This is a genomic window from Psychromonas sp. MB-3u-54 (assembly GCF_002836415.1).
GTDB lineage: Bacteria > Pseudomonadota > Gammaproteobacteria > Enterobacterales > Psychromonadaceae > Psychromonas.
On the sequence record NZ_PJBP01000130.1, the window covers coordinates 1 to 41,370 of the forward strand.

At 40.0% G+C, this 41,370-nt stretch carries 28 protein-coding genes; 9 read left to right on the top strand and 19 right to left on the bottom strand.

Going from position 1 to position 41,370, the window contains the following annotated elements:
• Positions 1 to 344 precede the first annotated feature (344 nt).
• Both CXF72_RS09860 and CXF72_RS09865 read left to right on the top strand, forming a co-directional pair.
• On the top strand, positions 345 to 2,210 hold the full coding sequence (locus tag CXF72_RS09860) for a DUF294 nucleotidyltransferase-like domain-containing protein (RefSeq protein WP_101038793.1): 1,866 nt from the start codon (positions 345 to 347) through the stop codon (positions 2,208 to 2,210).
• A 10-nt stretch (positions 2,211 to 2,220) separates the two neighbouring features.
• The gene (locus tag CXF72_RS09865) at positions 2,221 to 2,937 is read left to right on the top strand and encodes a 3'-5' exonuclease (RefSeq protein ID WP_101038794.1); all 717 of its coding nucleotides are present in this window, start codon (positions 2,221 to 2,223) and stop codon (positions 2,935 to 2,937) included.
• Between the two features lie 573 nt (positions 2,938 to 3,510).
• On the opposite strand, the gene CXF72_RS09875 is transcribed toward CXF72_RS09865, so the two are convergent.
• The 4 genes from CXF72_RS09875 to CXF72_RS09890 form a co-directional block, all read right to left on the bottom strand.
• Positions 3,511 to 5,088: a BCCT family transporter gene (locus CXF72_RS09875; RefSeq protein ID WP_101038795.1), complete on the bottom strand. Its 1,578-nt coding sequence runs from the start codon at positions 5,086 to 5,088 to the stop codon at positions 3,511 to 3,513.
• A gap of 266 nt (positions 5,089 to 5,354) precedes the next feature.
• Positions 5,355 to 6,014, bottom strand: coding sequence for a DUF4328 domain-containing protein (locus CXF72_RS09880; RefSeq protein ID WP_101038796.1), 660 nt, complete (start codon positions 6,012 to 6,014; stop codon positions 5,355 to 5,357).
• A 257-nt stretch (positions 6,015 to 6,271) separates the two neighbouring features.
• Positions 6,272 to 7,198 (bottom strand): aminoimidazole riboside kinase, encoded by a 927-nt coding sequence (locus CXF72_RS09885; RefSeq protein ID WP_101038797.1) that lies wholly within the window; start codon positions 7,196 to 7,198, stop codon positions 6,272 to 6,274.
• Positions 7,199 to 7,274: 76 nt separating this feature from the next.
• The gene (locus tag CXF72_RS09890) at positions 7,275 to 8,732 is read right to left on the bottom strand and encodes a sucrose-specific PTS transporter subunit IIBC (RefSeq protein WP_101038798.1); all 1,458 of its coding nucleotides are present in this window, start codon (positions 8,730 to 8,732) and stop codon (positions 7,275 to 7,277) included.
• A gap of 251 nt (positions 8,733 to 8,983) precedes the next feature.
• On the opposite strand from CXF72_RS09890, the gene CXF72_RS09895 reads away from it, so the two are divergent.
• Together CXF72_RS09895 and CXF72_RS09900 are read left to right on the top strand one after the other, a co-directional pair.
• Positions 8,984 to 9,973 (top strand): LacI family DNA-binding transcriptional regulator, encoded by a 990-nt coding sequence (locus tag CXF72_RS09895; RefSeq protein ID WP_101038799.1) that lies wholly within the window; start codon positions 8,984 to 8,986, stop codon positions 9,971 to 9,973.
• A gap of 171 nt (positions 9,974 to 10,144) precedes the next feature.
• Positions 10,145 to 11,782 carry a glycoside hydrolase family 32 protein gene (locus CXF72_RS09900; protein ID WP_101038800.1) on the top strand — a complete coding sequence of 546 codons (1,638 nt, stop codon included), beginning with the start codon at positions 10,145 to 10,147 and terminating at the stop codon, positions 11,780 to 11,782.
• 207 nt (positions 11,783 to 11,989) lie between these two features.
• On the opposite strand, the gene CXF72_RS09905 is transcribed toward CXF72_RS09900, so the two are convergent.
• On the bottom strand, positions 11,990 to 12,316 hold the full coding sequence (locus CXF72_RS09905; RefSeq protein ID WP_101038801.1) for an Imm51 family immunity protein: 327 nt from the start codon (positions 12,314 to 12,316) through the stop codon (positions 11,990 to 11,992).
• Positions 12,317 to 12,754: 438 nt separating this feature from the next.
• Here CXF72_RS09905 and CXF72_RS09910 point away from each other — a divergent pair, with 438 nt between their 5' ends.
• On the top strand, positions 12,755 to 14,134 hold the full coding sequence (locus CXF72_RS09910) for an ATP-binding cassette domain-containing protein (RefSeq protein ID WP_101038802.1): 1,380 nt from the start codon (positions 12,755 to 12,757) through the stop codon (positions 14,132 to 14,134).
• Between the two features lie 128 nt (positions 14,135 to 14,262).
• Here CXF72_RS09910 and CXF72_RS09915 read toward each other — a convergent pair whose 3' ends face one another.
• The 9 genes from CXF72_RS09915 to CXF72_RS09955 all read right to left on the bottom strand — a co-directional run bounded on the left by CXF72_RS09915 (position 14,263) and on the right by CXF72_RS09955 (position 30,494).
• On the bottom strand, positions 14,263 to 15,120 hold the full coding sequence (locus CXF72_RS09915; RefSeq protein WP_101038803.1) for a sensor domain-containing diguanylate cyclase: 858 nt from the start codon (positions 15,118 to 15,120) through the stop codon (positions 14,263 to 14,265).
• 775 nt (positions 15,121 to 15,895) lie between these two features.
• The gene (locus tag CXF72_RS09920; RefSeq protein ID WP_101038804.1) at positions 15,896 to 16,774 is read right to left on the bottom strand and encodes a sensor domain-containing diguanylate cyclase; all 879 of its coding nucleotides are present in this window, start codon (positions 16,772 to 16,774) and stop codon (positions 15,896 to 15,898) included.
• A gap of 529 nt (positions 16,775 to 17,303) precedes the next feature.
• The gene (locus tag CXF72_RS09925) at positions 17,304 to 18,278 is read right to left on the bottom strand and encodes a response regulator (protein WP_101038805.1); all 975 of its coding nucleotides are present in this window, start codon (positions 18,276 to 18,278) and stop codon (positions 17,304 to 17,306) included.
• 9 nt (positions 18,279 to 18,287) lie between these two features.
• Entirely contained in the window at positions 18,288 to 23,012 is a 4,725-nt protein-coding gene (locus CXF72_RS09930) for a transporter substrate-binding domain-containing protein (RefSeq protein ID WP_101038806.1), read from the bottom strand.
• A 2,062-nt stretch (positions 23,013 to 25,074) separates the two neighbouring features.
• A complete protein-coding gene (locus tag CXF72_RS09935; RefSeq protein WP_101038807.1) occupies positions 25,075 to 25,842 on the bottom strand; it encodes a hypothetical protein in 768 nt (255 codons plus the stop codon).
• Positions 25,843 to 25,949: 107 nt separating this feature from the next.
• Positions 25,950 to 26,483, bottom strand: coding sequence for a hypothetical protein (locus CXF72_RS09940; protein WP_232784939.1), 534 nt, complete (start codon positions 26,481 to 26,483; stop codon positions 25,950 to 25,952).
• A gap of 515 nt (positions 26,484 to 26,998) precedes the next feature.
• The gene (locus CXF72_RS09945) at positions 26,999 to 27,652 is read right to left on the bottom strand and encodes an MAE_28990/MAE_18760 family HEPN-like nuclease (protein WP_101038808.1); all 654 of its coding nucleotides are present in this window, start codon (positions 27,650 to 27,652) and stop codon (positions 26,999 to 27,001) included.
• Positions 27,652 to 28,737: a DUF262 domain-containing protein gene (locus CXF72_RS09950; RefSeq protein WP_101038809.1), complete on the bottom strand. Its 1,086-nt coding sequence runs from the start codon at positions 28,735 to 28,737 to the stop codon at positions 27,652 to 27,654. Before CXF72_RS09950 ends, CXF72_RS09945 begins: the two co-directional genes overlap by 1 nt.
• Before the next feature lie 1,094 nt (positions 28,738 to 29,831).
• Positions 29,832 to 30,494 (bottom strand): pseudouridine synthase, encoded by a 663-nt coding sequence (locus tag CXF72_RS09955; RefSeq protein ID WP_232784940.1) that lies wholly within the window; start codon positions 30,492 to 30,494, stop codon positions 29,832 to 29,834.
• A gap of 296 nt (positions 30,495 to 30,790) precedes the next feature.
• Between CXF72_RS09955 and CXF72_RS09960 the strand changes: the two genes are divergently transcribed.
• Positions 30,791 to 33,019, top strand: coding sequence for an NADP-dependent isocitrate dehydrogenase (locus CXF72_RS09960; RefSeq protein WP_101038810.1), 2,229 nt, complete (start codon positions 30,791 to 30,793; stop codon positions 33,017 to 33,019).
• Positions 33,020 to 33,529: 510 nt separating this feature from the next.
• On the opposite strand, the gene CXF72_RS09965 is transcribed toward CXF72_RS09960, so the two are convergent.
• From CXF72_RS09965 to CXF72_RS09975, 4 genes are all read right to left on the bottom strand, one after another.
• Complete coding sequence (locus CXF72_RS09965; RefSeq protein WP_101038811.1) at positions 33,530 to 34,069, bottom strand: MltR family transcriptional regulator; 540 nt, start codon at positions 34,067 to 34,069, stop codon at positions 33,530 to 33,532.
• 312 nt (positions 34,070 to 34,381) lie between these two features.
• A complete protein-coding gene (locus CXF72_RS09970; RefSeq protein WP_101038812.1) occupies positions 34,382 to 35,791 on the bottom strand; it encodes a PTS mannitol transporter subunit IICBA in 1,410 nt (469 codons plus the stop codon).
• Between the two features lie 712 nt (positions 35,792 to 36,503).
• Complete coding sequence (locus CXF72_RS20040; RefSeq protein WP_269801174.1) at positions 36,504 to 36,629, bottom strand: hypothetical protein; 126 nt, start codon at positions 36,627 to 36,629, stop codon at positions 36,504 to 36,506.
• 311 nt (positions 36,630 to 36,940) lie between these two features.
• Positions 36,941 to 37,420: an aminoacyl-tRNA deacylase gene (locus CXF72_RS09975; protein ID WP_101038813.1), complete on the bottom strand. Its 480-nt coding sequence runs from the start codon at positions 37,418 to 37,420 to the stop codon at positions 36,941 to 36,943.
• 200 nt (positions 37,421 to 37,620) lie between these two features.
• On the opposite strand from CXF72_RS09975, the gene CXF72_RS09980 reads away from it, so the two are divergent.
• The 3 genes from CXF72_RS09980 (at position 37,621) to CXF72_RS09990 (ending at position 41,045) form a co-directional block, all read left to right on the top strand.
• Positions 37,621 to 39,036 (top strand): ATP-binding protein, encoded by a 1,416-nt coding sequence (locus CXF72_RS09980; protein WP_101038814.1) that lies wholly within the window; start codon positions 37,621 to 37,623, stop codon positions 39,034 to 39,036.
• 3 nt (positions 39,037 to 39,039) lie between these two features.
• Positions 39,040 to 39,723, top strand: coding sequence for a response regulator (locus CXF72_RS09985; RefSeq protein ID WP_101038815.1), 684 nt, complete (start codon positions 39,040 to 39,042; stop codon positions 39,721 to 39,723).
• A gap of 641 nt (positions 39,724 to 40,364) precedes the next feature.
• Positions 40,365 to 41,045: an SDR family oxidoreductase gene (locus CXF72_RS09990; protein WP_101038816.1), complete on the top strand. Its 681-nt coding sequence runs from the start codon at positions 40,365 to 40,367 to the stop codon at positions 41,043 to 41,045.
• A gap of 55 nt (positions 41,046 to 41,100) precedes the next feature.
• On the opposite strand, the gene CXF72_RS19325 is transcribed toward CXF72_RS09990, so the two are convergent.
• Positions 41,101 to 41,358, bottom strand: coding sequence for a hypothetical protein (locus CXF72_RS19325; RefSeq protein WP_157823230.1), 258 nt, complete (start codon positions 41,356 to 41,358; stop codon positions 41,101 to 41,103).
• Between the last annotated feature and the right edge of the window lie 12 nt (positions 41,359 to 41,370).

Consider the following 41,370-nt stretch of genomic DNA (forward strand, 5'->3'; position numbering starts at 1 on the left):
GATGATCTATTTAGGCGCCGGAAAAACGCATGAAAGCAAGGCATTGATTGCAGTAACTAGTTATTCTAATTATCAAATCAATAACAAAGACTAAAACGTAGTTTTATGTCTAGCTAGCATGTGTTTTAACCAGCATAAATGGGCATAAATTTAATGGATTTGGTATAATATACAGATTCAGATCATCTCTTTTAGCGGCGCTATTCGACTTTGTTATTTAACTTAGATAGTCTCACTATTATTACCTGATCAGAGACCTATCAATTACGGGTATCCATTACGCCTATAATATCTATAGGGAGATCAACACAAGATCCCGTCATCACCAACTAGCAGGCCAATTAATGACAGCCGAACTACTCGAAATTCAAAGTTTTATTGCTCAGTACGCCCCCTTTGATCAGCTTCCTGAACAAGTAATAGTTGAAGTTGCGCAAAGTGTTGAAATCTCTTATTACCGTGCAGATACCATGATTATTGACTTTAATGACAAGATTAATGAACTGTACATACTCCGTAGCGGGGTGGTCGAGTTATATCGCCGTAAAGGTGAACTTTATAATCGTCTTGACCAAGGTCAGTTATTTGGACAAATGGGATTGCTTACCAATAATAAAGTACGTTTTCCTGCCAAAGCGGTCAAAGATACACTTTTATACTCTATTCCTGAGTCTGTCTTCAATGAGTTGTGTGAGTCTTATGACGATTTCGCTGACTTTGTTGAGGTAGAGGACAGCATGCGTTTAAAACATGCGGTAAAAAGTAAAACGGATGTCACCATTTCCAGAGTAAAAACATTGCTGACCAGAGCGCCACTGGTGCTTCCTAGTAGCAGCACTATTCAAGCGGTTGCCAAGATAATGGCCGGCGAAAATATTTCTGCCGCATTAATAAATGATCCTGATATAGAAGATGAGCTGGGTAGCAGTTTCGTGGGCATTATTACGGAACATGATCTCTGCGCTAACGTTATTGCATCCGGGTTAAGTGTTGATAATCCCATTTCACAAGTGATGTCGACGGATTTAATTTCACTGGATCATAACGCCTATATTTTTGAGGCGATGCTGCTTATGCTGCGTTATAATATTCATCACCTGCCTATTCTAAAAAACAAAAAACCCATTGGTCTGATTGAAGTGGCGGATATTATCCGTTACGAATCGCAAAATAGTTTGTTATTTGTCAGCAGTATCTTCCAACAAAAAAGTAGCGAAGATTTAGCACATCTTTCTACGCAGTTAAAAAACTGTTTTGTGCGCATGGTTAATGAGGACGCTAATTCTCATATGGTTGGACGGGCAATGTCTGAAATTGGGCGCAGCTTTAAGCAGCGTTTATTGACACTCGCAGAAGAGAAGTTCGGCCCGCCCCCTATACCTTACTGTTTTTTAGCCCTTGGTTCGATGGCCCGCAATGAACAGCTGATGGTTACCGATCAGGATAATGCCCTTATTCTTGATAATAGTTATCAGGTGGAGTTACATGGTGCATATTTCGAGCAGTTAGCCGAGTTTGTTTGTGATGGACTGGCCGCCTGCGGTTACACTTACTGCACGGGTTATATTATGGCGACCAATCCTGAGTACCGTAAAACCCGATCCCAGTGGGAAGATTGTTTCGCTGACTGGATAGATAATCCCAACCCGCAATCCTTATTAAACTGCTCTATTTTCTTTGATTTGACCGGTGTTTATGGCAGGTTAAAATGGGCCGAGCAGTTAAATGCGTTTATTCTGCGCAGAGCCAAGAAAAATAACCGTTTCCTCGCCTGTTTGGCGCAAAATGCGCGTAATCGCACCCCGCCATTGGGCTTCTTTAAAGATTTTGTGATGGAAAAAGATGGCCGCCATAATAATTCAATTAATTTAAAACGTCGGGGCACGGCTCCGCTTGCGGATCTTGTGCGCGTGCATGCACTGGCGATTGGCTCGCCATCACAAAACTCCTTTGAACGCTTAGACGATATTATCGAAGCCGGTATTCTGCCCAAATCAAAGGGTGAAGATCTAAAGCATGCGATGGAGCTTATCTCTCTGGTACGTTTGCGTCATCAGGCATTAGATATAAAGTCCGGAATTGAGCCGGATAATAATATTGAACCGGAAAATATGTCTGATTTTGAAAGGCGCAATCTTAAAGATGCCTTTCTCGTTTTAAGCAATGCGCAAAACTTTTTAAAATACCGTTATAGTGGCAATAAATTTTGAAGGTTAACTAATGGAAAATTTCAAAAACCAGGAGATTTTAAACTGGGCAGCCTTTCTGCAGTTAAAAGAGCAGAACAGTAAAGATTCACGTTTGCGTGATTTTTATCATGCGGGGACCTATCACAATGAAACACCATTAAGTGAGATTGATTTTGTTGCACTGGATTTTGAAACGACAGGCTTAGACTCACAGCAAAACGGCATAATTAGCATTGGTCTGGTGCCCTTTAATTTACAGCGTATTTTTTGTCGTAAAGCAAAAAAATGGTATATCACTCCGCAGGATAATTTACAGGAAAACTCGATTATTATTCATGGTATCACCCACTCGGATTTACAAGATGCACCTGATTTGTTGCGCATTTTGGAGCAGCTTTTAGATGAATTGGCAGGAAAAGTGGTAGTAGTGCATTATCGTCATATTGAGCGTGATTTTCTTGATCACACTTTACGCATTTTGATCAATGAAGGTATTATGTTTCCGGTTATCGATACCATGCAGATTGAAGCCGATTTGCACAGGAAGAGATCAAAGGGGTGGCTTAACTTCTTTAGCAAAAAGCGACCGGAGTCAATTCGTCTGGCCAATAGCCGTACTCGTTACAACTTACCCGTTTATCCGCCTCATGATGCCTTAACCGATGCCATTGCTACCGCGGAACTACTGCAGGCTCAAATCATATATCATTTTAGTCCGGACACTGCGATTAAAAATTTATGGTTATAGTACCAAAAGAACTAAAAAGGTGATCATCCTTGCTGGTTAAAATCATCCCTAACTGTGTTGTGAGTTTTATTCAGAACATCCTGTTCTTCACCACTTTGTGGTCAGCTAAAGCTGTTCAAAATCGTTCCAGACGATTTTGTGAAGGAGAACAACGATCGAATGCAACTCTCGCCTTGTTAGTGCTAATTTTTCCTTCGCAATCATTGATCACTTCATTAATTCTTTTGGTATAACTAGGGTCTGTTGACCTTTCGTGTGCATTTTTGCAGCAATTTGTGAGTGCTTTATACAAGGCAGAGCCTGCGCCGTGTCGTTATTCTACATAAGTAGGCGATAACGTAGTCGATCGTATCCACAAATGCTGCCCTTCGGGTTCATCTAAAAGCGTCCTGCGCTGCGTTATGCGTCGTTTACATAGAATAACTATGTGAACGAGGCATGCCTTGCTCAGAACACTTTTAAATTGAACAAAATTTGTACTCCAAAGGTCAACAGACCCTAGGAGATAATATTTATTATGCGCAAAAAAAAGCCGATGAATAATTCATCGGCTTTTTTTATAGCGAGTAAAAACTAGCTTTTATGCTTTTCGGTGCGCATACCCATCAACAAACTGACACACATTACTAATAAAATAATGGTAAAGGGTAGGCCGGTCGAAATAGCACCCGCTTGTAGTGCCTGAATTGCTTCCGTGCCACCAACCCAGAGTAAAACAGCCGCAACTGCACCCTCGATTGTTGCCCAAAAAATACGTTGTGGAATCGGTGCATCGATTTTACCACCGGCAGTAATACTGTCTATTACCAGCGATCCTGAATCGGAAGAGGTAATAAAGAAAACCATTACCAGCAGCACAGCTATCATTGATAAGACGCTACCTAATGGCAGAGCATCAAACATCTGGAACATCGCAAGCGGAACTTCCGTTAAACCTTCACTGCCCAATATGCCGACATTATTGATAATTTGGTCAATAGCGACACCACCAAAGACAGACATCCATAGAATAGTGACTGCTGTTGGTATAATCATTACAGCGGTAAGAAATTCACGTACCGTACGACCGCGTGAGATACGAGCAATAAACATACCCACAAAAGGAGACCATGAAATCCACCATGCCCAATAAAATACAGTCCAGCCTTGCATCCAGGCTTCGTCATCACGACCCATTGGATTACTTAAGGGGATAATATTCTTAACATAACCCATTATGGTTGTGGGAATAGTGCCGAGCGAAACAGCAAGCGTCACAAGTGCAACAAAAATGACTAAAACCACTGCAATTAACATATTGATATTACTGATTAATTTAACACCACCTTCAAGACCACGTACCACCGAGACAATCGCCAGTATAGTCACCACCACAATAATAGTGATTTGCAGGGTGAGGTCGGCTTCAATGCCAAACACATGCTGTATTCCGCCAGCAGCTTGTTGCGCGCCTAAACCTAAGGATGTTGCGAGACCAAATAATGTGGCTAATACGGCTAACACATCAATGACATGCCCCGGCCAGCCCCAAGTGCGATCTCCCAATATAGGATAAAAAGCAGATCGTATGGAAAGCGGTAAGCCTTTATTGTAAGCAAAGAATGATAACGATAAGGCCACTACGCCATAAATCGCCCAGGGATGTAATCCCCAGTGGTACATCGTCGCACCCAGTGCAAGCTCTGCGGCCGCCGGTGTATTAGCGACTACATTTAGTGGGGTTTCATACCAGCCTGTGTAATAGGCTGCAGGCTCTGCAACACCCCAAAACATCAAACCAATGCCCATTCCGGCAGCAAAAAGCATCGCTACCCAGGAAAGTCTTGAATGATCCGCTTTTGCATCGTCGCCACCTAGGCGAATTTTACCAAAAGGAGAGACAATTAATGCCAAACAGAAGATCACAAAAAAATTGGCAGACCACATAAAGAAGCTGTCAAATGTCCCTATAATATCCCATTTTAAACCGTCTAAAAAAGCTTTTGATATTGCCGGGTCGATAACTAAAATGGTAATCAAAAAAATAGAAATTAAACCTGCGCTAGTGCCAAATACAGGGTTATGTATATCAAAACCCCATTTTTGAACGTTATCCTGTCCGACAGTATAATCGGTATTATCTATACTGTATTTATCCTTATTTACCTTCATACATCCTCGCTTAGAGCGACCTGGCTCTGTTAATGTAACAGTCGATTGAATTTTCCAAAAATATTTTAACAAAATCAGGTGGTAATATCAGGCTTATTTCAAAATAAAAAAACAAAAGGCATTTTTATATCATTTTATTCTAAGTTAATGATCAAGTTAGATTAAGGCCTCGGCAGATGTCTATCCTGTGCTGGTGGATATTCCGGGGGAGTGAATAGATTTTATTTGAGAAAAGTCTGTGTTTTATAGCTCAGCCACTTATCAGTTTATTCTTTATGGCTGGTTTGCATTCGATAAATAACCTTTATCATAGTATAAGTCACTATTGCGAGCAGGATATCTAATAAATTAGAAGCTTGTGAGATCAAATTGAAATTTATTAATTCAGGCAACTTTTCTGCACTGGCCGATAACCGGAAAATAGATTGACCTAAGAGATTAGAGGCGAGCCACAGCGTCCACCAGAGCGGCAGAATTGAACGACTCTTTGACAAATCCCCAGCAACGGCATTTTTACTGGCCAGCCAGATTTCTTTCATTGCCTGATAGGGTTTCCATAGATTAAACACCGGAATAAAGTAATAAGCGATAGACCAAGCCGGTGTAAAGTTCATCTTCTGCGCGCCAAGTTGGCGCACATTATTATTGGCCCGATAAATCCACTGCAGGATTAACACTGCCGAAGCAATAAAGGCAAGCAAGGACGCCATGCCTATGATTTGCAGTATCTCAATAGCCAGCTCACCATCGTCATAAGCATTCGCCAGCGAGGCATAAATCCCCTGCTGGAAAGCGGATAATAATTGATACTCTATAAACTGAAATATAATCGCTAAAACAGCGAGCAAAATCTGTGCATAAAGCACGTATCCAATCCACTTGGTGAGGTTGTCTAAACGTTTAAATCCGGCTTTGATCGATGACAATTTATCTTCTCCTTGTTAGGGGCCTTTAATACCAAATCCATTAAATCATGCCCATTTATGCTTGTTAAAACACATGCTAGCTTCGTGATTGATTTTATAATTAGAACAACTAGTTACTGCAATCAATGCCTTGCTTTCATGCGTTTTTTCGGCGCCTAAATAGATCATCTAATTAGTGGAATTGGTATAAGCCGTGCTCATTGCGCTTATTCACTGGCTTAAACCGCTTAGGTAAAGTAACGCTGCTTAAAAACCGATTACAAATTGGCCAGGTACTGTGTAAGTTGATCTTTTAAAGGCAGGGCGGTCATGGCGCCTTTTTGGGTCGTGGCTAAAGCACCACAGCCATTTGCCCATTGCACGGCATGGCGAATGTGCTCAATATCACGCCAGTTGCTGTTTTGCGCAAGATAAGTGATTAATCCCCCCACAAAGGCATCTCCAGCACCGGTCGTATCGATTGGTTTTAGCGCTTTACCTGCAATAAGCTCTTGTTTATCCCGAGTGACAACTAATGCGCCTTTTGCGCCTTGGGTAATAAGCACCAGGGGATTTTTAAATTTTTTGATCGCCTTCAAGCCTGCTTCGATTGACTTTGTGGCGGTTAAAAAAAGCAGTTCATCATCTGAGAATTTAACCACATCGGCCATGGCAACTGCATCTAATACCACTGATTTTATTTCGCTTGGATCAGCCCATACCTCATCACGCAGGTTGGGATCAAAACTGATAAACCCGCCTGCAGATTTCATTTTCTGGGCAGCTAAAAAAGTGCTGCTGCGGCTAGGTTCGTTAGCCAGTGCAATGGAGCAAAAATGTAACCACTGATATTCTGAAAAATCCGGAAGATCAGTTGGCAGCAAAAATTGATCTGCACTTGGTTTGACCATAAAAGTGAAACTGCGCTCACCCGATTGATCTAGGCCAACCACCACAGTAGAGGTGCGTTGTGCTTGGTCAAGAACCATGAAATCTGTATTGACACCCTCGTTATTGAGCGTTTCTTTCATAAATTGACCGAATGGATCTTGGCCGGCACGGCCAAAAAAGGCGCTATCACCCCCTAATCGTGATACGGCAACAGCTACGTTAGCCGGCGCACCACCGGGGCATTTTAGATAGCTTTTTTCACTTTCTGGAATCAAATCTACAACGGCATCGCCGCTAACCCAAATTCTGTTCATAACAACTCCTTTATACAGAAAAACCAGTACCCGATAAACGGTACTGGTTTTTTAAATGATGTCTAACTAATGACGCTTATGCCGTTGCTTGCTGCATTACTTTAGCTTGTTTTTTATTTTTCGCGTCAGCACGTTTACCCAATATTATGGTGAGCACAAATGCGCTTGCAAATGAAATAGCCATGCCTATTACATAAGGTGTCACATCGCCTTGACGAATAGAGATAATGCCTGGCAGACCAGCGGCGCCTAGCGCACTGGCTTTCACATTAAAGAGTGTGATAAATGCACTTGCAGCAGCGGCTGCACAAATTGCCGCGATAAACGGATAGCGAAGTTTCAAGTTAACACCAAACAGAGCCGGCTCAGTGATACCCAGCAGCGCCGTCACACCCGATGGCATTGCAATACCTTTCATTTTGATATCTTTGGTTGTAAATCCGACGGCTAATGCTGCACCGCCCTGGGCGATATTTGACATTGCTGCAATAGGGAAGATAAAGGTACCGCCAGTCACTGCAATATCAGCAAGCAGTTGAATTTCAATCGCGATAAAGCTGTGATGCATACCCGTTATTACAAAGGGAGCGTAGATGAAACCAAACACTGCACCACCGATGAAACCTGCAGAATCGTACAACCAGCTTAGACCGTCACCCAGCAGGAAGCCGAGATCACGGGTGAACGGACCAACAATGGTAAAGGTAAGCACACCGGTAATAAAGAGAGCAAGCAGGGGAGTTAAGAGGTTATCTAACACCGAAGGAATAAATTTACGCAGACCGTTTTCAACTTTGGCGAGAATAAAGGCCGCGACTAATACCGGTAATACTGACCCCTGATAACCCACTTTTTGGATTTCAAAACCCAGGATATTCCAAACCGGAATATCACCGGCAACGGCTGCACCACCAAATCCCCAACCGTTAAGCAAGTCCGGGTGAACCATCAACATACCCAGCGCAGCGCCTAAATAGGGGTTACCACCAAACTTTTTACTGGCAGAAAATGCGATAAGAATAGGAAGGTATACAAAAGGCGCATTAGCAAAGGTATTAATCATTGCAGCAAGATCGGCTAGGCCCGGGTTAGCTTCAACCAGTGACTGCCCGTCAATAAATAATCCCGGTGCGACTAACAGGTTAAAGATACCCATTAACAGACCGCCGGCAACGATTGCCGGAATAATAGGGACAAAGATATCTGACAAGCCTTTTACCGCTTGCTGAATAATGTTTTGTTTCTCGGCACCGGCCGAGGCAACCTCCTTAGTGCTCATCTCATCGATACCGGTCAGTTTTGTCATCTGCGTATAAACCTGATTAACGATGCCGGAGCCAAAAATGATTTGGTATTGACCTGCGACCTTAAACTGGCCCTTAACACCTTCAAGGTCATCAATGCCTTTTTCATTAATCAGCGATTCGTCATTAATGGCAAGACGTAAGCGCGTAGCACAATGCGCCAGTGCTTTAATGTTATCTTTACCGCCAAGCATTTTTATTAGCTGGCTTGCAACTTTAGGGTAATTCATCTTTATACTCCGTATGATCATTTTTGTAATAGTCAGGCTATTTACAAAAGGTTATTAATTTGGTTTTTTGGGAACGTTTGCAAAGCGTATGTTCAGGCAGCCAGGCTATTTTTTCAAGTTCCACAGCTTTTAAATGTGACCAATATCATTATTTTTGCTTAAAAAGCAACCTAAAATGCCATTTTCAACGCTTAACCTCTCCTTTTTTGTTAACATATCTGCAAACGATCCCAAACTATAGGAAATAATCCATGGCAGGCCTGCATGACGTAGCCAAATTATCCGGTGTATCAAAATCGACCGTCTCTCGTGTGATTAATAATGAGTCCGGTGTGAAAGCGAGTACCAAAGAAAAGGTTCAGAAAGCGATTGATGTCTGCGGTTATGTCGCCAATCAAGTTGCCAGAGATCTGCAATCTCAGAAAACCAATCTTATCGGCGTGATAGTCCCGCGTATGTATTCAAATGCCACTGCGAAAGGCCTCGATGGTTTAAGTTCGATCATTGATCAAGCGGGTAAGTATGTTTTATTGGCAAACAGCCAGCAAAATCACGCACAAGAGATTGAATATATAAAACGTTTTAATCAAAAACGTGTTGAAGGAATATTACTCTATGCAACGCATTTAGATTCGGCATTGGTTGACGCCATTAAACAATCTACAGCCCCGGTGGTATTAATTGGGCAGGACGGGTCTCTGTTTAATATTCCCAGTGTCATTTATGATGATCTGAGTGTTGGTTTCAGCGCAGGGCAGAGATTGCTTGCCGCGGGCGCAGCAAACATTGTTTTTATTGGGGTCAACAGCCAGGATATTGCGGTTGACCAATGTCGTTTTGAAGGCTTGAGGCAAGCATTGCAACATACAAAGCAGCTCTCGCCACTTTTTCACAGCCGCGGGGAATTTTCAATTGAATCTGGTTACCAGCAGGCTAAACAGCTATTAATTGACTGGCCGCAATTAGACGGTTTGTTTTGTGCGACGGATAGAATCGCAATAGGTGCAATGAAGGCTATCTCTGAATCGGATAAAGTGCCGGGGAAAGATATTAAAGTACTGGGGGTGGGTAATGACGAGTTAAGTCAAGTATCCACGCCAAGCTTATCAACGTTTTCTTATGCATTTGATTTAACAGGAGAAAAGTCAGCCAATATGTTGTTGGATTTAATTGAAAATAAACAGTCAAGTGTCAGTAAACTGGTCATGAGCTTTGAAATTATCGATCGGGAAAGTTGTTGATTTTCAGAAAATAAAACCTCTTATCTCGTTTATTGCAAGTTTTTGTAAGCTGCAGTCAAGGATCTTTGTGTTTAAATAAAAATCATATTATTGCAAATATACCTTTATTTTTATATTCTGCAAACGTTCCCATTTTTATTTGTACTTTTTATTAATTATTACAGGTGTCGAATGTCGTTATTATCAATTATTAAAGACTGTGGTGGTATCCATAATGTCCTGCGTGTTCTGATCCCCGATTCGCGTATTATTATTGAGATTCATGAGTTTGAATTGTTATCTGCCGAAGCAAAAAAACAAGCTTACAATTTAACCCTAAAGCAGGTGACTTATCAGCAAACTGTCATTGAAAATATGAATGAGTTTGCAGCGCAATTATTACAAGTCGGGCAGCTAATCAGTGATCAACAGCGGCAGGATATCTCGGCTTATACCGCGCCGGTTGAATGTGAATTTCGCCCCGACTGGCATATCTCGCCCCCACAGGGTTTGTTAAACGATCCCAATGGTTTTATTTATCATCAAGGACAATATCACCTTTTTTATCAGTGGTACCCCTATGCCTGCGTGCATAAAGACAAGTATTGGGCGCACTTAACCAGCAAAGATTTAGTGAACTGGCAGTGGCAACCCGTCGCATTAACCCCTTCGGATTGGTTTGATAGCCACGGTGTTTTTTCAGGCCATGCGCTCAGTCAGGATGATCTGTTAATGTTGTTCTATACCGGTAATACACGTATTGGTGAGCAGCGAGACAGACATACCACGCAATGCTTGGCCACTTCAACGGATGGACTTCACTTTACTAAACAGGGCCCCGTTGTGCCTGAATTGCCACCGGGAGTTACCCCGCATTGCCGCGATCCTAAAGTTATCCGTCACAATGACCGTTGGTTAATGTTGCTGGGTGTGCAGCGTGAAGATGAAATTGGCCGTTTAGCGATTTACCACTCGAAGGATCTCAAAACATGGACATTTATGGCACTGTGCGGTGACGAGTTAGGTGATTTTGGTTATATGTGGGAATGCCCTGATTTTTTCACTCTAAACAAGCAAGACTTTATTGTGATTGGTCCGCAGGGAATTAACTCGCCTGATAAGAGTCATACCATTGCCCATCACAACGGTATTGTTAAAGCGAAGCTGGAGACAAGCGGCAAAGCCCTGTTATCTGATTTTCAACATTTAGATCATGGTTTTGACTTTTATGCCCCGCAATCATTACAGACCCCCGACGGGCGCAGAATTATGAGTGCCTGGATGGGATTGCCCGATGAAATCGATCATCCAAGCGCGGACAATGGTTGGGTGCATCAATTAACCACAATGCGGGAATTATCCTATGAGAATGGTGCGTTAATCCAAAAACCCATTAAAGAGTTGCAAACGCTTCGTCATACGCCGATTGTCCTATCAGAAGATGAAACTTGTTTTGATCTGCACAGTAAAGCATTCGAACTGCAAGTTTCAATGCAGTGGGGCAGTGTCTTACGTTTACACCAGTCCGAGTCCGGTTATTGTGAAATTCGTCTGGATTCAGCTGCGCGTCGATTATATTTTGATCGCAGCAATACCCTGATCCGTGAAGGTGATAGCGTGCGTGAGTTAGCCCTGCCAGATTCAGCCTCGGTTCAATTACAGATTTTATCAGATAGTTCTTCCCTCGAAGTTTTCATTAATGAGGGTGAGGCGGTAATGTCAGCGCGTGTGTTTAGCGATAAGAATGCCACACAGTTGAGCTTCGATGGAAATGTAAAGATACAGGCAGGCTGGTTATTAAATAAAGCGACCGCTCCCTTCGTATCTTAAAACACTTAATTTAAATGAGAATTAAAACGAGGATTTAATCATTTATTAAAAGGATTAAATTCTCGTTAAAACACACCTGAAATGGTTATTTTTAATTTTTTTGCGCGACTGATGACAATTATATGCTAATGCGGCCGGCCCTTTACTCAGTATTTTTTTAAAAATATGGGTTTTCTAAGTAAGTCCTAAAACTTTACCGGATTCAAATTAGTACTTGGCATATTTTTCAATTTGTTCCTCTAATAGGGTGCGATCTTCATAAAATTCAGCAACCATTTCGGCAATTTCATGCAGCGCATCTTTATCTTCACTGCTAATACAAAACATATCCCTCTGTTCGCCAAATTTTATTTTTGTTAATAATTCCGGATTTTTTTCTAACAGCATATTTTCTATCACTAATGCCCAATCTTCTCCATCACCTAAAAAATCATGAGCTTCAAATGCGGTCCATTTCAGATCATTTAAAGTAAGGGTATGGACTCTTTGAAGACTGGACAGAAAAAAAGGTTGGTAAGCGTTTGCGTGTTTCATAATATCTCTCTTAAATAACAAAAAACTAGAAAACAGTAAAAACCCCTTTTATTTAAGGAATTTGGTCATTGGCTATCCTACATACTAGCTGATCTTTTTAATGATGCTTACATCAAAATTTTGAATTTAAAAAGTAAGGGAAACCCGATTAAGTGAGTGTTTGTGTTCTTTTTGTGAGGAGAAAAAAAACAGATATTTGAAAAGGATAAAACATCGCGATCTCAGCGGGTTAATTTTTTATTTTCAAGCGCTGGTGGAGTGATTTTCTTTGGGGTTTGTGCCTGAGTGTGCTGTATTTATTGGCAAGCTTAGGGCATTTAGCCGAATTGTTTGTATGCAGAATTTCGCGCTCAATTTAAAATGGTTTGGCTGTCCAGTCTTTCGTCATATAAGATAGCAACGAAAACAAATAACCCTTTAAAAGAAACTGAATACACTATGATAAATATTTTAAATTTTGAACATGACAAGTTAACCATCAAAAATTGGCAACTACGTGAAAATGAAAATTGGTGTGTGTTAGGCCGTAATGGCTCTGGAAAGCAGTATCTAAATCAGCTTTTAAGCGGCGCTTTAGAGCCAACGAGTTTTGAACAACTACAATCACCTGATAAAGATAAAGTAGGGATCATTTCATTTGAAATGCAGCAGAATACCTATGAGCAGACGCTTAAACTAGAAGCACCAGATGATATCGATGCTGACGATGTAGGCACTAAAGCAAAAGATTTTCTCCCAAAAGACAGATTGAATGATCCGCTCATTAATGAATTTGGTTTAAGCCACCGACTTGAAACGAGGTATATTCAACTAAGTACAGGTGAAAGTAGAAAGCTTTTAATTCTACAAGCCATCTTTAGCGGCATTGAACTTTTAGTCTGCGATAATCCTTTTGACAGCTTAGACTGCGAATCATGCGAAGCATTATCCATCGCCTTAGAGCGCTTATCTAAGACAGGTGTTACTGTATTGCTGATGTTAAGTAACCGACAGGACATTCCTGTTTGGTGTCATAATATTGCCTTTATTGAACGAGGCCTATTTGATGTGATTGGTAAATTGGATAATATTGACACTAAAAATCAATTGGATGCTTTATTAAGTCCTGCGCCTGATAAAACCAGTTGGCCGGAAAACAGGCAAGAATTATCAGATTATAAGCATCCTTATTTAGTTAAGCTTTCTAAAGGCCTTGTTCATTATAATGGTGTCAATGTTTTTGAGAACTTGAATGTTGAAATAAAACCTCTGCAGCATACTTTGATCACTGGCGCTAATGGCAGTGGGAAATCAACCTTAATGCAGTTAATTACAGGGGATTGCCCGCAATGTTACAGCAACGATATTCATGTCCTTGGATATAAACGCGGTTCCGGTGAGGCTATTTGGGAAATTAAAAAACAGATGGGTATTGTTAGCTCAGAACTCCATCGACAATACAGAGTAAATGGTGACCTGTTAACGGTTGTTCTTTCAGGGTTTTATGACTCGATTGGCGTGTACCAACAACCCAGCCCATACCAAGTAAATATTGCTCGCCAGTGGTTGAATAAAATAGGTTTATTAGCACAGCAAAATAGTTTGTTTCAAAGCTTAAGTTATGGTGAACAACGGCTGGCATTAATTGCTCGAGCGTTAGTTAAATCGCCTTATTTATTAATTTTAGATGAGCCAACCCAAGGTTTAGATGAACTCAACAGGCACAGAGTACTTAATTTTTTAGAGCATTTGGCAACACAAGAACACAGTACAATGTTATTAGTAAGCCATCGTAAGGATGAGTTTTTATCCATATTCAAGCAGCATATTAAACTTTAAGCGAGCATCACTATCGGACATACTGAAAAGGTATAGGCTTTGGCTCTCAATTGAAAAAGGTTTGGCTGTCCTATTTTTTTTTCTGTCTTTTTTTTCCCTGTGTGACTAACGCTGCTGCAGAAGCGTAGTCAGCTTGAGTTTGAAATATGCACTTGGTTTCGACCATTTTTTTTACTCGCATAAAGCGCAATATCTGCCTTCTTAAGTATGAGGGAACGATCATCTCCCGCTTTAAATAAGATAGCACCAATACTTACTGTAATATCCTTCTCTTCAATAATGACTGAAGAGGCTACTTTCTCACAGATATATTCAGATCGTCTTCTAAGTTCATCTTCTCCTTTGATATCATAAAGGATAATCGCAAACTCTTCTCCGCCGATCCGAAAAACTTTACTAGGAAATTCAATCATATTTTCTAGTAATTTACTCAGCTTTATTAATGCGTTATCGCCCATATCATGGCCTAGTTGATCGTTAATTTTTTTGAATAAATCAATGTCTAAAATAAGCATCCCATGGTTAAATGTTACATCGCCCTTTAATATGTTAGCCATATCATATTCGTATTCCCTGCGATTACTTAATTGTGTTAATAGATCAGTTTTAGATAATCGATCTAGCTCATGTTCAGCAGTCGTGTCTATAACCACTCCGGTGAAACCTACAACCTCTCCCTTCTCTATTAAAGGTTCGTAAATTGCGTAGTAATCGTACAGATTACCATCAAGTTTAACGAAGGAGGTATTAAATTTAACCGTTTCGCCAGTCAATACTTTGTTGTAATGCTTCAAATTTCCATTAAAACCTTCTGGTCCAATAACTTCTGATATGTGCAATTCAATGGCTTCTTGTTGAGATATATTATTCACTTTTGAAAAGAATGGATTGATATAGGTGAACTTTAAATTTCTATCTGCAATGTAAAATAGAATAGGGGCTGACTCTACTAACTGCTTAAAAGCTGTGACTCCATTTTTATTCATACATAATTCTCCTTTCTAGAAAAAGCGAACATCTTATTTATGATGAAAATAAAATCTATATTTTTTGATGATATTTATCAAACGGTTATATTTTTTAATAGGATCTATCTATTGTTGATAGGGCCATACTTACGGTGTAAACACGGAATACAACGAGAACTGAAAAAATCTGAATCTACACTTTTATGTAAAACTCTCTTCACCTTATTGCTCTTGCTGTTGAGGAATATTGAATCTACACTTTTATGCAAAATTTTCTTTACCTTATTGCTCTTGCTGTTGAGAGAGTCATGCTTTTTCAACAGTAAAAGAAAACAGGACACGTGAAGCTTAGACCGCTCATGGCACTATCAGCCGCTGGCGAGTAACTGGCGAATTGGTGTAAAACCAATAAGCGCACACCAAAATAACAATAATTAACAACAATTAACAATAATAAACGATAATAAACGATAAGTGTAACAGTAAGTGAATAACAAGTGAACAATAAGTGAGTAAACAGTAAACAGTAAACAGTAAACAGTAAACAGAGCAATAAGATGCAACAATAAGTGGACATATATGGACGCTCCACATCTGTCAAATAATTGAATTAAATAAAACAAGGACGGGATACCCATAAACTTTGCAGAAATTACTTAGCTGTTACGGTCGGATTTATATGCTTGAATAAGTGCGGGCGCCCAATTAAAAAAGGTTTGGGTGTCCCATCTTGTTCCCAACGCCATCTTTTTTATTTATCCCATGTGTCCCTAACGCCCAACTCTGCAGAAGCTCAGTCAGCAGAGTTGGTCGTTAAGCGTGAGTTTGAAATATATACTTGGTTTCTACCATTTTTTTTACTCGTATAAAGCGCAACATCTGCCTTCTTAAGTATGAGGGAACGATCATCTCCTGCTTTAAATAAAATACCACCAATGCTTACTGTAATATTTTTTCCTTCGATAATGATGGAAGAGGCGACTTTCCTACGGATATAATCAGCTCGTCTTCTAAGTTCATCTTCTCCTTTGAGATCATAAAGGATAATCGCAAACTCTTCGCCGCCGATCCGAAAAACTTTACTAGGAAATTCAATAATACTTTCTAGTAATTTACTCAGCTTTATTAATGCGTTATCGCCCATATCATGGCCTAGTTGGTCGTTTATTTTTTTGAAAAAATCAACGTCCAAAATAAGCATTCCATAGTTCAACGTTATATCCCCCTCTAATATGTTAACCATGTCATATTCGAATTCCCTACGATTACTTAATTGTGTTAATAAATCAGTTTTAGATAATTGATCTAGTTCATGTTCAGCAGTCGTGTCTATAACCACTCCGGTGAAACCTACAATCTCCCCCTTCTCGATCAAAGGTTCGTAAATTGCGTAGCAATAGTGCGGATTACCATCAAGTTTAACGAAGGCGGTATTGAATTTAACTATTTCGCCAGTCAAAACTTTGTTGTAATTCTTCAAATTTCCATTAAAACCATCTATTCCAATAACTTCTGATATGTGTAATCCAACGGCTTGTTGCTTAGAGATATGATGAATTTCTGAAAAAAATGGATTGATATAGGTGAACTTTAAATTTTTATCTGCAACGTAAAATAGAATCGGGGCTGACTCTACTAACTGCTTAAAAGCTGCGGTTCCATTTTTATCCATACGTAATCCTCGTTGATAGAAAAAGCTAACATCTTTGTTTATGATGAAAATGAAAGTTACATGTTTTAATGTTATTTATCAAATGTTTATGTTTTTTAATGGGATCTATCTATTGTTGATAGGGGGAAAAATAGGGGAAAAATACGGAACGTAAGAAGAACGGGAAAAGATTAAAGAACAAATTTTAAATCTACACTTTTATGCAAAACTCAGGCTCTGCGGTGCAGTTTTTTCAATTTTATCATTTTTCCACTTGCTAAAGGAATTGATTGATCAAGAAAAACGGTCGGAAATTGCCTAGCCGCTACAGTTAGGTTTATATGCTTGAAGAGGTGTAGGATTTTGCTGTTGACGCTGGTCGGTAGGCTTTAGCTTGTTAGCTGATAGTTTTTATTCGTCAAGGGGAATACCAACGATAAAGGCGACAACAAATGCATAAAGCGCAAGCCTACCAATCAATCAAATCAGCTACAGAAAAAGATTGGCCTTTTGCCTTCCAGCCTTCCAGCCTTTCAGCCTTCCAATCTTTTTATTCCGTTGCATCTCGTCTGTTTAAAAAAAAGCTACTTCCTGGCATAGATTTCGCTATTTTTTTGGTGGTCGCACAGACATCATTCACTTCCATGTACTCCTTGTAGACACCCTGTGCCAAATCAACACCTGCCAAACTGATTGACATTAATGGGAAGGTCTCGCTTTCACCTTGGCGGTTAACAGATTGAATACACTTGGTTTCTGCATCTTCGCTGGAATAAAACTTAATAACGCCTTGATCGAACCGGTGAATGATTTTTTCAGCGACGGTTTGAGTCAGATCAGATGGCACAATCAGAACAAAGTCGTCCCCGCCGATATGACCGATAAATGCATCCTTGATATTTAGTTCAGCGACAACATTTTGAAAAACCTGGCAGGTAAACTTGATGACTTGATCCCCCAAAGCAAAGCCGTATTTATCATTGTATGCTTTAAAATTGTCCAAATCAGAATAAATCACGGACAAATTTTCTCGAGTATCCAGTGCACTTTTAATCTGTTTTGCAACACTGTTATTACCAGGAAGACCCGTCATGGGATTGGAATCAAGTGCCGTGTTGTATAGTCGTTTCAGTTCCTGCATGGCTTCTTGAAGTTTTAAATGATTTTTCACCCTGGCTTTAACGATCGCCGGACTAATCGGCTTGGTAATGTAATCCACCGCACCGACTTCTAAGCCTTTTTTTTCATCCCCAATATTGCTCTTTGCGGATATGAAGATAACAGGAATATCGCAGGTGATGGGGTTAGATTTCAATTTCTGGCATACTTCAAAGCCATCCATTTCCGGCATTACAATATCCAGTAAGATAATATCAGGGATCATATTTTTAGCTAATTCAAGGGCTTTTTCACCATTAGTCGCGAAAAATGTTTTATATTCCGGCTTCAGCAGATCGATTAATACCTTAATGTTATCTTTGATATCATCGACAATTAATACTTTTTGTTTTATTTTATCAGGCATAATTGTCCCTTAACTTGAAAGATCAAGTTTACGGCACAGCTCTTTCAATTTTAGGGCTGCTTCTTCAAATTGTAAATCATTTACCAAATCCTCAATTTCCTCCAAGGCCTGTTGATGGTCAGCACCTATTATAGGCGCTAATTTTTTAACATGGTCGATAGCATCAAGATCATTGTCCCGCAGGCAGGATGCCAATGAATCCAGGCCAACTGTCAGAACAGAAATATCAACAGGCCCTGACGCCACGTTATCGTCCGACTCTTTATTTCCAACGGTTTTCTCGCGCCCAAGCAAAAGGGCAATGGAATGGGTCATGATGTTAGTTTCTTCCTCAAGCTGGTCCAGCAATCCATTGATTTCAGATTGTCTGTCCTGCTTAATGACTTGTTCCAATTCGCTTGTTAATGAAAATAAAGCTGTCGCCCCAATATTGCCACTGACCCCTTTATATGCATGGGCAAGATCTGCTGCTTTTTTGATCTCATTGCCCCCTAAGGCACTTCTTATCTGCTCAACAGTTTGAGAATGCTTTCCAACAAAAGTCAGCAGTAATGATTTGTAAAGCTTTTTGTTTCCCCCTACTCGTTGAAGTCCTGTCACAATATCTATTCCACTGATCTCTGCCGGGATGTGAGTATCATCTTTTTCAGGGGCAGCTGTGATTTTTTCTTTTTTCCTATCTCCGGGTTTAATCCACCTGCTAAGAACTTTAAACAATTTTTTTGTATCAATGGGTTTGGTGACATAATCATCCATTCCTGCTGCAAGACACCTTTCTTTATCGCCTTCCATAGCATGGGCGGTCATTGCGATGATAGGTATAACGGAAGAGGTGTTGGCAGGCTCAACATCATTCAGCGCATTTTCCCATTCTCGAATTTTTTGAGTGGCCTCATAGCCATCCATTTCAGGCATTTGAACATCCATAAGCACTGCGTCGAATGCGTTGCTTTTCACAGAGTTCACCGCTTGTTTCCCATTGGCTGCTTCTATGACGAGCAATCCCGCATTTTCCAGAAATTCTCTGGCCACCTGCCGGTTAATTTCATTGTCGTCAACAAGCAATATTGTTGCCCCCCCGATTGCATCCAACCTTGCAGAGTCCACATCAATTTTTCTCTTCAGGTTTTCTTTGATCTCATCCCTGTAACCAAATACAGCCAGTATAGTATCAACCAAAATTGAGCGGTTAAGCGGTTTTAACACAAAAGAATCAAAGCCAACCTTCTTCGACTTTTGGCCGAGCAAACCATCCCTATCAGAGGCAGACATTAAAACCATAGGCATTTGGGGAATAGCCGGATTTTCTTTTATCTTTTTAGCTGTTTCAATGCCATCCATTCCACCCATCTGCCAGTCAATAATAGCCAGGTCAATCGCATTATTTCCAGAAGCATTTTCCAGTACCGATAGCGCCTTTTCTCCAGACTCTGTCGTCGTAACATTGAACTTTAGATGAATCAGCATCTTTTCTATTACTTTTAGAGTAACCGGATTATCGTCAACCACTAGGGCATGCAGGCCTGTCAGCGCTGGAGGTAGCAGTCGTCTGTTATCTTCAGCACCTTGACTGAGGCCAAACTCAACTTCAAAAGAAAAAACACTTCCTTTTCCCTGTTCACTTTCAAGCCAGATCCTGCCATTCATTTTCTCAATCAATTGTTTGCAAATTGAGAGACCTAAACCTGTGCCGCCGTGTTTTCTTGATGTCGAGCCATCCGCCTGAGCAAAGGGTTCAAACAGGCCGGCAATCCTGTCTTTTGGAATCCCGATACCTGTATCAGCGATTGAAAAAAGCAATCTCACCTGTTTGTTATCCTTTTCCAGGCAAGAAGCACAAATCGTAATCTCACCCTTGTCGGTAAATTTGATGGCATTGTTAATTAAATTGGTGAATATCTGACCTGTTCGTAGAGGATCACCGATAAGATGCCAGGGCACATCAGGATCAATGGAGGTAATCAACTCAATCCTTTTTTTGGCCAGAATGAAATAAAAGGTATTGGAGATATTATTCAGAACATCAAGCAAAGAAAAGTCAATATTTTCCAGGTCGAGTTGCCCTGCCTCGATTTTTGAAAAGTCGAGAATGCCGTTAATTATACCCAATAAAGAATTTCCAGAAGAATGTATTTTTGAAAGATAATCCCTCAATCGGGGACTCATATCCTGATTAAGGGAGAGCTCGGATAAGCCGATAATGGCATTCATGGGTGTTCGAATCTCATGACTCATATTGGCCAGAAACTCACTTTTGGCCATATTGGCTTTCTGGATGGCCCTATTCATACTTGTCAATCTGCGATTCCAATAGAAAATACCCAGCAGAACCACAAGAAAGATCGCCAGTATTTTCCAAAGCAGGGAGTAATCGAAGGTTTTTTCAAAGACGATGGAAACCCACTTATTATAGATATTTTGTTTTTCTGCGTCTGTTAAAGACCCAACCGCTTTCTGCAGAATAGAAAATAATAGCGGGTCATCATTGCGCACCGCGACAGACAGATCATTGTTCACATCAAATTTTCCTGCGATCTTAATGTCAGTTATTCTTGATTGTTGAATTTTATAGCGCATGGCTGCCAGAGAAAAGATAAAACCATAGGCCTCGCCCGAACGAATTTTTTCAAACCCCTCTTTGACAGAGGAAACTTCATCAATAATGATATCAGGATACTTGTTCTTCAGTTTGTTTATATAGGCAAAGTCTTTAATACCCGTAAATTTTCTATTTAAAATTTTATTTATATCATCGATGAATAGCTCGTCGGATCGAGTGGCAATTACAATGGGAGTCTGGAGGTAGGGCTCCGTAAAGTTAAGATATTCTTTTCTCTCTGTTGTTTCCTGCAGCAGAGATAGAATGTCACACTGACGCTGTTTCGACATACTCAAGGTCTCGCTGAAATTTTTGGTTGGCACCAACTTGATACTTTTACCTATCCTCTGACTGATGATATTCATAAATTCAGCCGCCATTCCCTCGTGCATACCAGCCTTGCTGATTGACTCAAATGGCATCCAGTTTGGATTTGCACAGATCAGAATCTCATTTCGATTTTCGAGATATTGCTGTTCAGCTGAGGAGAGCAAAAGTTTAGTTTCTTTCGAATCGATTACCTTCAAGTCCGTACTAAGCCAGCGATTTGTTATTATAGCCAACTGCTCCTCACTGATGCTATTCAGCCCTTTTTGCATGATATTGTATAATATTTTGTTGTCTGTCCTGACACCGAAACGCAAATCTTCTTTTCCCATGCCTGCCAGCTCAAACTCTCCAGCAACCCGGATATTGCTGAGACCATATTTGCGAACTTGATAATTAATGACCGACAGACTTTGAATTAATGCGTCAATTTTTCCATAGGCCAAGGCCTTAGATTGATCTTCATAATTATCAAAGCTGATAAGTTCCATTCCCCCAATTTCGCGAAGTTCTTTTTCATAAAAGATAGCCTCCTGAATGCCCACCTTTTTCCCTTGGAGACTTTTCAAGCCTTGAAAATTTTTAAAGTCCTCTCTGGTAAAGATAACCACGGGGATCTCATAGTAAGGTGTGGTAAAAAGGGTAAATGCTTCCCGTTCCTTTTTATAAGAAATGTCCGCGATGATATCGACCTCTTTTTTCTTGAATTTATTAAGGTTATTGCCCCAATGATCTACTTTTTGGACAAATTCAAGGCCGGTTTTTTTAGAAATGAGCAGTAGCAGATCTTTGACAAAACCCTTTAACTCACCGTTCTCCACATATGTGAATGGGGCATAATCACTTATCAGGGCGATTGATGCTGTCGGATGGATTTTAAGATAGCCCTGTTCCTGTTCGGTTAATGTTATACGCGTACTTTCCGTGGTTGATTGCATAGAAAGCCATTTCTTTTTCAGCTGATACTCTTCTTGAAATGTCAGCGACTTCAAAGCTTTATCCAAGGAGCTCGCCAGAAGTGTCCAATCTTTTCGAACGCCGATACGATTATAAAAGTTTTCTCCCCCTGGAATCTTAGTTTCTCCGGAAATAGTGAGGTTGGGGAGGTTGTACTCAAGAATAAGATGCTGCATCACGATCCCAATACCGATGGTGGCGTCCGCAGTCCCAAAAGCGACATCTTTTAGCGCGTCAACACTGGAATCTACCAGATGAAGCTTTATCGCCGGGAAATTTTTTTCTAAGAAATCTTGATACCAAAAACCTTTTACAATAGATACCGTGTGACCTTCCAGTTCTTTGAGATTTCTAAATGGCGTATTGGTTTTGCTGATAATATTACGGGGATTTTTAATGGTAGGCTGGGTAAAAACCGCAAATTCTTCTCGATCCTTGGTTTCTACTATATTGCCTATAATATCTATATCTTTATTCTTCAACATTCCCATAAACTCATTCCAGGTGGGGCCGCTGATATATTCTATTTTGATGCCAAGCTTTTTGGCCAGAATATTCATTAAATCTATGGTGAATCCCAGGGGTTTCCCATCACGATAGAAATTAAACGGAATCCAGTTCTGTTCATTGTGGGCACGGATAATAGGATGAACAGCAAGGAAGGCACGTTCTTCGACCGTCAATGATAAATTACCTCCGTCAGCTTCGGGTACTACTCGACTGGCTGTCAGCGGCGATTGTATTTTGCCTGCCTCGGGAAAAGTTTGCACTGCCTGCGACATTGATGGGTAAAAACAAATGCTAACGAGCAGGAACAAAAATACCAGCAACCGATTTACTTTTTCTTTCATTTTTGTCCCTTCTAATTTTTTCAATGATTCCAAGGCATAGATCAGTCGATGCTGTTTTTGCTGCCTTTTCTTTTAGCAAAAACCGCGACAAATGTATCGAGTCCAAGTGCAGCTATTTGTTGAACGAAGTCGTTCTGTGGCAGAACAAACAACCCAGCTTTTAAACTAATCTCTACGTATGCTCAATAATAAGTCATTTAACTTGGAGTCTACTATGAAAGCAAGCGAACAAAGTTATTTTAATACACTCTGTGCGCGTTACCTCAATCTATTGAAATCCCGAGGATCAAGTGACAGTGTTCTGGCCGGTTATTCGCGGCCAATACGCCGAATTTCAACGCACCGGCTTGGGCTTTTGCAGCTAACGCTTAAATCCGATATAGATAGCTGCATCGGTTCTTCGTAAGCCTTCGCTTGTGAGCACTTGTTGTAACTTTCATTGTTGGAAAAGGTTTGGCTGTTTAGCCTTTTCAACGGACTATGGCAGCTCACGCTTAAATCCGATATAGATCGCTGCATCGGTTCTTCGTAAGCCTTCGCTTGTGAGCACTTGTTGTAACTTTCATTGTTGGAGTTCCGCCCTTGACGGCGTGTTACTTTTCTCTCAACAGCAAGAGAAAAGTAACCAAAAGAGTGCCGTTCCGAGACGTTTTTTATTCTTGTCCGCTCAATAACTTCTTAACGCACCGGCTCGGACAGCACATCCATGTGCAGAGCCGAGCCTAATGAAATCTTCCCTGATTTCCTTTGCTAAAGTGATTTCTCAAACAAGAAAAACGTACGGAAATTGCCTAGCCGCTTCGGTCGGATTTATGCGCTTGAAGAGGTGTGGGATTTTGCGCTCAATTAAAAAAGGCTTGGCTGTCCAGCCTTTTGCTGCTCACTGCATATAATGTAGATAGCCGCATCGGTTATTCGTAAGCCTTCGCTTGTAAGCTGATGGTTTTTATTCTGAGAGGGAGTTATGCTCTTTCAACAGCAAAAGAAAACAGGGCACGCAGAGCTTAGCCCGCTCGTGACAATATGCTGCCGCATAACTCGCCCAAAAGAATGCCGTATACAGGGACGGCAGAGCCTGTCCCGCTCATAAGCCTGAGCTGCCGCTCAATTCGCCTAGACGTTTTTATCTTGCTAAATAAATCTCTTTATTCTTTTTTAACAAAGAGAGCACCGGCTTGGACAGCACATCCATGTGCAGAGCCGGACTTAGAGGAAAACAAAGGGCACGCAGAGCTTAGCCCGCTCATAACCCTGAACTGGCGTTCAATTCGCTCCATTTTCCACTTGCTAAAGAGATTGATTGAGCAAGAAAAACGTACGGAAATTTTCGTAGCCGCACTGGTTTGGAATTCTAATATATTGAATTAATAATGAAATATAAGTGGATGTCCAACCTTTTCTTTACGCGTCACCTCAAACTATTGATATTACGAGGATTAAGTAACAGTGCGATGGCCAGTTATTCGCGGGCAATACGCCGAATTTCAACGCACCGGCTTGGGGTTTTGCGGCTAATGCTGGTGGGTTGGCCTTCGCTTACTAGCTGATGGTTTTTATTCGTCGAGGGAGTTTCGCCCTTGATGGCGTGTTACTTTCGCTCGTTCCCATGCTCTGCGAATATACCTAGACGATTTGGTGTGATTGTAGGCTTTCGCTTGCGGGCTGATATCTTATCTTTCGTCGTTGGTCTTCCGCCCTGACGGCGTGTTACTTTTCTTTCAACAGCAAAAGAAAAGTAACCAAAAGAATGCCGTTCCGAGACGTTTTTTTATCTTGATAAATAAATCCCTTTTTAACGCACCGGCTTGGACAGCACATCCATGTGCAGAGCCAAGCCTAGTGGAAACTTCCTGTTTCCACTTGCTAAAGGAATTGATTTATCAAGAAAAACGTACGGAAATTGCCTAGCCGCTACGGTCGGATTTATATGTTTGAAGAGACATGGGCTTTGGCTCTCCCATCTTTTTTGTGACAAGGGAAGATGAACCGACCTGTGTGGAGCCACATGTAGTGTGGTGTGGGGCGGGAGGTTAGATAACCCGGCTACCCAATTAAGTTTCGATTACACCGATATATCAGCGTTAATTAGATCAATATTCGTTCCATAAATACGACTTATTTCACCACATACCCATAAAGGATGGTTTTCGTTCAGCACTTTCAATTTTGATACATCTTTTGAAAAATCGATATTTAGATATGCTGTGTGTAAGGGCATTTCTAGAAACACATGAACTCTATAGCAGTCATTATTTTCAGTTAAACCTGAAAATGCACACTTCCATTGCACTTTTAAACCAATATAGCTTTGGGTTCTATGTTCTTTATCAAATGGTTTTACTTGTTTTATATCAGATTCAATATCAGTGTACAGAGGCTCTAAATTATAAGTTTTTTCATTAAATGCAGGGGGGACTTTAAACTCCTCGATTTCAACAAGGAAAGGAAACATTTCATGGAACAAACTTGATTTTAACAATGGTTCTCTTGATTGCTCTATATCTGATGGCAGGAGCGCAGAGCGATCAATTTCTTTTGTTGCCATAAGAATTCTAGTTTCAAGTTCTTCTAGCCTTGTTTCAATATCTGCTAAGGATTTTTCATCAGTAGAATTGTTTGATTTTTTGAGTCCAAAGATCGAATAAAACAATGCAACAACACATGATGCTACTTCCAAAAGCAATCCTTTTACCAACCATTCACGTTCGGCTTCCGTTGGAGTTCCAAAGCCTAAAAAAACTACGCTTAACGTACCAAGTACAGCCAGGGTAAAAAGGGTTATGAATACCGAAAATAATATCCATTTCATTTTTTCGTTAGATGAGTCCACTTTGTTCCTTAAGAAAATTAACACCGCGTTAAGCGGACTAAAATGTGTAGCGAAGCGAAACTGAGCCAACTGTTTTAGTTCCGTTTAAACGCCTTGTATGTTGTATTTTATAGAAAATGTAAGATTAACCGTCCAATTGAGTTTACTAGATCTCGGCTGTAACTTGCTAACCACTTATTTGAATCATTATCAAAATGTGAATCACTAAAGCCATTTCTTGAATTTCCGATGGCACTTGTAAGCGTTGATATACTAGTAACCATATTCTGAGGAAATGGCCCAATGGCATTCAACTTTGCAGTAATGTCATCTCGCACAGCTTTTGATAATGGGATCAATTCACTTAGCTGAGAACTTTTCGGTAAATGCTTATGTACATAAGCTTTATATAAGCCCTCTAGACATGTGTAGGATAGTGTCATCGAATAATTATAATTATGCTGATCAATTGCATTATCAATTTTTCTTATTAGTGTATTTAGCTTTTCTGAATTCCAGTTATCTTGAGGTATTACAGCTTGTGGAACCGGGTTACCAGAACCAAATAAATATGATTTAAGCTCATCAGTTTCAGTAGGAAAATGAGGGGCAATTATATCTATAAAGGTTCTAAAAACTTCTAATCGAATAGAGTCATCCAAACCTTTTAAAATATCCCAATAAAAGTCTTTTCTGGAGGTACTGAGACCTCTATTATTTCTTTCCTTGATATAAAGAGAATAACCTGGCTGACCTTGATCATAGTGGTGGTGACTTTAATAAAGTCACCACCACTATGATATGCGGGTGTACCTCTTTTATCTAAAAGTAAAAAAAGCCGACTAAATGCGGCGAGCCAATTCACGGTGATATATCCTTAATACAACTAGCAGCTTATAGGCATCACTAAGCACGAAAATCCGCGATGCCTATCTCATGTTAAATAATCATAACAATATCTATTTAATCTCACAAAATCAAAGTTTTAAATGATGGTTTAGTAACACGCTGTCAAGGGCGGAAGAGTAAGGATGAAAGCTACAACAATGCATCAAGCGAAAGCTTATAATTAAACTAATCAGTTATAGAAAAGATTGGCTGTCCAGCTTTTTATCTCCTTGGCGTTCAATTAAAAAAGGTTTGCCCCGTCTTTTTCTGTTCAAATTCAGACTTATTATTAACTTTTCGAAGGCGGATTTTTTAAGAATTCCTTGTTTACCGCACTATTTTCGATAATAGTCTTAATTCTTTCTAGTAAGCTAAGAACTTCATCGTTAAAAGAGCTATAAGTCTCATAAGATATATATTTATACTCGCCATGTGCTATATGGTTTCTGGTGTCAACTAGGCTATTTATTACTTCACTTTTTGTTTTTAAGCCATGACTTTCCAAATTAACATTGAAAAGAATTTCTTCTAACACTTCATATCTCAAATTCGATTTTGTATTAATGATGTTTTTCTTGGGGATATTAGAACGAGATTCTAGCTTTTCAAACATCAAATCCACCAATTCAACTTTCTTAAATATTGAATTACTATCAAAAGATGAAATCTTATTTGAGAAAGAAAGCGCTACAAATGGGGTTTTCAATTCACTATGTTTAAGTTGTAATTCTGAAACATATCTCAAATATAGTGACATGCATACTTTTACAAACCCTTCCCAGTGACCATAAATAAAAGGAATTGCTGCGCGTAAAAAGACCGTTTGTATGGGGTTAATATCAGTTGGTACTTTAGTCTTATATAATATTAATTCTCTACGTCGCCAACTATATTCTTCAGAAATTTTTTGAAGAAAAGTACTTTCACTAAATCGAGTAGCCACTAGTCCACCTTGAAATGAGTAGGAGCATTAATTAAAAACTTAGGTACTCTCGTTCTGATATTTGAACCTGACCCTGTATACTTGCTAAATGTTTCATTGATAAATACGGATTGTATTTTTTCCAAAAGATTTAATTCAGATAACTCATCTATATTTTCAAATACCCCTATCGTAATAAATTCAAATGTTGATTCTTGGAAACCTCCAACATATTTATCTTCTTTAAATCTTCTAAATGTATTTTCACCCGATACTTTATTAAGTAAAGCAAATAGTTTGGTAAATTTTTCTTCTATATTGGAAAAATCATCTTCTTCATAGCCACATAATTTTTTTGAAATTTGGTCTAAATAATCTGAAACATGAACTTTTGAATCAAAATCAAAATGAGTTATACCAATAAACCTAAGGGCCAATTCCATATTATATTTTTCATTGATTAGCCTTTCATTAATGTTCAAGCATTCTAAGAAATCTTCATTATTAGACAAGGTCGAAAATCGTTCGAATATTGATTTATTCATCATGACCATTACTGAGTTCCTCACTTCTTGAGGGTTAGCGAAAGAACCACCAGTATTTAGCCTTTCAAAAATGTCGAACTTTGCATCTTTATCTGAGTCATTTAGGATTATCGACAAGTTTATCTTTGAACGCTTAAAATCTAATTTTTGCTTATTAGTGAATACGAAAATATCATCTTCATCTGTATTTATCCCCCACTTTATTCCCTTTAAGTTAGGTAGGTAATCAGTTCCTACCAGCTCCAAATTTGGCTCTGATTTATGTACTTCCATAAACTGAAGAATCGTACTTAACCGCTGAAGACCATCAACAACTTCCCAAATGCCATTGTCATTCTGGTATACAAAGATAGGGGGAATTGGAATGCCTAATAATATAGATTCGATAAGTTTTGATTTTTGTAATTCAGTCCATCTGAAGTTTCTCTGAAAATCGGGGTTAATCTTGACTTCATCATTTATATACATGTTTGCAAATTCACCAATCGACATTGGGTATGAGTCAGTTTTAAATACTTTCCTCTTTTGAAAAATTTCTTCTTCCAGTCGAATGTTACTCATAATATTAAACCTTCTATTTAATTTATATCAATTAGTTAATTGACAATTATCACTGTGCAATTTATTTTCTACCATAACTTTTGAGCTAAGAAAAAGAAAGAGAAAATCTTTGGAGCATTCGGTAGATTGAACAATAATAAGCTCAACATGACAACTTGAGTCAAGTTGGAAATGTGAAAATTTCACTTGACATCTAAATTATAAAAGTTTTACTTTAAAGTTATTTACCTAGTAAGAAACGCTGCACGTTAACATCTTATTCGGCAGACTAATTGAGGACAGCCAAACCTTTTCGTTTCTAAAGTGCGGAACCAATGTGGCTACGGAAAGTGAGTTATGCGACAGCATATTGTCACGAGCGGGCTAAGCTCTGGGCGACCTGTTTTCTTTTGCTTTTGAAAAAGCATGACTCCCTCGAACAGCGTTTCGGTTTCTTATCATCTACATGCCGTCAAGGGCGGAAGACCAACAAATAAAGTTAAACTAAACGCTTACAAGCGAAAGCCTACAAACCAATCAAATCGGCTCGGTTACAAACTCATTGGGATTCTCGACTAAAGATCTCGAGAATGACGATCAGTAGTCGTTTATTTATCGATCAAAACAACAAGTGAAAGCTACAAAAAGCGTAATGGGGTCAAAAGGCGAGGTTCACCAAACTAGTGCGGCTAGGGAAATTTCCGTACGTTTTTCTTGGTTGGGAAATGACTTTAGCAAAGGAAATCAAGGAGCGAATTAAACGCTAGTTTAGGCTTATGAGCGGGCTAAGCTCTGCGTGCCCTTTGATTTCTCTAACCTCAGCCAGTACAGGGATGTAATGTATGAGGTGGTGCGTTAAAAAGAGATTTATTTAGTAAGATAAAAAACGTCTAGGCGAATTGAGCGGGAGCTCAGTCTTATGAGCGGGACAGGCTCTGCCGTCCCTGTATACGGCACTCTTTTGGTTACTTTTCTCTTGCTGTTGAGAGAAAAGTAACACGCCGTCAAGGGCGGAATACCAACGACGAAAGATAAGATATCAGCCCGCAAGCGAAAGCCTATAATCACACCAAATCGTCTAGGTATATTCGCAGAGCATGGAAAAAAGGGAAAACCTACAGCAATTTATATTGCCCATTATCAATATCATCAATGGTCCAATCGCCAATTCGATAACGAATCAAGCGCAAGGTTGGAAAACCAATATGGGCCGTCATACGCCGAACCTGACGATTACGGCCTTCACTAATGGTAATACTTAACCAGGTAGTCGGAATGTTAGCTCGTTCGCGAATAGGGGGCACACGTGCCCAAATATTAGGCTGCTCCATAATAAAAATATCAGCCGGCTGAGTTAAACCATCTTTAAGATTAACACCATCACGTAATTTTTGCAGATCCGCTTCAGTCGGTCTGCCCTCAACTTGTACCCAATAAGTTTTACTGGTTTTAGCCTTAGGTTCGGCAATCTTCGCTTGTAACTTACCATCATTGGTTAATAACAATAATCCCTCACTATCACGATCTAATCGACCTGCAGCATAGACTTCAGGGATATCAATATAGTCCTTTAATGTTTGACGATTGTCCTGATCGGTAAACTGACTTAATACATTAAAGGGTTTATTAAATAAAAGTATTTTGCGGGTTGCATCGCTTACGGTTGGCAGCGGTTCTTTATTTCTTTTGTGCTTGCCCGCAGAGTGCATTTGGGTGTTACTTATCTTAGTTTTTGAAAACCAGATTGATTTTTTATTGGAATTTTTAGTTTTAATCACGAAAACACCTTAAAAATAAATAAAAATGCATTGTAACAGAAGAGGGGATTAATGGACAAAACAAGCGCAGCCGTATTGCTCTGTATAATATATAAGAGGGTCAATAAAGTTAAAATAGCGAGGAGGTTGTTGGACTATTTAACAATTTTCGTTATTATGATGCACGAAAATATCACAAAGTAACAAATCCACAACATTGTCACCCATGCGTTATAACTAATAAATCTGCTCTACGGTCCATTGTTTTAGTAGATCACTAGCCAATAAACATTTTAAAACTTGTTAAAGGAATAAATATGACAGATAAATCTGCAAAGATCATCTACACACAAACAGATGAAGCACCCGCACTTGCAACCTATTCTCTACTTCCCATTGTTAGTGCCTTTACACAGGCCGCAGATATAACAGTTGAAACGCGCGATATCTCTTTAGCTGCCCGCATTCTGGCTAATTTTCCTGATAATTTAAATGCCGAACAAAAACAGGCCGATGCATTAACCGAATTGGGTGAGCTTGCTCAAACAGCGCAGGCCAATATCATTAAATTACCCAATGTGAGCGCTTCAGTTCCCCAGCTTCATGCCGCAATTAAAGAATTACAATCTCACGGTTTTGATATCCCCGATTACCCTGAAGACCCAAAAACCGAAGCAGAAAAAGAAGCAAAAGCGCGTTACGCAAAAGTATTAGGCAGTGCTGTAAATCCCGTTTTACGTGAAGGTAACTCAGACCGTCGTGTAGCTGATGCGGTTAAACAGTATGCACAGGATCACCCTCACCGTATGGGAGCTTGGTCTAAAGATTCAAAATCACATGTTGCAGATATGTCCGAAGGTGATTTTTATGGCAGCGAACAGTCGGTTGTATTAAAGCAAGCTGATGATGTCAAAATTGAATTTACGTCGAATTCCGGTGCAGTCTCAGTATTAAAAGCATCAACACCCGTATTAAAAGATGAGATAATTGATTCATCGGTAATGAGTTGTGCTGCACTACGTGATTTTTTTGAAGCACAAATGAAGGATGCTAAAGAGAATAACATTATGCTCTCGTTGCATCTTAAAGCGACCATGATGAAAGTATCCGATCCGGTTATGTTTGGTCATGCGGTGACGGTTTTCTTTAAAGACGTGTTTGCTAAATACAAGACCCTATTTGCCGAGTTGGGTGTCGATCCCCGTAACGGTCTGGGTGATGTTTATGCTAAAATAGCAAATTTACCTGCAGAACAAAAAGAACAGATAGAAGCTGATATTCAAGAAGCTTATGCAACGGGTCCTGCTCTTGCAATGGTTGATTCAGACAAAGGGATCAGTAATTTACATGTACCAAGTGATGTCATTATTGATGCCTCTATGCCGGCTGCTATCCGTACTTCAGGGTGCATGTGGGGCTTAGACGGAAAACTTCATGATACTAAAGCGATGATTCCAGATCGTTGTTACTCAGGCATTTATCAGGAGACTATCTCTTTCTGTCGTGAAAATGGTGCATTTGATCCTGCGACTATGGGTAATGTATCAAACGTGGGCTTAATGGCTCAAAAAGCGGAAGAGTACGGCTCGCACGATAAAACGTTTATTATCAAAGAAGCCGGTAGCGTTAAAGTGATTGATCAAGCTGGCAATACGTTAATGGAACATAGCGTTGAAGAAGGTGATATATGGCGCATGTGTCAGGCTAAAGATATTCCAATTCAAGATTGGGTACGTCTTGCGGTCAGTCGTGCCAGAGCAACCGGACAACCCGCTATTTTCTGGTTAGATGAAAAACGAGCTCACGATGCGAACCTTATCAGTAAAGTGAATGCTTACTTAAAAGATCACGATACGAATGGTTTGGATATTTCTATTTTATCGCCTATTGAAGCGATTAAAATTACCCTGCAGCGTGTTTCAGAAGGTAAAAATACTATTTCTGTTACAGGTAATGTATTACGTGATTACCTAACCGATTTATTCCCAATCCTAGAGCTTGGCACAAGTGCGAAAATGCTTTCAATTGTTCCTCTTCTTGCTGGTGGTGGTTTATTTGAAACGGGTGCCGGAGGCAGTGCGCCTAAACACGTTCAGCAGTTTATTGAAGAAGGGCATTTACGTTGGGATTCGATCGGTGAATTCTTAGCGATTGCTGTGTCCATTGAAGATATGGCAGAAAAAACAGACAATAAGAAAGCGCTCATTCTTGCTGAAACATTGCATGCTGCGAATGGGAAATTCTTGAAAAAAGATAGATCCCCATCACGTAAAGTTAAAGAAATTGATAACCGTGGCAGCCATTTCTACCTTGCGATGTATTGGGCTGAGGCGCTTGCCGCACAATCTAAAGATACTGAACTGCAGGCGAAATTTGCCCCCCTTGCTAAAGCACTTACTGACAACGAAGAACAGATTCTGGCTGAGTTAAATGCAGCGCAGGGCGCTCCGGTTGATTTAGGCGGTTACTTCCACACAGATCCTGTAAAAATGGCAGCAGCAATGCGTCCAAGCAAAATATTAAATGCTGCACTGGCAACGCTTTAATTTTAGCATTAGGCTCTGCGAGGGGCCTGCTTTAATTAAATGATCAGGGGAACCTGGTTTTGACCTAAGTTGACATTCTTGTCCTTCTAAAACGCCCGATGCACTGCATCGGGCGTTTTTTTTATGGTCGATAAGGGTATTCAGAATTATATACCCATGATACTTCAAGATGCAAAGTCAGCAAGAAAAATTGTGCTGAGATGCTAGGCATAAAATTGAAGGTTAGTTATTCTACATAGAGATTTTATAACAACGCAGATTGGCACAATTTTCCTTGCCCTACGGGGCGCAAGCTCGAAAACCAGCGCTGCGTTGCACCCATCGAAAAGGGGGATAACCATTACCTCATGTTGCGTCTTGCTCTAGTCTCCGATTTTGCGCCTGACAAAGCATTTTGAAGTAACATGGGTATAAGTTTGGGTATGTTATTTTACAGGGTATTTTATCCACGCAGGAGCATGCTCTCTTGCTCGATGACAGCGGAATATTCTTGCTACCTTGGCATCGTTTTTAGCTTAATGAAGTATCTTTATGCAGTTCTTTTATGATTTCAGTGATTGCCAGAATCAATGACGACTTAATGACCTGTCTATTATGATCCAGTTTCATCTGTACTACAAAATTCGAACTTTCTTCTGCTTGATTATCATCTACATAGAGAGGAATCATTTCAGCCATTGCACTAATCGCATTGATGCGTACAAGGAGCGAAGCTGAAAGAAAAGCTATTGATTCACCTTCTGACTGAACAAACTCTTTTAAGGCAATAAACTTCTCAATATCTTGATAGGCGTCCTGAGATAACAGCCCCAACCCGTATAACAGTTTGAGACGAATAGCTAAATGTGCCAATGGACCATCATTGCTTAATAAGGGATCCACAGCATACTTCACCGCATAATCATCTTTTTTAAAAACATTTTGAATTAATATATCAATGGCATCTTCAAACAGATCAAAACTGGCGGTAAAAAAAACATAAGCCGTTTCTGCCTCAGAAAGCGTTTCAACAATATCAATATCAAATTTTAGACGGGAAAATTTTGGCATGATTTTTCTATCTTATGGTTAAATCTAAGAGTTAAATAAGTGTCCTAAAGCAGGACTTAATTGCGTGATTATTTAAGCTTTGCCAAGCCTGCTCGGCTTGTTTAAAGGTTTAACAGTCAGCAGTCGGCCGCAAGGTTACTGCAATACCCGCATTCGATAAAAGCTTGCCAATAAAAAAACGCTCAATATTGTGTGGGTAAAAATGTATTTTTTTTATCATAAATATTTCCCTAAATGTAAAAAAGGCTAGAAAATCTAGCCTTTAATATTTAGGTCCCTGAAAGATAGGACCTTCAGGCTTTTTTACTCAACCTATTTTTTAGCAGATTTAAGATCATTCACCAAACCATCGTACATGGCATTATCTAAGAAGTTAGTTAATGAAATATGCTGTGCATTTGGCGCATGCTTACGTGCTCTGTCGGTTAAGTCTTTATGCGTAACAACAATATCAACATCACCGGGCAAATCATTGATCGCAGTATTAATCACTTCGATATTTAAATTTGCAGCCTGCACTTTTTTGCGTAATAGACTTGCGCCCATTGCACTTGAACCCATACCCGCATCACAAGCAACAATGATTTTTTTAACGGCAGACATATCAAGGCTAGCATTTGCTGTTGTTTGACTTTTAGATCCCTGCTTCATGTCGCGCATTTGGTTTGCAGCTTCTTTCAGTGCAACTTCATCACCGGCAACACTTTTTTGTGTTTTCATCAGAATAGAAGCCACGATGAAAGAAACAGCGGCAGCAGCAGCAACGGATAGAAGAATACCAATGTATGCGCCTTTAGGCGTCATCGCTAAAACGGCAAAGATAGAGCCAGGAGATGCAGGAGAGATAAGACCGGCATCAAACATAGTAAGAGTAAATACGCCCGTCATACCACCTGCAATAACAGCCAGGATAAGACGCGGATTCATCAATACATAAGGGAAGTAAATCTCATGGATACCACCGAAGAAGTGGATAATTACGGCGCCAGGAGCCGTTTCTTTTGCAGAGCCTTTACCGAATACCATGTAGGCTAACAGAAGACCTAGACCTGGACCCGGGTTTGCTTCAATTAAGAAGAAAACAGATTGTCCAAGAGACTCTGACTGAGCAATACCCAGCGGCGTGAAAATACCATGGTTAATCGCATTATTTAAAAATAAAATCTTTGCCGGTTCAACAAAGATAGAAGTCAACGGAAGCAAGTTATTTGTTACTAAAACGTCAACTCCCGCTGCAAGCGCGGTAGATAACATTTTAACAGCAGGACCAATAACAAGGTATGCAAGAATCGCCAGTAGCATACCAATAATACCGGATGAAAAGTTGTTAACCAACATTTCAAAACCGCTTTTTACTTTACCGTGAATGGCAGCATCAAATTTCTTAATTGCCAGACCACCTAATGGACCGACAATCATCGCGCCCATAAACATTGGAATATCTGTACCAACGATGACACCCATTGTCGCTATTGCACCAACAACAGCGCCACGCTCTCCGGCTATAATTTTACCACCTGTATAACCAATCAAGAGCGGCAGCATATATTTAATCATTGGTCCAACCATGGTGGACAATGTTTCGTTAGGTATCCAGCCCGTTGGAATGAATAATGCGGTAATTAAACCCCATGCGATAAAGGCGCCAATATTTGGCATAACCATATTTGACAATAAGCGACCAAAGTTTTGTACTTTAATCTTGGATTGTGATGACAGCATAATTTGCTCCGAGTGTGTGTATTCACCTAAAATGGGTGAAATAATTAATGGGGTTGAAATTTCACGAGCAAAACTACCACATTATTTTAAAAGCGAACGTCACAAATAGCAGTATGTGATATTGCTTACAAAAACACCTCAAAAAACAACATCGGCAGAGACGAAGATCGCAAATAACACAGTAATATTAGGACAAAAAACAGAGAGATGGCTAGTGCAAGTGCTCTTTTGTGATATTAGTCACGATAAAGTAAGATTGCGGGGCTGGTATTAGTGGGATGTATATCACGAAAATAAAGCAATGCCTTGTGATTACAAGTTTCCTGCACCGGAAAATGCAATAAAACGGTTTTAAAATAGTCAGCTCACCCCCTCTCTTTAAAAAGATGTAATTTTATTACGCAATTAAGACGTCGAATGATTGCTTGATGATTTTGCGGAGGGGTGATTGATAATCAGTTATTACCTATTATCTGATAGAGAAGCTGCTATTTTGATGCATGAAGGTTTAGTGGGGATTAATTAGGTGGATTGACGGCTAGTATTTGCAGAAAATTATCCTCATAAAATGCTTGATTGATACATAGCCTAATGTCTGTTTTACAGAGTGGTGAAAAACTATTTTCACCACTTGTTTTTTAAGCAAAGAATGCTTTTTTATTTTGATCTTTATCTTTATCTTTATCTTTATCTTTTTTGGTTTTTATTCCTTTTATTTTTCGCCACTGTTTTTTATGAAATGGTACTTCATATAACCGGCAAAAACAGCGTTTAGCACTATCATCATCGTAAAAGTGACAACGACTGAGTTATCCATTAACACAGAAAAATAATTCATTTTAACCTCCTGCTTTGTACATATAAAATAGATGACGGTAGTCACCCGATTAAGTCCTTGTTGTATCAACCTAAGTCCTTATGCGCTTAAAGTAATTGAAAAAAAAATTAAGAATTTGATCTGGCACAAAGTTGCTTTAGAAAGGAAAAAATCTTCCTGCTAAGGAGGGCTGGATCACTATTAATAAAGACAGGGAATCTGCAAAATTCGGAACAAAGGCTAGTGGACAATAAAAAGGAATAAATTTGGCCCGATCGAAGCAATTAAAGGACCCCTTTTTTACCATCTCGTCGGGGGCCAATCAGTAAAACTTAATGAAATAATCGGTAACTAAACTTCAGAGGGACAGAATACTGCATCAGCTTCTTAAACTCTTCCTGGGAAAGTTGTATTAAAGAAATATGATCACCCGCTTCCAAATATAAATTATCCTGACGTATTAAAAACTCATCATAAACTCTGTCGATTTCATAAGCCTGTGCGAGAGGCGGGACAGCTCCATGTTTACAATCTTCAAAAATTTCGTAAATGTGCGATTCTTTCATTAAGCGGAACTGGCGATTAAAATGTGTATTTAATGCATTTAAACTGATTTTGTGACTTGCTGGTAAAATGGCCATCAATTTACCGCCTTGAAGATCTTCAAGCATGATGGCTTTGACAAGTTGTGATGTTTTAATATGGGCTTGAATGGCAGAACTAAGGGAATTCTTGCTTGGTTTGTGCTGCAATAGCTGATACTTGATATGATTTTGATCCAGGTATTCTCTCACTTTGTTTGCAATACTCATATGACAATCCCATCAATGAAAATGATATTAAAAGTATAGCTCAATGCAGACTAGCGGCGTAAGTTAGCTTTTCAATATGATCTATTAACCAACCCAGTAGCTAATAATAAAGAATTTGCTTACCATAGGTTAAATCTTTTCAATGCCGGTTATCAATATATAACTCGAAGACTATCAATTAATTACTCAGGATAACCTCAATGCGTTTAACCCTTTTCCGTAAGTTATTTATCTCGTTGTTGCTGATTAGCTCTATTATGATGGTCGGTATGGCGCTGCTGATTAACAATAGTTTTCAAACTGGATTACAGGACTACCTTAACCACCGAGAAACAGAAGAAATGCAGGTTATTGCTGAACAAGTCAGCCAATATTACTCGCCCGAAAATGGTTGGCGAATGATTAAAGAACAGCCCGATTTATGGACCAATCTTTTAAGAAAAGTCGGAGAACACCCCGGCAGAGAAAGGGCTAACGCGCATAGAAGTCGTCCCCCCCAAGAAAGATTTTTAATAAACCCCCGCGTTTTTCTGTTAAATATGCAGGGAGAAGCGGTGCTGGATCGCGCCAGAAAAATGCAAGAGCGTAATGAAAGAGAGCAGTTTATTAAAGTGCCCATTATCTTAGATAAGCAAAATATTGGCTGGATTGCGATTATACAAAAAGAGATGATCACCGGAAAATTAACCAAAAGTTTTTTTAAACAGCAATTAAATAATTTTTACTGGATTGCCGCTTGGGCAGCGCTGTTTTCTTTTGTGGTTGCCGCTTTACTGGTACGACATTTTCTTCACCCTTTAAAAAACCTCGGTCTTAGCGTACAGGCATTACAAAGAGGGGATTTTAACTATCAAATCCCGGTGAAGGGGCAGGATGAATTAGCTGAATTATCAAAAACTTTCAATAAGTTAACCAATACGCTTAAGCTGCAAAAAATATCAAGAGAGCAATGGATTGCGGATATCTCTCATGAATTACGCACACCCATTGCCGTTTTAGTCAGTGAGATAGAGGCCATCGAGGATGGTATTCGCAAACCTGAGCCTAAATACATTAAATCATTACATGAGCAGGTAATGAATCTCAGTCGCCTTGTTGATGATCTTTATCAATTATCACTTTCTGATGCGGGTGTGCTGACTAAAAATGCAGAGCAGGTAAATTTAACCCTGTTGGTAGATAATATTGCGAATCAGAATGAATTACGATTAGCTGAAAAGAATATTCACCTGCAGCGTTGTTATGATTCGAGCAAAGCCACTCTGTTGCAGGCTGATCCTAACGCATTATCGCAGCTCATTTTAAATCTTTTTGAAAATTGTTATCGTTATACCGACCCCGATGGGAAGCTTAAACTCACTTTGTCGCAGAGTCTAAATAGGGTTGAATTGATTATCGAAGACAGTGCGCCAGGCGTGCCCGATGATGCTCTGCCGAAACTCTTCGAGCGTTTATTTCGTGTTGATAAATCGCGCAGCAGAGCCAATGGCGGTTCGGGTTTAGGTTTGTCTATTTGCCAAAATATTGTTAAAGCACAGGGGGGAGAGATTTATGCTGATCACTCACCCTTGGGCGGCCTTAAAATCAAAATAACATTCCCTGCCAAGGATATTTGAAAGATGAATTATCAAGATAAAACCATTCTGATTATTGAAGATGAACCGGCGCTCGCCAGCGTATTATGTGAGTACCTTATACAATCTGGATTTCAAACGCATATTATTGATAACGGACGGGAAGTTATCGACTGGGTTAAAAACCATCAGCCCGATTTGCTGATTCTGGATTTAATGCTGCCCGGGCGTAACGGCCTTGATATCTATCGGGACTTGCGCACTTTCAGTCAGGTACCCGTAGTGATGGCCACCGCAAGGGTTGACGAAATCGATCGTCTTTTAGGATTGGAATTGGGGGCAGGCGATTACATCTGTAAACCCTACAGTCCAAGAGAAGTGGTGATCAGAGTTAAAAATATTTTACGTCGTTCCAAGGAAGGAAACAGCACACTGCAGGGATATGCCGGATTGCAGATTGATGAACAAAAAATGATGGCTTCCCTTAATCAGCAGGCGATTATTTTGACCCCCGCAGAGTTTCGCTTATTGTCAGTTTTTAATAAACACCCGGAACAGGTTTTTAGTCGCGAGCAATTAATGACTCAAATATACTCCGATGGCCGAATTGTTACTGACCGGACGATTGACAGTCATATCAAAAATTTACGTAAAAAAATGCAGGATGTTGCTCCGGAAAGTGAATGCATTAAATCCATCTACGGTATTGGTTATAAATTAACGCTATAAAAAACGGGGAGTTTATTATAGCAATCCGCATAAGTAAATGGTCTAAAATTGCGCAGGAAAAAGTAATGATAGCAAGACGTTTGATTGAGCAATAGCTGGCTATTGAGATTGAAAACAACGAAGTTAGCGTTAATTTTAACAAGTAAGATAGGTCAGATATTTATGCGGATTGGTATTACACATCCTATGAGTAAAATACTGGCTGGATTGCGATGATATAAAAAGAGATGATCACGATAAAATTAAAGAAAGTTTTCTTTAAACCCTAATTAAATGATTTTTACTGGGTTATACCATAAGAAATTAAATTGTGATCTGAAGTTAATTAATGGAATGGGTAGAGTGCATTCTATGCTCCGCAGGCAGTGGCAATCGGTGCGCACCCTACGGGCTGGTCTTTCTCTGTGTCGCGCGCAGCGCCTCGGTGTTCTCTGTGGTAGTCCCTTTAAAGTGCTGTTCAGGCTTAAAAGCAACAGGCCGAGCCTAAAGGCCCGGTTCCGAGAGCTGCTGCACACTTTATCCTTTGAAGGCATCGATCATAAATTTAATACGTTTGCTATTATAGCGCCCAGCGGTTTGTATTAAGGAACAAAATTAATATACTAAGCGTATTAATTTTTTTGCAGCCAAAGGAGAGTCATATGACAAAACAGAAAATAGTGTTAATCACAGGTGCATCCAGTGGTATCGGTAAAGCCACAGCCAAAACGTTAGTCAAAAACGGGCATAAGGTGATACTGACGGCCCGCAGACAAGAAAAATTGGATAACCTAGTGGCAATGCTAGGGGAAGATAACGCTCTGGCTGTTGCCGCCGATGCTACCCAATTTGATGCATTAGAAAAGGTAGTGAAAGCGGGTATCAACAAGTTTGGCAGACTGGATGTGGCTTTCGCTAATGCGGGCACTGGGATATCTATTTCAGGTACAGAACAAGGTGATCCAGATGAGTGGTCAAAACTGATTGATATCAACATCAAAGCCTTGTTATGGACGGCTAAGTTAACTCTGCCCAACTTACGTGAAACCAAGGGGCATTTTATTTTAACTAGCTCAGTGGCAGGGCGTACGGCAAATAAAGGTTCCATTTACGGTGCCAGTAAATGGTTTGCTTACGGCTTTGGTCAGAACTTAGCCGAAGAAATGGCCCAATGGGGCGGACGCTGCACCACCATTGCCCCGGGCATGGTCAACACCGCGTTTTTTGATGAGCCTAAACCCGATAAATTAGACCCGGTTGATGTAGCCGAAGCGGTACTATTTGCTATTGAAGCTGAGCAGCGCTGCAATGTGCGTGAAATTTTTCTGATGCCAAGCAATTAATAAACGGGCCACGTCCATATATCTGTTACCACAGCCCGATTTACTGATTCTTGATTTAATGTTGCCCCGGCGTAACAGCCTCGATATCTATCGGCAGTTGCGCACTTTCAGTCAGGTACCTGTGGTGATAGCCACTGCAAGGGTTGATGCGCCTTTTAGGTTTTAAATTGGGGCAGACGATGACATCTGTCAACCCTACCGCCCCAAAGGTCGTGATTAGCGTTAAAAATATTTTACGTCGTTTTAGGAAGGCTGCAGGGATAGGCTGAATAAAAGATTGATGATCAAAAAATGCCGGATCTTGCTTCGGCAAGTGAATGCATTA

What these genes read in the sequence shown, in the direction of transcription:
- CXF72_RS09980 (WP_101038814.1), top strand. Translation starts at nt 37,621, where the DNA reads ATGCGTTTAACCCTTTTCCGTAAGTTATTTATCTCGTTGTTGCTGATT.
- CXF72_RS09895 (WP_101038799.1), top strand. Translation starts at nt 8,984, where the DNA reads ATGGCAGGCCTGCATGACGTAGCCAAATTATCCGGTGTATCAAAATCG.
- CXF72_RS09890 (WP_101038798.1), bottom strand. Translation starts at nt 8,732, where the DNA reads ATGAATTACCCTAAAGTTGCAAGCCAGCTAATAAAAATGCTTGGCGGT.
- CXF72_RS09970 (WP_101038812.1), bottom strand. Translation starts at nt 35,791, where the DNA reads ATGCTGTCATCACAATCCAAGATTAAAGTACAAAACTTTGGTCGCTTA.
- CXF72_RS09925 (WP_101038805.1), bottom strand. Translation starts at nt 18,278, where the DNA reads ATGCCTGATAAAATAAAACAAAAAGTATTAATTGTCGATGATATCAAA.
- CXF72_RS09990 (WP_101038816.1), top strand. Translation starts at nt 40,365, where the DNA reads ATGACAAAACAGAAAATAGTGTTAATCACAGGTGCATCCAGTGGTATC.
- CXF72_RS09950 (WP_101038809.1), bottom strand. Translation starts at nt 28,737, where the DNA reads ATGAGTAACATTCGACTGGAAGAAGAAATTTTTCAAAAGAGGAAAGTA.
- CXF72_RS09960 (WP_101038810.1), top strand. Translation starts at nt 30,791, where the DNA reads ATGACAGATAAATCTGCAAAGATCATCTACACACAAACAGATGAAGCA.
- CXF72_RS09885 (WP_101038797.1), bottom strand. Translation starts at nt 7,198, where the DNA reads ATGAACAGAATTTGGGTTAGCGGCGATGCCGTTGTAGATTTGATTCCA.
- CXF72_RS09910 (WP_101038802.1), top strand. Translation starts at nt 12,755, where the DNA reads ATGATAAATATTTTAAATTTTGAACATGACAAGTTAACCATCAAAAAT.
- CXF72_RS09915 (WP_101038803.1), bottom strand. Translation starts at nt 15,120, where the DNA reads ATGAATAAAAATGGAGTCACAGCTTTTAAGCAGTTAGTAGAGTCAGCC.
- CXF72_RS09860 (WP_101038793.1), top strand. Translation starts at nt 345, where the DNA reads ATGACAGCCGAACTACTCGAAATTCAAAGTTTTATTGCTCAGTACGCC.
- CXF72_RS09965 (WP_101038811.1), bottom strand. Translation starts at nt 34,069, where the DNA reads ATGCCAAAATTTTCCCGTCTAAAATTTGATATTGATATTGTTGAAACG.
- CXF72_RS09975 (WP_101038813.1), bottom strand. Translation starts at nt 37,420, where the DNA reads ATGAGTATTGCAAACAAAGTGAGAGAATACCTGGATCAAAATCATATC.
- CXF72_RS09920 (WP_101038804.1), bottom strand. Translation starts at nt 16,774, where the DNA reads ATGGATAAAAATGGAACCGCAGCTTTTAAGCAGTTAGTAGAGTCAGCC.
- CXF72_RS09905 (WP_101038801.1), bottom strand. Translation starts at nt 12,316, where the DNA reads ATGAAACACGCAAACGCTTACCAACCTTTTTTTCTGTCCAGTCTTCAA.
- CXF72_RS09865 (WP_101038794.1), top strand. Translation starts at nt 2,221, where the DNA reads ATGGAAAATTTCAAAAACCAGGAGATTTTAAACTGGGCAGCCTTTCTG.
- CXF72_RS09930 (WP_101038806.1), bottom strand. Translation starts at nt 23,012, where the DNA reads ATGAAAGAAAAAGTAAATCGGTTGCTGGTATTTTTGTTCCTGCTCGTT.
- CXF72_RS09900 (WP_101038800.1), top strand. Translation starts at nt 10,145, where the DNA reads ATGTCGTTATTATCAATTATTAAAGACTGTGGTGGTATCCATAATGTC.
- CXF72_RS09875 (WP_101038795.1), bottom strand. Translation starts at nt 5,088, where the DNA reads ATGAAGGTAAATAAGGATAAATACAGTATAGATAATACCGATTATACT.
- CXF72_RS09985 (WP_101038815.1), top strand. Translation starts at nt 39,040, where the DNA reads ATGAATTATCAAGATAAAACCATTCTGATTATTGAAGATGAACCGGCG.
- CXF72_RS20040 (WP_269801174.1), bottom strand. Translation starts at nt 36,629, where the DNA reads ATGAATTATTTTTCTGTGTTAATGGATAACTCAGTCGTTGTCACTTTT.